At 28.8% G+C, this 41,144-nt stretch carries 44 protein-coding genes and 2 pseudogenes; 38 read left to right on the top strand and 8 right to left on the bottom strand.

Annotated elements, in window-relative coordinates; all coding sequences use genetic code 4:
* Window positions 1-74: 74 nt before the first annotated feature.
* From TS70_RS01435 to TS70_RS08800, 7 genes and pseudogenes are all read right to left on the bottom strand, one after another.
* Window positions 75-434 carry a putative mucin/carbohydrate-binding domain-containing protein gene (locus TS70_RS01435; RefSeq protein WP_308699440.1) on the bottom strand — a complete coding sequence of 120 codons (360 nt, stop codon included), beginning with the start codon at window positions 432-434 and terminating at the stop codon, window positions 75-77.
* Between the two features lie 179 nt (window positions 435-613).
* Window positions 614-1,449, bottom strand: a protein-coding gene (locus tag TS70_RS01430) for an IS5 family transposase (RefSeq protein WP_105628856.1) whose coding sequence is annotated in 2 segments (ribosomal slippage) — window positions 614-1,053 and window positions 1,053-1,449 — 837 coding nt in all. Because the reading frame shifts where the segments join, the coding sequence is not laid out codon by codon here.
* Window positions 1,450-1,468: 19 nt separating this feature from the next.
* Window positions 1,469-1,903 carry a M60 family metallopeptidase gene (locus TS70_RS01425; protein ID WP_198049194.1) on the bottom strand — a complete coding sequence of 145 codons (435 nt, stop codon included), beginning with the start codon at window positions 1,901-1,903 and terminating at the stop codon, window positions 1,469-1,471.
* A 253-nt stretch (window positions 1,904-2,156) separates the two neighbouring features.
* Window positions 2,157-2,998 (bottom strand): annotated as a pseudogene (locus TS70_RS01420) (IS5 family transposase).
* Between the two features lie 173 nt (window positions 2,999-3,171).
* The gene (locus TS70_RS01415; RefSeq protein WP_198049193.1) at window positions 3,172-3,624 is read right to left on the bottom strand and encodes a M60 family metallopeptidase; all 453 of its coding nucleotides are present in this window, start codon (window positions 3,622-3,624) and stop codon (window positions 3,172-3,174) included.
* A 150-nt stretch (window positions 3,625-3,774) separates the two neighbouring features.
* Complete coding sequence (locus TS70_RS01410; RefSeq protein WP_198049192.1) at window positions 3,775-3,963, bottom strand: hypothetical protein; 189 nt, start codon at window positions 3,961-3,963, stop codon at window positions 3,775-3,777.
* A complete protein-coding gene (locus TS70_RS08800) occupies window positions 3,957-4,076 on the bottom strand; it encodes a lipoprotein (protein WP_157944219.1) in 120 nt (39 codons plus the stop codon). The genes TS70_RS01410 and TS70_RS08800 overlap by 7 nt, the downstream gene beginning before the upstream one ends.
* Window positions 4,077-4,534: 458 nt before the next feature.
* Here TS70_RS08800 and TS70_RS08330 point away from each other — a divergent pair, with 458 nt between their 5' ends.
* The 24 genes from TS70_RS08330 (at window position 4,535) to TS70_RS08310 (ending at window position 27,166) form a co-directional block, all read left to right on the top strand.
* Window positions 4,535-6,067 (top strand): ABC-F family ATP-binding cassette domain-containing protein, encoded by a 1,533-nt coding sequence (locus tag TS70_RS08330; protein ID WP_198049191.1) that lies wholly within the window; start codon window positions 4,535-4,537, stop codon window positions 6,065-6,067.
* A 9-nt stretch (window positions 6,068-6,076) separates the two neighbouring features.
* Window positions 6,077-6,376: a GIY-YIG nuclease family protein gene (locus TS70_RS01395; protein WP_198049190.1), complete on the top strand. Its 300-nt coding sequence runs from the start codon at window positions 6,077-6,079 to the stop codon at window positions 6,374-6,376.
* 24 nt (window positions 6,377-6,400) lie between these two features.
* Window positions 6,401-6,868 carry a hypothetical protein gene (locus TS70_RS01390; protein WP_232332279.1) on the top strand — a complete coding sequence of 156 codons (468 nt, stop codon included), beginning with the start codon at window positions 6,401-6,403 and terminating at the stop codon, window positions 6,866-6,868.
* Window positions 6,861-7,049, top strand: coding sequence for a hypothetical protein (locus TS70_RS07095; RefSeq protein WP_227991361.1), 189 nt, complete (start codon window positions 6,861-6,863; stop codon window positions 7,047-7,049). Before TS70_RS01390 ends, TS70_RS07095 begins: the two co-directional genes overlap by 8 nt.
* A 43-nt stretch (window positions 7,050-7,092) precedes the next feature.
* Window positions 7,093-7,416: a hypothetical protein gene (locus TS70_RS01385; protein WP_040092797.1), complete on the top strand. Its 324-nt coding sequence runs from the start codon at window positions 7,093-7,095 to the stop codon at window positions 7,414-7,416.
* Between the two features lie 118 nt (window positions 7,417-7,534).
* A complete protein-coding gene (uvrA, locus tag TS70_RS01380) occupies window positions 7,535-10,381 on the top strand; it encodes an excinuclease ABC subunit UvrA (protein ID WP_198049189.1) in 2,847 nt (948 codons plus the stop codon).
* 3 nt (window positions 10,382-10,384) lie between these two features.
* Window positions 10,385-11,509, top strand: coding sequence for a bifunctional folylpolyglutamate synthase/dihydrofolate synthase (locus TS70_RS01375; protein WP_198049188.1), 1,125 nt, complete (start codon window positions 10,385-10,387; stop codon window positions 11,507-11,509).
* Window positions 11,510-11,512: 3 nt separating this feature from the next.
* Window positions 11,513-12,205, top strand: a complete 693-nt coding sequence (locus tag TS70_RS01370; protein WP_198049187.1) for a folate family ECF transporter S component — start codon at window positions 11,513-11,515, stop codon at window positions 12,203-12,205.
* A gap of 170 nt (window positions 12,206-12,375) precedes the next feature.
* Window positions 12,376-13,617, top strand: a complete 1,242-nt coding sequence (locus TS70_RS01365; protein WP_040092801.1) for a DnaD domain protein — start codon at window positions 12,376-12,378, stop codon at window positions 13,615-13,617.
* A 28-nt stretch (window positions 13,618-13,645) separates the two neighbouring features.
* Window positions 13,646-14,557 carry an ATP-binding protein gene (locus TS70_RS08325; RefSeq protein WP_040092802.1) on the top strand — a complete coding sequence of 304 codons (912 nt, stop codon included), beginning with the start codon at window positions 13,646-13,648 and terminating at the stop codon, window positions 14,555-14,557.
* Window positions 14,529-15,167, top strand: a complete 639-nt coding sequence (locus TS70_RS01355) for a hypothetical protein (RefSeq protein WP_198049186.1) — start codon at window positions 14,529-14,531, stop codon at window positions 15,165-15,167. The genes TS70_RS08325 and TS70_RS01355 overlap by 29 nt, the downstream gene beginning before the upstream one ends.
* A 132-nt stretch (window positions 15,168-15,299) precedes the next feature.
* Window positions 15,300-16,298, top strand: coding sequence for a type I glyceraldehyde-3-phosphate dehydrogenase (gap, locus tag TS70_RS01350; protein WP_040092805.1), 999 nt, complete (start codon window positions 15,300-15,302; stop codon window positions 16,296-16,298).
* 184 nt (window positions 16,299-16,482) lie between these two features.
* Window positions 16,483-16,938 (top strand): hypothetical protein, encoded by a 456-nt coding sequence (locus TS70_RS01345; protein ID WP_040092807.1) that lies wholly within the window; start codon window positions 16,483-16,485, stop codon window positions 16,936-16,938.
* A gap of 109 nt (window positions 16,939-17,047) precedes the next feature.
* Window positions 17,048-18,631, top strand: coding sequence for a methionine--tRNA ligase (metG, locus tag TS70_RS01340; protein WP_232332278.1), 1,584 nt, complete (start codon window positions 17,048-17,050; stop codon window positions 18,629-18,631).
* Window positions 18,632-18,651: 20 nt separating this feature from the next.
* Window positions 18,652-20,535, top strand: coding sequence for a tRNA uridine-5-carboxymethylaminomethyl(34) synthesis enzyme MnmG (mnmG, locus tag TS70_RS01335; RefSeq protein ID WP_443028830.1), 1,884 nt, complete (start codon window positions 18,652-18,654; stop codon window positions 20,533-20,535).
* An 11-nt stretch (window positions 20,536-20,546) separates the two neighbouring features.
* Window positions 20,547-21,887 (top strand): cysteine--tRNA ligase, encoded by a 1,341-nt coding sequence (cysS, locus tag TS70_RS01330; RefSeq protein ID WP_198049183.1) that lies wholly within the window; start codon window positions 20,547-20,549, stop codon window positions 21,885-21,887.
* A 4-nt stretch (window positions 21,888-21,891) separates the two neighbouring features.
* A complete protein-coding gene (gene trmFO, locus TS70_RS01325; protein WP_232332277.1) occupies window positions 21,892-23,109 on the top strand; it encodes a methylenetetrahydrofolate--tRNA-(uracil(54)-C(5))-methyltransferase (FADH(2)-oxidizing) TrmFO in 1,218 nt (405 codons plus the stop codon).
* Window positions 23,110-23,264: 155 nt separating this feature from the next.
* Window positions 23,265-23,996 (top strand): 23S rRNA (guanosine(2251)-2'-O)-methyltransferase RlmB, encoded by a 732-nt coding sequence (rlmB, locus tag TS70_RS01320; protein ID WP_127092319.1) that lies wholly within the window; start codon window positions 23,265-23,267, stop codon window positions 23,994-23,996.
* An 8-nt stretch (window positions 23,997-24,004) separates the two neighbouring features.
* A complete protein-coding gene (locus TS70_RS01315) occupies window positions 24,005-24,601 on the top strand; it encodes an RNA polymerase subunit sigma (RefSeq protein ID WP_232332276.1) in 597 nt (198 codons plus the stop codon).
* Window positions 24,602-24,655: 54 nt separating this feature from the next.
* The gene (rpmG, locus tag TS70_RS01310; RefSeq protein WP_071890193.1) at window positions 24,656-24,805 is read left to right on the top strand and encodes a 50S ribosomal protein L33; all 150 of its coding nucleotides are present in this window, start codon (window positions 24,656-24,658) and stop codon (window positions 24,803-24,805) included.
* Between the two features lie 9 nt (window positions 24,806-24,814).
* Window positions 24,815-25,261 (top strand): preprotein translocase subunit SecE, encoded by a 447-nt coding sequence (gene secE / locus TS70_RS08320; RefSeq protein WP_198049182.1) that lies wholly within the window; start codon window positions 24,815-24,817, stop codon window positions 25,259-25,261.
* 37 nt (window positions 25,262-25,298) lie between these two features.
* On the top strand, window positions 25,299-25,943 hold the full coding sequence (gene nusG, locus TS70_RS08315) for a transcription termination/antitermination protein NusG (RefSeq protein ID WP_198049181.1): 645 nt from the start codon (window positions 25,299-25,301) through the stop codon (window positions 25,941-25,943).
* A gap of 241 nt (window positions 25,944-26,184) precedes the next feature.
* Window positions 26,185-26,586, top strand: coding sequence for a DNA-3-methyladenine glycosylase (locus TS70_RS01295; protein WP_241460720.1), 402 nt, complete (start codon window positions 26,185-26,187; stop codon window positions 26,584-26,586).
* Between the two features lie 10 nt (window positions 26,587-26,596).
* Window positions 26,597-27,166, top strand: a complete 570-nt coding sequence (locus TS70_RS08310) for an HNH endonuclease signature motif containing protein (RefSeq protein ID WP_198049180.1) — start codon at window positions 26,597-26,599, stop codon at window positions 27,164-27,166.
* Window positions 27,167-27,198: 32 nt separating this feature from the next.
* Here TS70_RS08310 and TS70_RS01285 read toward each other — a convergent pair whose 3' ends face one another.
* Window positions 27,199-27,702, bottom strand: a complete 504-nt coding sequence (locus tag TS70_RS01285; RefSeq protein WP_198049179.1) for an isochorismatase family protein — start codon at window positions 27,700-27,702, stop codon at window positions 27,199-27,201.
* A 97-nt stretch (window positions 27,703-27,799) separates the two neighbouring features.
* Here TS70_RS01285 and rsmG point away from each other — a divergent pair, with 97 nt between their 5' ends.
* The 14 genes and pseudogenes from rsmG to TS70_RS01215 all read left to right on the top strand — a co-directional run.
* Window positions 27,800-28,498 (top strand): 16S rRNA (guanine(527)-N(7))-methyltransferase RsmG, encoded by a 699-nt coding sequence (rsmG, locus tag TS70_RS01280; protein ID WP_198049178.1) that lies wholly within the window; start codon window positions 27,800-27,802, stop codon window positions 28,496-28,498.
* Window positions 28,499-28,556: 58 nt separating this feature from the next.
* Entirely contained in the window at window positions 28,557-29,336 is a 780-nt protein-coding gene (locus tag TS70_RS01275; protein WP_040092857.1) for a ParA family protein, read from the top strand.
* Window positions 29,323-30,213 carry a ParB/RepB/Spo0J family partition protein gene (locus TS70_RS01270; protein ID WP_198049177.1) on the top strand — a complete coding sequence of 297 codons (891 nt, stop codon included), beginning with the start codon at window positions 29,323-29,325 and terminating at the stop codon, window positions 30,211-30,213. Before TS70_RS01275 ends, TS70_RS01270 begins: the two co-directional genes overlap by 14 nt.
* A gap of 22 nt (window positions 30,214-30,235) precedes the next feature.
* A complete protein-coding gene (gene ychF / locus TS70_RS01265) occupies window positions 30,236-31,336 on the top strand; it encodes a redox-regulated ATPase YchF (RefSeq protein ID WP_198049176.1) in 1,101 nt (366 codons plus the stop codon).
* A gap of 11 nt (window positions 31,337-31,347) precedes the next feature.
* Window positions 31,348-31,809 carry a 2-C-methyl-D-erythritol 2,4-cyclodiphosphate synthase gene (gene ispF, locus TS70_RS01260; protein WP_127092311.1) on the top strand — a complete coding sequence of 154 codons (462 nt, stop codon included), beginning with the start codon at window positions 31,348-31,350 and terminating at the stop codon, window positions 31,807-31,809.
* 21 nt (window positions 31,810-31,830) lie between these two features.
* Window positions 31,831-33,279, top strand: a complete 1,449-nt coding sequence (gene gltX / locus TS70_RS01255; RefSeq protein ID WP_040092861.1) for a glutamate--tRNA ligase — start codon at window positions 31,831-31,833, stop codon at window positions 33,277-33,279.
* 2 nt (window positions 33,280-33,281) lie between these two features.
* Window positions 33,282-34,514, top strand: a complete 1,233-nt coding sequence (locus TS70_RS08305) for an HD domain-containing protein (RefSeq protein WP_241460088.1) — start codon at window positions 33,282-33,284, stop codon at window positions 34,512-34,514.
* Window positions 34,515-34,532: 18 nt separating this feature from the next.
* Window positions 34,533-35,072 (top strand): DNA-directed RNA polymerase subunit delta, encoded by a 540-nt coding sequence (gene rpoE / locus TS70_RS01245; protein ID WP_040092862.1) that lies wholly within the window; start codon window positions 34,533-34,535, stop codon window positions 35,070-35,072.
* Between the two features lie 83 nt (window positions 35,073-35,155).
* On the top strand, window positions 35,156-36,751 hold the full coding sequence (locus tag TS70_RS01240) for a CTP synthase (RefSeq protein ID WP_198049175.1): 1,596 nt from the start codon (window positions 35,156-35,158) through the stop codon (window positions 36,749-36,751).
* 67 nt (window positions 36,752-36,818) lie between these two features.
* Window positions 36,819-38,120 (top strand): adenylosuccinate synthase, encoded by a 1,302-nt coding sequence (locus TS70_RS01235; RefSeq protein ID WP_198049174.1) that lies wholly within the window; start codon window positions 36,819-36,821, stop codon window positions 38,118-38,120.
* Window positions 38,120-39,409 (top strand): adenylosuccinate lyase, encoded by a 1,290-nt coding sequence (gene purB, locus TS70_RS01230; protein WP_198049173.1) that lies wholly within the window; start codon window positions 38,120-38,122, stop codon window positions 39,407-39,409. Before TS70_RS01235 ends, purB begins: the two co-directional genes overlap by 1 nt.
* 14 nt (window positions 39,410-39,423) lie before the next feature.
* Window positions 39,424-39,993, top strand: a complete 570-nt coding sequence (gene pth / locus TS70_RS01225) for an aminoacyl-tRNA hydrolase (protein WP_198049172.1) — start codon at window positions 39,424-39,426, stop codon at window positions 39,991-39,993.
* The gene (gene rsmI / locus TS70_RS01220; RefSeq protein WP_198049171.1) at window positions 39,983-40,867 is read left to right on the top strand and encodes a 16S rRNA (cytidine(1402)-2'-O)-methyltransferase; all 885 of its coding nucleotides are present in this window, start codon (window positions 39,983-39,985) and stop codon (window positions 40,865-40,867) included. The genes pth and rsmI overlap by 11 nt, the downstream gene beginning before the upstream one ends.
* A 1-nt stretch (window position 40,868) precedes the next feature.
* Window positions 40,869-41,144, top strand: a pseudogene (locus TS70_RS01215) (hypothetical protein); the annotation flags it as partial.

The raw sequence follows: 41,144 nt of genomic DNA, 5'->3' as shown, positions 1-41,144 counted from the left end.
GTATGATTAATATTTGTTTTAATTAAAAAATAGGAAAGATTATTATTAATCTTTCCTATTTTAAATTAATTTTTTTATTTTATTTCAACTAAATTATTATTTTTAATGATATATGTTTTGGGGCCATTTAATGGCTGATATTTATCATTGTTAAAAATTTGAACACGATTTCCTTCGGCAGGAATAATTTCAATTTGATAATTTTCATCATATTTAATGCCATTAGTTAAATCATGTTTTTTAATAATTTCAGCGAAATTTTGATCACCAGTAATAACAATATCTTTTATTAACTCACCAAGATTATTTTTAATTTTAATAGTATAGTACATTTCGTGTTTAAAATAATAATGAATTTCTTCAGAATTACCATCAAATTTAATTACTTTATCTTGTGAATGTAAACCAATTATTCCTTTATATCCATCACTGATTCCTTGGAATACTATTAGACTTCTTGCATTACTTGTTAAAAAATTGCAAATATTTGTAAAAAAGATACTAATAGAAAAATATAATTTTAATTAATTATGTTTTTTATTTAAAAATTTAATATTTTTCCACAACGAAAAATTAATTTATTATTTAAATTATTTAATTTTAAATAAATATTTTATGTTAAATATAATAATTGTAAATTATAAATTGAGGCAATTAAATTAAATCTTAAACCAAATCTTTTTCTTCGATTACGATATTTTTCTGTAATAATTTTAAATTTTTTAAGAATAGCAAAAATATTTTCAATAATAATTCTCATTTTTGAAACTAGTCTATTATATTGCTTTTGTTCTTTGTTTAAAGGGTTTTTCTTTGTTTTCTTTGTAGGTATTAGAACATTATTGTGATTTTTTTGTATTCCTTGATAACCACTATCAACTATTAATTTGGTATTTTTTAAAATTGGGATTTTTGATTCTTTAAATAAAGCATAATCATGTTTTTTTCCGAGCGAAAAACTTGTTGCAATAATTTTTTTGGTTTCTTGTTCGATAATTACTTGTGTTTTGATCGTGTGTTTTTTCTTTTTACCAGAATAAGATTGTTTTTGTCTTTTTTTGGGCGTTGGATTGGAGTTTCGGTAGCATCAATAATAATAGTTTTATCATTAAAATAATCATTTATTAGTGCTTTTTTACCAGCAAGTTGTTGAAAATCAGAGTTTTTAATTAAAATATCTTCAATTCACTTAATATTACGATAACAATTAGCCTCACTAATATCAAAACTTTTACCAAGATGAAAATAAGTCTGATATTCTCGTCAATATAATAAAGTCATCAATAATCTATTTTCTAATGATAATTTATTAGTTTTACCACCTTTTTTAAATTTTTCTATTTCAGCAACTTTTAAAATATCTAACATTTTATTAAAAGTGGATTTTTTTATTCCTGTTAATCTTAACCATTCTCTATCATTAAGAGTATTAAATTTATTATTGTTCATATTTTTATGTCCTCATAAATTATATTTTATAATAATATTTTAATAAAAAAGGGTATCGCAAGAAGTCTATTGTTTTAAATTCATCACCAAAATTTATTGTTACATTTTTTGCAGCAATTTCTTTGGTTGATGCTATTTTTTTTATTGGCACAATTTTTTGAACAATTGGGTGCTCTTTTGTTGATTCTTCGATGATGTTATTTCAAATTGGTTTTGTTAAACGTTGATATTTACTAATAATATTTTTAGTTTCTTTAGCTGGTTGTAAACCTCATTCTTGAAAGAATGGTGCTAAATTATAACCTGATATTTTTGATGCATGAATAATAAAATTTTGAATTTTAACTTGATCACTATTAAGTTCGTTTTTTTCTGTATTAAGCATTGCGCGATAAGTTTGATTTAATTGTGGATAAAAGTTTTTGCCAAATGCCATTTGTAATTGTCAAAACATTGCTAGTTTAACTCACAAAGGTTCTTGTTTTATTTTATTAAAATCTCGTTTTTCAATTGGAGTTTGGAAAAATAATTTAATTTCTTTAATAGACTTCTTGCATTACTTGTTAAAAAATTGCAAATATTTGTAAAAAAGATACTAATAGAAAAATATAATTTTAATTAATTATGTTTTTTATTTAAAAATTTAATATTTTTCCACAACGAAAAATTAATTTATTATTTAAATTATTTAATTTTAAATAAATATTTTATGTTAAATATAATAATTGTAAATTATAAATTGAGGCAATTAAATTAAATCTTAAACCAAATCTTTTTCTTCGATTACGATATTTTTCTGTAATAATTTTAAATTTTTTAAGAATAGCAAAAATATTTTCAATAATAATTCTCATTTTTGAAACTAGTCTATTATATTGCTTTTGTTCTTTGTTTAAAGGGTTTTTCTTTGTTTTCTTTGTAGGTATTAGAACATTATTGTGATTTTTTTGTATTCCTTGATAACCACTATCAACTATTAATTTGGTATTTTTTAAAATTGGGATTTTTGATTCTTTAAATAAAGCATAATCATGTTTTTTTCCGAGCGAAAAACTTGTTGCAATAATTTTTTTGGTTTCTTGTTCGATAATTACTTGTGTTTTGATCGTGTGTTTTTTCTTTTTACCAGAATAAGATTGTTTTTGTCTTTTTTTTTTTTTGGGCGTTGGATTGGAGTTTGGGTAGCATCAATAATAATAGTTTTATCATTAAAATAATCATTTATTAGTGCTTTTTTACCAGCAAGTTGTTGAAAATCAGAGTTTTTAATTAAAATATCTTCAATTCACTTAATATTACGATAACAATTAGCCTCACTAATATCAAAACTTTTACCAAGATGAAAATAAGTCTGATATTCTCGTCAATATAATAAAGTCATCAATAATCTATTTTCTAATGATAATTTATTAGTTTTACCACCTTTTTTAAATTTTTCTATTTCAGCAACTTTTAAAATATCTAACATTTTATTAAAAGTGGATTTTTTTATTCCTGTTAATCTTAACCATTCTCTATCATTAAGAGTATTAAATTTATTATTGTTCATATTTTTATGTCCTCATAAATTATATTTTATAATAATATTTTAATAAAAANGGGTATCGCAAGAAGTCTAATGTAATTGAAAATTCGCAATGGAACATTAAAATGTTCTTGGACATATAGGGCACTAATATTATTAATAACTTCTCCTAAATCGTTTCTTTTATATTGGGAATTTTAATAAGTATGACCAGTTTCATGTCATAGTGCTCATTGACCAGAAATTTGATCTAAAAATAAATCTTGTCCAGCTGAAGTACTATTTTGAAACATTATTCGATTATCACTAGCATTAGCATAACCACTACTATCATCTTCGTTGGCAATATGAACATATTGTGGATATTTTTTATTGATTCCCTCATTTGCTTCATTTAAACCAAGAATTTCATTAGTATATTTTCACGTTTTATCTCACCCCGCTAAAATAGCATTAAAATGTTGTTCTAGGCGGGGAAAAACTTTCTTAATAATCATTTCTGTTTGCATTGTAGCAATAAAATGATTAGAAACAAATTCAACAAAAGGAGAATTTGTGTTTAAAACATCATTAATAAAATCATATTGATTAGATTTATTTATTTTAAAAGTTGGCATTTTAATAACAGCATTAGAATTTTCTACTGTCACGCTAGTTACTTGTAAATCCGTTAGATTATTATCGGCAAGATAAAGAACGCCATCAGTTTCTAAATAAAAAGTAATAAAATTAGCTTTTGTTGGAATTACAAAATGACTAAAAACACTATTTTTGTTTTCATTTATTTTTTTGTATTGTCCTTACTGCCCAATTGATAATTTAATCTGTCCTAATTCATTGTCTGTTAAATCACGGTTTAATGTTACTGTATAAGTATTGTTTGCTTGTAAATAATATCCTGTTGGTTTAAATTCTGAGTGTGTAAGAACACGATTTTCTCGATCAGCAATTTCTCTACTATTTAAAAATTGATAGTTCTCTTTTAACAATTGGTTTGTATTGATACTATACTAGTGTCTGAATAAATCTTGCATGCAAGAATTGTGTTTGTGCTAGTAATTGTTAATCCGGCGGCCCCCAAAATACTCAATAACCTTTTCATGTTATTTTCCTTCTTAGTATTTTAAGTTCTCTAATTTTTATAATTATTTTAAAGTTTAGACTGCTGGTGGTTTATACTCCTTTTTAAGTAAAGACAAGCATTTTGTATGTAAGGCATTAATTAATAATGCTTTCATTAGACAAGCATTATTAAGATTATGAACAAGAGGTTGCATTATTAATTTCACTTTTTTACATATTATTATGTTTTCATTTTATAATCTTTTAAAAAAATGTAAAGGGATGATGAACTTAACACCTTGATAAAACTAATTATTAAATAAGACCGAATATATTTTTAAAAACTAATTCTAAATTTTATTAGTTAAAATTAAGTTTTTTAATAAATGTAAAAATTTCGATAGTAATGTTAAGAAGTTATTTTATATAAAACTTTTATTTTATTTCTATTTTAAAATAAGGTATAATTATATATTGTAATAAGGAATTGAGGTTAAAATGAGTTTAATTAATATTGAAAATTTAAGTCATGCTAACGGTGGAAAGATTTTATATAAAAACGCAACAGTTCGAATTAATAAGGGTGAACATCTAGCATTAATTGGAACTAATGGAACGGGGAAGACTACTTTATTAAGTATTATTTATGGAAAAATTACACCTGATGAAGGAATGATTGACTTACAACCAAAAGTTAAAATTGCTTATTTAGATCAGCACCAAGAGTTAGATGGTAGTTTGACCGTTGATCAGTTTTTAAAATTAACATATCAACATTTATTTGATATTGAACAAAGAATTTATGATATTTATGAAAAAATGAGTGCTAATTATGATGAAGATAAATTAGTAAAAGCTTTAAAATTACAAGAACATTTAGACCAAAATGGGTTTGAAACAATTGATAAAGAAATTCGTAGTTTAGTTGATGAATTAGGAATTGACCCCACAAGGTTAGATGCAAAGTTATCAGAATTATCGGGGGGACAACGGGGGAAAGTTATCTTAGCAAAATTATTATTATCAGAAAATGATTTTTTATTGTTAGATGAACCAACTAACTTTTTAGACTTAGAACAAGTTGAATGATTGGCAAAGTTTTTGCAAAGTTATGACAAAGCTTTTTTAGTGGTTTCGCATGATATTGATTTTATTAATAAAGTCGGAAAGGTTATTTATGCAATTGAAAATTTAACAGTTAATCGTTATGTTGGAAATTATCAACAGTATTTAGCATTAAGTGAATTAAAAAACGAACAATATGATAAAGCCCAAAAAGGACAAGAACGGTTAATTAAAAAATTAGAAACTTATGTTGCAAAAAATAAGGCTCGTGCTTCAACAGCAAAAAGTGCCCAATCACGACAAAAACAAATTGATAAAATGGAAATTATTGAAAAGCGTCATGAGTTGACTAAACCAAAGTTTAGTTTTAAATATAAACGCCCAGCAAGCACAATCATTGTTAGTGCTGAAAAATTAGAAATTGGTTATCAGTTTCCGTTAATTCAACCACTAACATTTGATATTCGTGATGGTGAAAAGTGTATTGTTCGTGGATATAATGGAATTGGAAAAACAACTTTTTTGAATACGCTAGCTGGAAATATTCCGAGTTTAGGGGGAACTTTGAAACTTGGGAATGGCGTTGTTATTGCTTATTTTCATCAAATTGAAGCAATTATGGATATGACGCCAATTGAATATTTAAAAAATTTATACCCTGAGCTTGAAGATGGGCGCATTCGTAGTATTTTAGCAAACTTTGGAGTTAAAAATACGTTAATGCAAAATCAAATGATAAAGTTATCGGGGGGAGAACAAACAAAAGTTCGTTTATCAGCGTTATCATTAGAACCATGTAGTTTATTAATTTTAGATGAACCGACAAATCATATTGATGTTTTGGCAAAAGAAGCATTATTAGAAGCGATTCAAGCATTTGAAGGAACTGTTTTAATTACAACCCATGATATTAATTTTAATGTTAATTGAGCAGATAAAGTGCTTGATTTTGAGAAAATGATATAGGAACTAATTATGAAAAAACATTATTTTTATGTGCTAGTTTGTGCTGATAAAACATTGTATGCTGGATATACTGTTGATTTAGTTCGCCGTGAGCAAGAACATAATTTTGGAACGGGGGCTAAATATACGGCGCAATCAAAACGAAGACCAGTTAAAATAATTTATAGTGAAGAATATCAAACTCGTTCTGCCGCAATGCAACGCGAAGCTGCTTTTAAGCAGTTGTCACGGGTTGATAGAATTAGTTTTTTACAAAAGCAAAATGTTGATTTATCATTTGTAATAAAAACAGATGTGGTAAAATCATAATAGTAATATTAAAACGGGGGTAGGATGGATAACAACATTCAAGTTTTAGTTGATGAGTTAACACAACTATATCAACGATATCAAGTACAATCATTACAAAATGACATTATGATTTGCTTAGATATTTTAAAATACTATGATTTTAGTGATCAAAATAATCAGGTTTTTATTGGCTATGTGTTACGAGTGTTTTATATTTTAAAAGCAAAACTTGAACAAAATATTGATTTAACAACTGATTTATCAAATTTAATGGCAAAAGGATATACAACAGGTAATAACCGGAATATTTTTCGCCGTAAAATTGGAAAGAATCGGCAAGAATTTGAAAATGAGGTTGAATTTTATGTTAACCGAAATTATTTTGATGATGAATATAACCGGTTGCAACGAATGCTTTTGAAAAATGGGGCAAAATTAGTCGGGTCCGCAAGTGCTTCTTTAGCTGGTTTTAACTACGAAAAGATTCTAACAAATTCAATTATTGGATAGTCAAGAGTTAGCATTACGATTACAAAAAATTGTGATGCGAGTATTAAAACCATTTGAAAATGAAAAAAGTCAATTTTTAGCAAAGCAGACAATGGTTAATGAAGATTTGGATGAAACGATAACTAAACGAGAAAATTATTTGCAACAATATAACAAATTATTTAAACAAGAAAATAATTAATTTATATAGTACAATATAAGTAGTTAAAATAAGGGAGGAAAATATGAAACCAGAATTAAAAGAATTATTATTAGAAATTAAAACAAAAATTAATGATGATAAACTTTTTCGCGATTTTGTTGGTGAAATTTTAAATGAAGCTAATTACAATAACTATTATGAACAATCAGTTGCTGATGAAGAAATTGCAGAGCAATTAGTTGAGATTTATTTTATTGAAAATTATAGTAGTGATGAAGAAGTTTCAGAACTAAAAGAAAAAATTATGAAAATTTTATTCTTCTTAGAAGGACAAAAAGAATTAGTTAAAGAATATGCCTATTTTATTGAAAATAAAGTAAGTCAATTTGCTACAGAACTTAACTAATTTTATTAATCGGACAGCAAATGTTAGATTTTTTTTAAACTATATTTGCATTATTTTTAAAAAATAATATCATTTTACTATGTTACTTTTACAAAATAATAATTAAGAAGGTGAAAAAATGGGAAAAGATTGGATTGTTGTTAAAGGAGCACGTGAAAATAATTTAAAAAATATTGATGTTCAAATTCCAAAAGATAAATTAGTTGTTTTTACTGGCTTATCTGGGAGTGGAAAATCATCATTAGCTTTTAATACTATTTATGCGGAAGGTCGTCGACGTTATATTGAAAGTTTGTCGAGTTATGCTCGTCAATTTTTAGGTGGAAATGAAAAACCAGATGTTGATGCAATTGATGGATTATCACCAGCAATTTCAATTGATCAAAAGACAACTAGTCATAATCCCCGAAGTATAGTTGGAACGGTAACGGAGATTTATGATTATTTGCGATTGTTATACGCTCGGGTTGGAACCCCTTATTGTATTAATGGCCATGGTGTTATTAAGTCAGTAACAATCAAGGAAATTATTAATAATTTAAAACAACTTTTAAACGAAGGTGAAAAGTTTATGATTTTATCACCAGTTGTGCGTGACAAAAAAGGGAGTTTTAAAGATTTATTTGCACGATTAAAACAAGAAAGTTTTATTCGGGTAAAAGTTAATGGTGAAATTAAAACATTAGATGAAGAAATTGAGTTAGACAAAAATAAACGACAAAACATTGATATTATTATTGACCGATTAGTGTATAAAAATTCGGAAGATTTATTGAGTCGGATTTATGATGCAATTGAAGTTGCTTTAAAATATGGAAATGCTTTAGTGAAAATTGATTTTGTTGATCAACAAAAAGAAACGTTATTTTCAACAAATTATTCATGTAATATTTGTGGTTTTGTGATTCCAGAATTAGAACCACGATTATTTTCTTTTAATTCACCAGCTGGAGCTTGTAATGAATGTAAAGGGTTAGGAGTGAAATTAGAAGTTGATGAAGATTTATTAATTCCAAATCGTTCACTATCAATTTTGCAAGGAGCAATTGTTTATTTAAAAAATATTGTTAACACAACAAATATTGAATGACAAAAATTTAAAGTTTTAGCAGAGCACTATCACATTGTTTTAGAACAACCAGTTAGTGATTTGGCAAAAGAACAGTTAGGATATTTAATTCGTGGTAGTGATGAACCAATTGAGTATAATTTTAAAACAGCAAGCGGTAATATTATGCGTGGTTATGATTATATTGAAGGAGTTGGGCAATTAATTGAACGGCGCTATACGGAAACTGCTAGTGAAACTGCTCGGGAATATTACAAACAATTTATGACAGATAAAAAATGTGGAACTTGCCAGGGGAAACGATTAAATGAAATTCCATTGTCGGTAAAAATTAATAATATTAGCATTTCTGATTTTACCGATTTATCAGTTGAAGATGAATTAAAAGAAATTTTAAATTTAGTTTTAACCGAATCACAACAAGAGATTGCACGATTAGTTATTAATGAATTAGTTAATCGTCTTGATTTTTTAAACCGTGTTGGTTTAAGTTATTTAACATTGTCACGGAATACCTCAACTTTATCAGGGGGAGAAGCACAACGAATTAGATTAGCAACACAAATTGGAAGTCAACTAACTGGAGTACTATATGTGTTAGATGAACCATCAATTGGATTACATCAACGTGATAATGATAAATTAATTGAAACCTTAAAAAGTTTACGTGACTTGGGAAATACTTTAATTGTTGTTGAACATGATGAAGATACAATTCGTGCCAGTGATTATGTTGTTGACATTGGTCCACGGGCAGGAATTAATGGTGGTGAAGTTGTTGCTGCTGGAAGTATTGAGGACATTAAACAAAACCCAAATTCAATTACTGGAAAATATTTGACGGGTGAATTAGAAATTACAGTACCAACTAAACGTCGTGGTGGTAATGGTCTAACATTAGAGATTAAAGGAGCGCGTGAAAATAATTTAAAAAATATTAATGTAACAATTCCTTTAAATAAATTTGTTTGTTTAACCGGAGTTTCTGGTAGCGGAAAGTCAACATTAATGAATGAAATTTTATGAAAAGGAATTAAAAAAAATCTTGGATTGGCAACTGATCGCCCTGGTGCTCATGATAAAATTGTTGGGATTGATAACATTGATAAGGTTATTAATATTTCACAAGATCCAATTGGAAAAACGCCACGGAGTAATCCAGCGACGTATACTTCTGTCTTTGATGACATTCGTGATTTATTTGCAAATACAAATCAGGCAAAGGCCCGTGGTTATTTAAAGGGGCGTTTCTCTTTTAATGTGCCTGGTGGGCGTTGTGAGAATTGTCAAGGTGATGGAATTATTAAAATTTCAATGCATTTTTTACCAACGGTTTATGTTCCTTGTGAAGTTTGTGAAGGAAAAAGATATAATGATGAAACATTATTAGTTAAGTTCAAAGATAAAAATATTTATGATGTTTTAGAAATGACAGTTGATCAAGCTTGTGAATTTTTTGCAAAGCAACCAAAGATTAACCAAAAGTTAGCAACAATGCAAGAAGTTGGTTTGGGTTATATTAAGTTAGGACAATCAGCAACTGAGTTGTCAGGTGGTGAAGCACAACGAGTTAAATTATCAACATTTTTATTAAAACGAACAACAGGAAAAACATTATTTTTATTAGATGAACCAACAACGGGGTTACATATTGATGATGTTAAAAGGTTATTGTTAGTTTTAAATAAAATTGTCGATAATGGTGATACGGTTGTTACGATTGAACATAACTTGGATGTAATTAAAGTAGCAGATTATATTATTGACTTAGGGCCAGAAGGTGGTGTTGGTGGCGGAACTGTTATTGCAACAGGAACACCCGAACAAATTGTGGCAAAAAATGATATTAGTTATACCGCTCAATATTTACAACCATTATTGGATAAGGGAAAATAATTGATGGATGTTAAGAAACAACTTTTTAAAGCTGCTTTGTTTAAGAAAGAGTATAATTTAACAAAACTATTAGTAGAAAAATATCATAATGGACAAGATAAAATTCAAGTTATTAATGTTGTTGGAACTAATGGCAAAGGTTCTGTTTCTAATTATTTGCAACGCCAACTAATGTTGAATTATAAAAAAGTTGGTCTTTTTACTTCACCAGCATTTTTAAAGCACAATGAACGAATTAAAATTAATAACCAAGTTATTAGTGATAATGATTTAAAACGAATTATTAAAAGTATTAAAAACGAAATTGAAACTTATCAGTTAACTTTTTTTGAAATTTGAGTTTTAATTTGTATTAAATATTTTTTAGAACAACAAGTTGAAATTGCTGTTATTGAAGCTGGCATTGGTGGACGATTAGATGCAACTAATGTTTTTAATAATCAACTAGCGGTGTTATTGACTTCATTTGATTATGACCACACCGAAGTTTTAGGAACAGAATTAGAAAGTATTATTCAAAATAAAGTGGGAATTGTTAAAAATGATTGCCAACTTTTTATTAGTGCAAGTTGTCAAAAATATTTTTCTGTTATTGCAAAATATCTTAATTCGGATAGAATTATTACAAGCGAAGTTTATCCGCAAGCAATTAATTATTATCAGGAATTTAATGTTGGATTAGTAATTAAGTTTTTGACAGTTTTTAAGTTTAAAATTAACTATGCACTTTTTAAAGTAAATCCGGTCTTGGGCCGTTTTACCCAGTTGAGTAAAAATCCGTACTTTATTATTGATGGTGCGCATAATCCAGAAGGAATTCGTGCTTGCATTCATACATTTGAAACGTTAAATAATTTAAATCATAATGAGGTGCTAGTGTTATATGCATCATCGCAAAAGAAAGATTATTTGCAAAACTTAACGTTGTTAAAAGAACATTTTGGGACAAATTTATATATTACTGCTTTTAAAAACCCAATGTCGTGAGATATTACGGACATTAATTTTCATAATAAAGTTAAAAATTGAAAGAAATTATTATTACAAAATAAAACAAAAAATATTTTAATTTGTGGATCGTTATATTTTATTCCGTTAGTATATCAGTTTTATTTAGAAAGGATGTAAAGTATGTTGTATTTATTAACAAATATTGGCGCTTGATTAGGGATTGCCCTGTTACTTGGAATTGGCGCTTGATTAGATTATAAAAATTTAAAAAAAATTAATATTTTAACAATAACAATCACAAGTCTATTGATTGCATTATCAGTTATTTTAACAAATTTAATTGGTTACACAATTCCAATTACAGGAGGAATTAAGTTAGCATTAGGTAACTTTTTAATTTTTGTTGTTGGAATGTTATTTGGGCCTTTCTTTGGTGTTTTAAGTGGAATTGCCACTGATACTTTAGGAGCCTTAGTTAATATTCAAGGAACTTACCATGGTGGTTTTGTCTTTAATCTTGTCCTTTATGGTTTTATGGGCAGCATTGTTTTTCTTTCTAAAAATGAAAAATTCTGAATTATAAAAACAATTATGTTATATATTATTTCCTTTATGTTAATTTCATTTGGATTTAATGTTTTATGACTATATTCAATTGGTTGAAATTCAGTTGTGTTAGGAGCAACATTTATTGCAAAAGCCGTTAAGTTTCCAATTCAAATGGCAATTTATTTACCAATGACAATTTCTAATTTTACTATTTTATATAAATTAATTACATCACGGCACAGCATTACTTTGTGGTGTGCGCAAAACAAGGCGTTAGCATTAATGCCATTTAAATTTAGAAAACGTAATTCTTCTAATAATTAAAAATTGTTTATATGTGCAAAACTTTTAAAAATCTAATAAAAATAAGACTTTTTATTAAAAATATTTGTGGATAACTAAACAGATATTATGATTTTGTTAATTTATATTTACTTATTATTTGTTAGTTGTAATATTATTAGTGAAATTTAAGTGAAGAGGAATGTGAAAAAATGTTGGGGAAAGTGGTTACATATTTAATAAAACAAGAAAACCAGTTATCAGATGATGAACGTATGCTGCTTTTATGTTTATATCGTCCAATTATTGGCGATAAAGCACATATGTTATATCTTGCTTTTACAGCACAAAATTTTGTTTTAGAATTAAATATTAAGTATCAATTAGACCATCTTTTATTATTATTACAAATGACATATGAAGAGTTTTTGACAGCAAAAAATAAATTAGAAACAATTGGATTGTTAAAAATGTTAAAACGCGAAAATGGTGCGCATCATATTTTAAAACCGCAATTACCTATTTCTGCAATTGCTTTTTTTGAAAATAAAATCTTAAGTGAGCACTTATTAAATATTGTTGGGGGTAAATGTTTTGCAATTATTAAAGCTAAATTTAGCGAAGCAGATTATTCTAATGTTACTAATGAACCAGCACCGCCACTAAATAGGACCAATGTTAATTTAGATTTTGTTTATATTGATAAGTACTTAGTAGCTAAAAACGCCAATCATAAATTATATCTCCCATATCGTGAAAAAATCATTCAACTAGCAAATTATTACCATGTTTTAACAAATAATCTTGCTATTTTTATTTATAAGAGTATTGAACTAGTTGAGCAAAAACGTATTTTTAATTATGAAAAATTTCAACATTTATTATCTGATTTTCATCAAAAAACAATTTTGAAAAAACAAATAACTGGAGAGCAGTTAAACTTAACTGTTAATGAAGAAAATGTTGTAAGGCCAACAAATATGTTAGAAGCAAAAATTAATGAAATGACATCAATTGATCCAATTGAATATTTAACTTTATTACGTGAAAACACAAAACCAACGCCAATGGAAATTGATTTAATTCGTGATTTAATTGTTAATTATTCGTTAAAGCCAGGGGTTGTTAATTGCTTAATTGAATATGTTTGGTTTAAAAATTCTCGTCGAATTGAAAGAAAATATTGTGAAAAAATTGCAAATACTTTTAATCAATTACAAATTGACACAGTTGATAAGGCAATGCAACATTTACGTAGTGCTTATGCGAAGACACAAAAAAATAAAATTGCAAAAGAAACAATTAAAAGTACTACTTATAAATTTAAAGAAACAACGGCGAAAGATAACATGGCAGCGTTAGAATATAATAAACTTTATGAACAAAAACGACAAAAACGAGAAGAAGAAAAGGTTGACCTTAACCAATTATTAGATGATTTAAAAAACTTATAAAATAATTTTCAAAAGAGGAGACACAGGAATGACAAAACTAAATTTGTTAGAACAAATTAAGAGTAATGAAGAGTTAATGCTTAATTTGCAAGCAATTGCTTTTGATGTTAATGATTATGAAAAGTTTAGTTCGCTCTTTGAAGAATATTTAAATAATTATCATTACTGTGAATCTAGTCCGAATTTATTATTGTGTCAACAACAATTTAAAGGTTATAAATATTATTTTAAAAAAGAAGCTGACAAGTTATTTTTAACACGGGTTGAGTGTAACCATACTATAACATTGAACGAAGTAAACAAAGTTAAAAATAATTATCTTTACTATGACTTTAGTGATGAGTTATTAAAACTTCGTTTAAATGATATTAAAAAAGATGAAAACTTCAATAATATGCATCAGATTATTGGTGAAATGGTTAAATTTGTTAAAGGACAACGCCAAAAAGGATTATATATTTATGGTGAACCGGGGGTTGGGAAAACTTATTTATTAATTAGATTAGCTAATGTTTTAGCAAATAATAATCGGAAGGTTGCTTTTATTTCAGTAATTAATTTAATTAACCGCGTAAAAGAGTCATTTAATATTTTTAATAACGAATCCTCGTTAGTTGTGGACTTATTACGAGCCGATGTTTTATTTTTAGATGACATTGGTGGGGAAACTGTTTCACCATGAGTTCGTGATGATTTATTATTTCGAATTTTAAATGATCGGATCAGCCGCCAGTTACCAACTTTTTTTTCTTCTAATTTTACAACAACTGCATTAACAACAATTTATGCTAATGTTAAAAATGAAATTGGTGATAAGGAAATTAATAAGGTAAAAGCGTTGCGGATTGTTGATCGGATTCGAGGACTGGCAACAGAATTAGAATTGATTGGAAGTAGTAGGAGAAGTGATAATGATTATGCTAAAGTATGAACTACATAAATATTTTTTTAAAGGATATGATCAAAAAAATAAGGTGCAAGATATTTTATATTTAGATGTTCAAAAATATTGATATGAACCACAAGTTGGGATTAAAGTAATAACAAAAGATAAAAAAGAATATCTAATTAAAAATTATTGATTTGATTATGATAAACCAGACCCAGATGATAAGCTTAAGTTTGAATGTTTTGAACGTGATTTACATCGAATTTTATTTTTAAATGAATGACAACAAGACAAAGAAGCATTTATTGATAAACATTATTTATCATTAGAAAAATTCAATCTTTTAAAAGAACAAAAACAAAAAATTCTGGCCGAATATTTGGCTGTGCATGAAACGCTAGCAAAAGATGATCCAGCATATCGTAGTTTAGAAGCTTCTTTTAGTTTATTAAAACATAAAACACGGCCAGAAATAGTACAAGAATTAACGGAAATGGCAGAATATTATGCAATGGATATGAAAGAATTTGAAAAGCTAAAGCAAGCAAATTCGTTGTTAGCTTTTGAAGCGATTGCATTAGATTTATATGGTGACCCATTATTATTTGAAGCAGCAGTTGATGATGAAAATGAGTTTTTAATTCACAATGAAGATTTCTAGTTTTTTGTGCTTGCTTTATTTGGATATTTTCTAAATTTCTTGCAAATTAAGGAACGAGGTTGTAAAATAAGAGTAAGGATGCAATGTTTTATTGCAGACTAAGTTATTAAACTAGTAGAGGAGAAAGAGTAGATGACAAAAATTGCAATTAACGGATTTGGACGTATTGGCCGTTTAGCATTTAGAAAATTATTTGAAGAAAAAAATGTTGAAATTGTCGCAATTAATGATTTAACAGATGCAAAAACATTAGCAACATTATTAGAACTTGATTCAGCCCAAGGGGGATGAATGCGTGGAAAAATTTCTTCAGAAGAAAATGCTATTATTGTTAATGGAAAGAAAGTAGTTGTTTGTGCAGAAAAAAATCCAACCGCTTTGCCATGAGGGAAATTAGGAGTGGATGTTGTTGTTGAATCAACAGGAAGATTTGCTGATAAAGCAGGAGCTTCACAACATATTACAGCAGGAGCAAAAAAAGTTTTAATTTCAGCGCCAGCAAAAGGAACTGATGTTAAAACGATTGTTTACAATGTTAACCATAAGGATATCACAAAAGATGATACTGTTATTTCGGGAGCAAGTTGTACCACAAACTGTTTAGCACCAATGGCTAAAGTTCTAGATGAAAAATTTGGAATTGAAAAAGGATACATGACAACTGTTCATGCTGTTACAAACGACCAACGTTTATTAGATTTAGCTCATGATGATTTAAGAAGAGCGCGCGCTGCCTGTTCTAATATTGTTCCAACTAAAACTGGAGCAGCCGCAGCCGTAGCATTAGTATTGCCACAATTAAAAGGTAAGTTTGATGGAATGGCGTTACGTGTCCCAACAATTACCGGTTCAATTGTTGACTTAGCAGTTGAATTGAAAAAAACAACAACAGTTGATGAAATTAATAATGCAATGAAAGCAGCTGAGTCAGAAACTTTTGGTTATAATACGCAACCAATTGTTTCATCAGATATTATTGGCGAATCACATGGATCAATCTTTGATGCCACATTAACAAAAATTATTGAAGTTGATGGGAAACAATTAGTTAAAGTATATGCATGATATGATAACGAAATATCATATGTATCACAAATGGTACGAACATTATTATACTTTGCAACAGTTTAATTAAAAGTAAGAAGCACTAAAAATTTTTTAGTGTTTTTTATTTTTTTAGAAAAATATATTTCTTATGTTATGATAATTATATATAAGAAACTAATCTTATAATTAATAAAACTGAATAATAATACCTTTTGCGTATTTATAACAGTGCTGTTAAATGGCTGAAGTATTGAAGGAGATTATTAAAATGAAGAATCCTATTTTAGAGAAACACTTTCATAATATTCGCGACCAATTAAAATTAGTCTTAAGTATTGAAAAAATTCGTGATTCCACTAATCCGATTCAATTGTTATATGACAATGTGCTTTGAATTCGAAATAGTGGTCGTGTTATTACTGAAGATGATTTTACATATCGATTGGAATTAGCGTTAGCTGACACCTATAAAACATTATCGCTGCGAATTGATTCCTTATTGTTAAATGCTAAAACATTATCTTTTAGTTATTTCAAAGAGAAATTAGATGTTAAAGTTTACAATAATAAATTATATAAACAGGCAACTAAGATTTTAAAGGAAAATTACGATAATCGTATTGATGACATTGATTTTATTTATATTGCTTATCAAATGACAGAATTGCTAGGAGAAGGCTTACGTAGTATTTCTTCTCGCAAACTAAGTGAAGTAACAAGATAAATTATTGTTAATGAAAAATAGTTATAATGATAACTATTTTTTTATTTATCTGATAAACAGAAAATGCGATATAATTTATATTAGCAATTATAAAAATGAGAGGGATATTATGAGTCAGAACAAGAAATTATTTTATGTTACAACCCCAATTTATTATCCAAGTGCCCAATTACACATTGGCCATGCTTATACAACAACCTTAGCGGATATTTTAAACCGTTATAAGAAGTTAGATGACTATGAAACCTTTTTCTTAACTGGTAGTGATGAACATGGTGAAAAAATTGAAAAGAAAGCAAAAGAAGCGGGTGTTACACCATTTGAATTTACAACAATGATTGTTAATAATTTTAAGTTATTATGAAATAAATTAGGCATTGAGTATTCAAAATTTATTCGCACAACAGATCAGGCTCATGAACAAGGGGTTCAAAAGATTTTTAGTAAATTATATCATAAAGGAGATATTTATTTAGGTGAATATGAGGGCTTATATTGTGTTAGTTGTGAGGAGTTTTTAACAGAATCACAATTAGATAAAATAACGCAGCAATGTTTGGTGTGCGGGAACAAACCAAAGAAAGTTAAAGAAGAAACTTATTTTTTTAAAGTTTCAAAATATAGCCAGTTTTTAATTAATTATTATAATGCTCACCCAACTTTTATTGAACCAGAAGCTAGAAAAAATGAAATGTTAAATAATTTTATTCTACCAGGATTAACTGACTTGTCAGTAACAAGAACAACTTTTTCGTGAGGAATTAAAACATTAGAAAATAACAAACATATTATTTATGTTTGAATTGATGCGTTATCTAATTACTTAACAGCATTAGGTTATTTATCAGAAGATGAAACATTATTTAATAAATTTTGAAATAACACAAATGTTGAAATTTTGCAATTATTAGGAAAAGAAATTGCTCGGTTCCATACCATTTATTGACCAAGTATGTTAGAAAGCTTGGGGTTACGTCAGCCAAATAAACTTTTATCCCATGGTTGAATTTTATTCAAAGATACAAAGATGAGTAAATCAATTGGTAATGTTGTTGACCCATTATATTTAATTGATCAGTATGGTCGTGATGTTTTAAGATTTTATTTAGGATATGAAATTCCAACTGATCATGATGGGAAATTTTCTTATGAAATGTTTTTAGAATCATATAATACTCATCTAGTCAATAATATTGGAAACTTAGTATCACGTGTCAGTAATATGATTAGCAAATATTTTAATGGGGAACTTTTATCGCAAGGAACATTAAAAAATGATTTAATTGATAGTTGTTTGTTAGCAATTAAAAATTATCAAATAGTAATGAATAATTATCAAATTGCAAAAGCATTAAGTATTGTTTTAGAATTATGTAATAAAGCAAATAAATATATTGAAGAAAGTAAACCATGAGAATTAGAAAAGAATCAAGAAACAACCCAATTACATACAACATTAGCAACGCTAGCTTATGTTATTATTGTTAGTGCCTTTTTATTACAACCAGTATTAATTGATCACGCGCAAAAAATTGCGGATTACTTTAACATTGATTTACAAAATTTAACATTTTCAACAATTTTAAGTCAAGAAATGATATATAATAAAAGGATAGAGAAAAAAGCAAATTTATTTGAACGTTTAAATGTTGAACAAGAATTAAAACGAATTGAAGCAGAATTAAATCAGTAAAATAATTTAAAGGAGGGATTTTAATGAAAGAATACGATGTAATTGTTATTGGGGCTGGACATGCTGGTGTTGAAGCAAGTTTAGTTGCTGCTAGAATGCAGAAAAAAACATTGTTAATTACTTTACATAAAGATAAAATTGCCTTAATGCCATGTAATCCCTCAATTGGTGGCCCAGCAAAAGGCATTGTTGTTCGTGAAATTGATGCTATTGGTGGTGAAATGGCCAAAGTTGCTGATGCGACTGCTTTACAAATGAAATTATTAAATTCTTCTCGTGGTCCAGCAGTATGAGCATTACGAGCACAATCAGATAAAATTAAATATGCAAAATATATGCAAACTGTTATTGAAAACCAAGTTAATTTGGAATTATATGAAGGAGCAGTGCAAAGTTTGTTGGTTGATGATAATAATGTTTGTTATGGTGTTGTTTTAAAAGATCAAACCCAATTTTTTGCGAAAAAAGTTATTTTAACAACAGGAACATATATGCAATCATTAGTTTTACAAGGAAAAGAAAAAAAGGCACAAGGACCTGATGGAGATATTACAACAGCGGGGTTATCAACACAATTAAAACACTTAGGGTTTGAATTATTTCGGCTAAAAACAGGAACACCCGCTCGTGTTCTTAATACTTCAATTGATTATACGAAAGCACAACCAGAACCAGGAACTGATATGAAGTTAGCTTTTTCTTATGCTACCAAAAAATTTACCCCGTTACAAGAACAAAAATTATGTTGATTAATTCATTCGACCCCAACCACGCACACTATTGTGCAAGATCATTTGCCTTTATCAGCAATGTATTCTGAAAATGTGAAAGGAACTGGCCCACGTTATTGTCCTAGTTTTGAAGATAAGATTGTTCGGTTTGCTAATAAACCTCGTCACCAAATCTTTTTAGAACCAGAGTCAAAGAGTTTAAATACAATTTATGTGCAAGGATTTTCAACATCAATGCCAATTGATGTTCAAGATAAGATGCTCCGTTCATTACCTGGTTTTGAAAATGTTGAAGTTTTAAAATGAGCATATGCAATTGAATATGATGCAATTGTTCCAACCCAATTGGCCCACACGTTAGAAACAAAACGAATTAAGAATTTATATACTGCTGGACAAATTAACGGAACAAGTGGTTATGAGGAAGCTGCTTGCCAAGGTTTAATGGCGGGAATTAATGCGGTATTGAGTATTAATAATCAAGAACCATTTATTTTACGTCGTGATCAAGCCTATATTGGTGTTTTAATTGATGATTTAATTACAAAAGGAACCGAAGAACCTTATCGGTTACTAACTTCTCGCGCAGAATATCGCTTATTATTACGAAACGATAATGCTGAAGAACGGTTAAAAAAATATGCTCATCAGTTTGGTTTAATTGATGAACAAAGTTGAAATGAATATCAAACAAATGTAAAAAACTATAATGAGGTAATCCAATTATTAAAAGATACTTATTTTACTGTAAAATCACCAATTATTCAAAAGTTAGCAACGTTAGGAATTGCCAATATTACGGAACGAATCTCGGGATATAATTTGTTAAAACGACCAAATATTGAGTTAAAATATTTAGAAGAGAAGTTACTACCTTTACAAAACTTAAAATCATTTTTAAAACAAAATCTATTAATTAACATTCGCTTTGAAGGATATATTAAAAAAGAACAAGAAATTGCTTTAAAAACAATTAAATTAGAAAATAAATTGATTCCTGCTAGTTTAAATTATGATTTAGTAGATAATTTGGCACTTGAAGCACGAGAAAAATTTAAAAAGATTCGTCCTATTTCAATTGGCCAAGCAAACCGGATTTCGGGGATTAATCCAGCTGATATTCAAATGCTTTTGTTTCATTTGAAGAAAATGGAATTTGAATCAAATAGATAAGAGGGTGAAGTATGAGATTATATAATACTTTGACTCGTGATTTTACAGATTATGGTCAAACAAAAAAAGTTAATATTTATGCATGTGGACCAACAGTTTACAATTATATCCATATTGGTAATGCGCGCGCTATTATTAGTGTTGATTTATTAGTTAGTTTTCTACAATTTCAAGGGATTGAAGTTAACTATGTGCAAAATTATACGGATATTGATGATAAAATCATTAATAAAGCTGTTATGGAAAATAAAACGGAACAAGAAATTGCTGAATTTTATATTCAAGCGTTTGAAGAAGATGTTACTAATTTAAATGTTAAAACGCCAACAGCGCGGGTACGGGTTACTGATCATATTAATGATATTGTTATTTTTATTCAAGCATTAGTTCAAATTGGGGCCGCATATGAAGTTAATGGTAATGTTTATTTTAATATTAAAGAATATCAAGAAGTTTATGGTTGTTTAGCTAATAAAAAGTTAGCAGAATTAGAAGTTAATGCACGGATTGAACATGATGCAAATAAACATAGTCAATATGATTTTGCTTTGTGGAAAAATACTTCGACAGGGCTTTCGTTTCCATTTTATGATATTAATGGTCAAAAATATCGGGGTCGTCCAGGATGACATACAGAATGTGCGGTTTTAATTGATAAATTTTTTAACCATCAAACAATTGATATTCATGCTGGGGGGATTGATTTGGTTTTTCCGCATCATGAAAATGAACGAATTCAATTTTTTGCTAAAAATAAAGGAAAAGAAATTAGTAAAATTTGAATGCATAATGGGCATTTAAATGTTGCAGATGAAAAAATGAGTAAATCATTAGATAATACTATTTTAGTTCGTGATTTTATTAAATCATATGGTGCTAATGCGTTGCGCTACTTGTTATATGCAACTAATTATACGCAACCTTTAAATGTCACTGATACTATTATTGGTGTTGTTCAAAATGAAATTGACAAGATTTTAAAGGTTTTGAAAGCAATTAATTTATTTTTAGCAGAATATGATTTAAGTTATAATTTAGAAAAGCACGGTGAATATGTTAAAAAGGTTCTTGCTGAATTAGCTAATAATTTAAATAGCCCTAATGTTTTGACAATTATTAGTCAGATGATAAAAATGATCAATACACAATTACGTAATAAAATGTTAGATTTGCAATTAGCTAGTGATTTTTATAATATTATTTTTAATATTATGAATTTTAATTTTAAATTACCGGTTATTAGTGGTGAAATTCGGGAATATTTATTGGAATGAATTAAATCTAAAGATAGCAAAGATTTTGTTAAAGCTGATGAGCTTCGTAAAGTTTTATTAGAAAAAGATATTTTTTAAACTTATGAAGACAAAAGAAATTAATATTGTTGGTGCTGGTTTAGCTGGTTCAGAAATTGCATATCAATTAGCAAAACGAGGATTAAAAGTTAACTTATATGAAGGAAAGAGCAAGCAAAAGAATTCGGTACAAAAATTAGAAACTTTTGCCGAATTAGTTTGTTCTAATTCTTTTCGTAGTGTGTCAAAAGAAAATGCGATTGGCATTTTAAAAGAAGAATTAAAATTATTGGATTCATTAATTTTAAAAACAACTTATGAAGTACAAGTACCAGGAGATGACGCTCTTAGTGTTGATCGTGAATTGTTTTCTACAAAAATTACAACAACATTATTGAATCATCCTAATATTTCTATTATTTACGATGAATTTGTGACAATTGACCCACAACAAGTTACCATTATTGCAGCAGGACCATTAATTAGTCCAAATTTTGAGACAGAATTAAAAAAGTTAATTGGAAACAAAGCGTTATATTATTATGATGGTTCAGCACCAATTATCACAAAATCGGGAATTGATTTTACGAAAGCATATTATGGGGCACGCCATTCCGAACAGAAAGATTATATTATTTGTCCATTAACAGAGCAAGAATTTGACCAATTAGTGACAGAACTAGTTAATGCAAAGCGAGTTATTATCCCTGCTTTTGAAAAATATTTTAGAGGTTGTCAACCAATTGAAGTTATGGCGCAAACATCACGAAAAATTTTGTTAAATGGTCCAATGAGTAGTAATAATCTTTTAAATCAATATGGTGAACAACCATTTGCTGTTGTCCAATTACGCCAAGATAATGTGATTGATAGTTTATATAATTTGGTTGGTTGACAAACAAATTTAACCTGACCAGAACAAAAACGAATTATTAAACAATTTATTCCTGGTTTAGCGGATGTTGATATTGTTCGTTATGGTGTTTTACATAAAAATAATTACATTAATGCACCAAAGATTTTAAATCAATATTTGCAATTTAAACAAAATAGTAACATCTTTTTTGCGGGTCAAATTATTGGTGTTGAAGGTTATTTAGAATCCGCGGCATCAGGGTTATTGTGTGCTTTAAATGTTTATCAATATATGATGGAATTGCCGTTAATTAAATTACCTTCAGAAACCGTTTTGGGTTCATTAATTAATTATGTTACTAATCCAAAACAGAAGGATTTAAAATCAATGAAAGCAAATATTGGGATTCCCAGTCTTGGAACCTAAATTTCCAAGTAAAGCAGCAAAAAACTTGGCAATTTATCAGCGAGCAATCGAAAAATTAAAAGAAACTATTAAAAAGTATCAAATTGAACTATAATATTTGTAAAATAATTTATTAATATTGGTTATGCATAATAAAATAGGAAAAGGAAGATAATATGCAAGAATATATATACATTTATGGAATTAATCCCGTTGTTGAATCCTTATTAAACCCAACAATGAAAGTTAATAAATTATATTTATTAGATCAAAGTAAAAATAATGATTATTATTTAAAATTAACCCAAGATCGCCATTTAAAGGTTGCTTTTTGTTCTTCTGATAAAATGACCACATTAGTAAAAACAAATAAACATCAAAATTTAGTGTTAGAAATTTTAAAACCGCAAAATTATTCGCTTGAAACACTAACTCAAGAAGCTTTGCAAAAGAAGCATCCATTTTTATTGGTTCTTGACCAAATTTCTGACCCGCATAATTTTGGTGCCATTCTTCGAACTTGCGATATGTTTAATGTTGATGGGGTAATTATTTTAGATAAACGGCAAGTTGATATTAATGCCACGGTTGCAAAAACTTCGGCCGGAGCTTTTAATTATGTTCCTGTTTCGCGGGTAAATAATTTAACAAATGCGGTTGAATATTTAAAAAAACAAGGTTTTTGAATTTATGCAACAAGTTTAACAACAGATGCACAAAAGGTGCACGAATTAAAATATGATACCCCTGTTTGTTTAATTGTTGGGAACGAAGGGACAGGGATTAGTCCCAAACTACTAAAACATTCTGATTTTAACCTTTATATTCCAACAACAGGTCATTTAGATTCTTTAAATGTATCAGTTGCGAGTGCAATTTTAATTTATCAAATTAAAATGCTACAGTAATAAAACAAATGGTAATTAGAAAGGAATTGATGCTTATTAATGAATATGAACTACTTTATTTATTTCAAGAGGGTCATAACAATAAAGCGGTAATTAATTTATATAAATTATATGCCCCCTTTCTAGAAGAGGTAAAACGACGAACGTTTTATAAGTATTTTGCTTTGCCAATTGAATTATCCGATTTAGAGAGTTTGAAGTATTTTTCTGTCCTAGAAAGTGCGAAAATGTATAATCCTCAGTCACGGAAAAAACTAAAAGATTTTATTTTTCAACGTTATACATGAGATATTCATAAGCAAATTCGCCAATGTTTAAATATGCGAAATCGCGTTTTGAATTATTATGTTAAACTAGCAAATGATAATGTTACAAACAATGAAGAATATTTTTCAACAAAAATTGCGCGTTTTGATGAACAAAAACAAGTTATTAAATTATTTTATCAACGGTTATCACCATTAGAAAAAGAAGTTTTTCGATTATGGTATGCAGGGGAAAATATTTATAATATTCATCAACTTTTAGCCCTAGATTATTGGCAAGTTGATAATGCAATGCAACGAATTATGCAAAAAACAAAGGATTTTTATAAAAATAATTAAATTAAGTATATCAATATTTTTATTAATATACTATAATTAAATATGGTGAATATTATGCGCGAAAAAATTATATTAGTATGCTCGGAATGTTTAAATCGAAATTATTCAACATTTAAGAATAAGATGACACAAAAAGAGCGGTTAGAAATAAATAAATTTTGTAAAACATGTAACAAGCATACGAAACATAAAGAAACAAGGTAGGTGTTCGCAATGACTAAAAAAGCGAAAGATGATAACGCAAAAAAAGAAATTAAACCAGTTTTAACAAAAGAAGAAAAAAAAGCGTTAAAGCTGCAAAAGAAAAATGAGAAAGCAGCGCTAATTTTTCAAAAAAAAGCAAGTAAAACAGCGCCAATTCAAATTGGAACAAAAAAAGAAATTACTGCACCAGAAATTGACGAAAATGGTGAGCCAATTAAAAAAGGTCTTTTTAAACGTAAACATTCCGATAAAAGTAAAAGAACAAATTGAAAATTAGCATTTCGTGAATTTCCTGTTAAAATGGCCAAAGAAGTAACAAGAATTCGTTGGACAAGTAAAGGTAGTTTAGGACGCAAATTTTTAATAACAATTTTATTTATTATTGCTTTTGCAATATTTTATTTAGTATTGGATTTAGTTTTACACCACTTACTAATCGTCGCGCGCATTATATAATAATAGTACGATAAGAAAAAATTAAAGGAGCAAAATAATGACAGAACAGAACACAATGACAGAACTAGAGGCAAATAATGATAACCTGGATAACAGTGAAGATTTCGATGATGTTACGAAGTATCCTGGAAAATGATATGTAATTAATTGTTATTCTGGTCACGAAGATCGTGTCCGTGATGATTTAATTCAACGGGTAGAATCATTAAATATGAAAGATGTTGTTTTTGATATTAGAGTTGTAAAAGAGACAGTACCACCCAAAAACGGGAAGACAATAGAAAAAAACGTTTATCCAGGATATATTTTTATTAATATGATTATGAATGATGAAGCCTGATATATTGTTCGAAATACAACTGGTGTTACCGGGTTTATTGGTTCATCAGGACGCGGGACAAAACCGTTTCCATTAACTGACCAAGAAGCAAAAACAATGCTTTCAAAATCACTAGCAGCTAAAAAAGCAGCAGCACAACAAGGGAAAAAAGTTAAAAAAGTGTTTGTTGCAAACTTTGAAGTTAACAATTATGTTCGTATTCTATCTGGAACTTTTGTTGATATGGAAGGACAAGTTACAAAAATTGATACTTCAAAAGGAATTGCAACAGTAAATTTAGAGATGTTTGGTCGTTTAACTTCCACCGAAGTTGATTTTGACCAATGTGAAAAGATTGGTTAAGAAGACATAACAAATTAGTAATAATTTTTGTTATGTTTTTTTCGCAAAAATGTTAAATTTAACATGATTAGTAGATTCTGCTTTTTTTTTCGCAAAATGCTATTATTGTTGCAAAACAATTATTAGGAAAGTATTTAATTCGTATTATTGATGGGAAAAAAATATTTGTAAAATTATTTAGACAGAAGCATATGATGGACCAAACGATGATGCTAATCATGGTTTTAACAATAAACGAAGTTTACGTAATGAAACATTATTTTGACAAGGTGGTTATGCCCATATTTTTATGATTTATGGGATGTATTTTTGTCTTAATATTGTTACTGATCAAGTTGATTATCCGAGTGCTGTTTTGTTACGAGCTGGTGAAATTATTCTTGATGAAACAATTCCTAATTTTATTAGTAAACCTAATTTAGCAAATGGTCCAGGAAAACTGTCACGTTATTTAAAAATTAATAAAACTGATGATGGGCTTAACCTTATCAAAAGTTCAACACTATATTTAGGGCAAGAAACAACGCCAAGTGTTTTTGACATTACAACAACGCCACGGGTTAATATTGATTATGCAACTAATTTTAAGTTAAAACCATATTGTTTTTATATTACCAATCATAAGGCAGTTTCAAAAAAGTAAGAGGTTAAAAATGAACAAAACAAAAAACACAGAAATTTGAAAAATTCATCCTGATTTTCCTTATCTTGAGATTAGTAATATGGGTCGTATTCGTAACAATATGACAAAGAAAGTTAAGGAACTAAAAAAACCAAAAAATACAAATTATTTTTTAGTTCGTCGTCGTGAAGAAGGAAAAACAAAAATAAAACCGCTGCATAAATTAGTTGTTGAATTATTTATTGGCCAAGTACCACCAAATATGACGATTGATCATATTAATGGTAATCCCCGCGATAATCGTGCTGAAAATCTTGAAATTGTGTCAAAACGTGAAAACACAATGCGGCAAATTAGAATGTGATCACATCCACACAGTTTTTATAATCGTAATTTAATTGAAGCTCATAGCGAAAAGCGTTGAATGTATCGCGATCAATTATACAATTGGATTGAGTTGTTAAAATTACTACACGCTCAAGGAATTATTTATTATCAAGTTAAATGAAGGGGCAGTAGCAGCGGGCGGATTGGTCAATTGCCAAACGGTGAAACCATTATGCGGGTAAAAAACATTGATTTTGACGATGATGATTTTTAAACAAACTATTATTTATTAAGATAATAATTTTTTTAAAAGGTAATGTGGGGGTTAAGGCCAACACTACATGTTAGGTCAAGATAACCATGGTAATTTAATTTAATAGCATCAGTTAAAGTTGCAGAAACACAAACATCTAATGCAACACCAACCAGGACAAGGTCTGTCACATTTTGTTCTTGTAAGAATTCATGTAAACCGTTCGAAATTTGATTATCATTGAAAAAGGCACTATAACTGTCAATGTCTTGTGCTGTTCCTTTTAAAATAATTTTATTAAAATAACTTTCTGGTAATTGATAAAGTTCGCTTCCTCAATTATTGGCAAGACAATGTGGTGGTCACTTTGTAAATGAACAGTAATCTTTGGGATGAAAATCTTTTGTGGCAACAACTAAATCTTTATTATTTTGAAACGTTTTAATTAACTTTACAATTTGATGATGAAGTTTTTCTGCTCCAGAAACATATAATGCTCCTTTTGGATTAACAAAGTCATTTTGATAATCAACAACAATTAACGCTTTTTTCGTCATTTTTAACTCTCCTTTTGAATAATTTTTATTATCTATTTATATATTAACAAATATCTTGTTATAATGTTAACGCAATTAAAAGTTATGAGGGGTTATGATGATCAAACTAATTAATGATTATTTTTCTGAGCTTATTATTAACCAACAGCAAGAAGAACAATTAGAACAATATTATCAATATTTGATTGAGCAAAACAAAGTAATGAATTTAACAACCCTTGTTAGTCGTGAGGATGTTTATATTAAACATTTTCTAGATTCAGCATTAGTGTTAAAAAATTATACGTTTGGTGATAAAGTAAAAGTTGTTGATGTTGGGAGTGGCGCTGGATTTCCGGGGATTATTCTGAAAATATTTTGTCCAACAATTAAATTAACGATTATTGAAGCATTAGAAAAACGTTGTTTGTTTTTGCAACGGTTAATTACCAAGTTACAGTTAAATGATGTTGAAATTGTTCATGCTCGTGCAGAAAATTACAGTTGACAACATTCTGAACAGTTTGATTATGTTGTCTCACGAGCTGTTGCTAATTTAGGAATGTTGTTAGAATTAGTTGTGCGAATGGTTAAAGTGCAGGGAAAAATTATTTGTTATAAAGGACCTAATATTGTTAACGAATTAGCAACAGCACAAGCAACATTAAAGGCCTTAAATTTAAAGTTAGAACAGACACAATATGAAAATATTCTTCCATTAGGAGAACGTAATATTTGTTATTTTATTAAAACCGCACCAACAGTAAAACCATATCCACGCAGTTTTAATCAAATAAAAAAATTCCCAATTGGGTAAAGTGTTATATAATAGTAGTATATAAAATTATTAGTTACAGAGCAAAGAGAGGAAAATTATGGGGAAAATTATTGCAATCACAAACCAAAAAGGTGGGGTTGGAAAAACAACAACTTCAATTAATTTAGCGGCGGGCTTAGCGCGAACTGGGAAAAAAGTTTTATTAGTTGATATTGATCCCCAGGGAAATGCGACAACAGGAACGGGGGCTAATAAAGATAAAATTCATGATGGGATGAGTATGTATGATGTTTTAGTTGGTCAAGTGCCGTTAAAAAATATTATTATCCCAGGCGTTATCAATAATGTTGATTTAGCACCAGCAACAATTTCGTTAGCGGGAGCAGATATTTATTTAATGGAAAAATTAGATGATAATCAAAGTCTGTTACTTGACCGGATTAAACCGATTCGTGATAAATATGATTTTATTTTAATTGATTGTCCACCGTCATTAGGATTAATTAATCGAAACGCGTTAGCTTGTGCTGATTCAGTTTTAATTCCAATTCAAGCGGAATATTATGCATTAGAAGGTTTAGCCCAATTGTTAACTTCAATTCGCTTTGTACAAAAAATGTTTAATAAAAATTTAACCATTGAAGGGATTGTTCTGACAATGTTTGATTCACGAACAAAACTATCATTTGAAGTAATGGCAGAAGTTAAAAAATATTTTAATGAAAAAGTATATCGAACGCATATTCCCCGTAATATTAAAATTAGTGAATCACCCTCACATGGATTAAGTATTTTTGATTATGATAAAGGTGGCGCCGGGGCAATTGCGTATGAAGAATTAACGAGAGAGGTGTTGGCAAATAATGGCAAACAATAAGAGTCGATTAAGTTCAAAGGGATTGGATAAAATTTTTGGTGAAGGAATTAACGATGTAATTAAAGAAATTGAAAGTAGCGATGAATTAAAAGCAACAGCAAATGAAATTATGCTAACAGAAATTTTTCCAAACCCACATCAGCCACGAAAAACTTTTAATGACGAAGAGTTGGCAGAATTAGCACAATCAATTAAAGCATATGGTTTAATTCAACCAATAATTGTTAAAAAAACAAGTAGTGGTTATTATTTAGTGGCGGGAGAACGTCGTAGTCGCGCTGCTAAATTAGCAGGGTTAACAAAAATTCCAGCAATCATTGTTGATTTTAATGATCAACAAATGAAAGAAGTGGCATTGGTTGAAAACATCCAACGGGTTGATTTAAATACGATTGAAGAAGCAAATGCATATAAGGAATTAATTGCGTTACTAGACTTAACCCAAGATGAATTAGCAAAACGAATTGGAAAATCACGGAGTCATATTACAAATACCTTACGTTTATTAACTTTACCAGCTGATGTTCAGAAATTATTATTAGAAAATAAAGTTACGATGGGACAAGTGAAACCGTTAATTAGTCTTCACATTGATAAGAGTGAATTTAAAAAGGTTGTTGATAAAATTGTCAGTCTTAATTTAAATGCGCGCCAAGTTGAAGAATTAGTTAAAACTTATGGGACAAAACCAAGTAAAGTTCAAGAAACTAATAAAAAAGATTCGGGGAAACGAACTGTTAATGAATTTTTAGAAAATAAAATTATGCGAAAATTAGGAACAAAGGTCGTTATTGATGCTGATAAGGTTGTTATTAGTTACCATGGATTAAAAGATTTAAACCGAATTTTAGAATTATTAGGTTTAACAGATGATTAGTTGATAGTAAGGAAGAAAAAAGATGGCATTAAAAATGGGGATTGTTGGTTTACCAAATGTTGGTAAATCAACTTTATTTAACGCAATTACAAATTCACAAGTTGAAGCAGCAAACTATCCGTTTGCAACAATTAATCCTAATGTTGGAACAGTTGAAGTTCCTGATGAACGCATGGATACTTTAATTAATCTTTGTGAACCAAATAAAGCAATTCGTAGTACATTTGAATTTTATGATATTGCCGGATTAATTGCTGGCGCTAGTAAAAGAGAAGGCTTAGGCAATGCTTTTTTACAAAATATTCGCGAAACGGATGCAATTTGTATGGTTGTTCGTTGTTTTGATAATAAAGATATTACACATGTTGAAGGAACAGTTGACCCAATTCGTGATATTGAAATTATTAATTTGGAACTAATTATTTCTGATCAAGAACAAATTCAGAAACGAATTGATAAAGTGGCGAAAAAAGCGCAAACCCTAAAACAAAAAGATGATGTTCTTGAATATGAGTTGTTATTAAAGTTAGCAGCAACATTAGAACAAAACAAGTTATTAAAAGATCTTGTGTTATCAGAAGATGAATTAAGAGCTGTAAAAAGTTTTAATTTATTAACAATTAAACCATTTATTTATGTTGCTAATGTCGCTGAAGATGATTTGAGTCAACGAGATAATGTTTATGTTGAAAACGTAAAGGCATATGGCAAACAAAATGGGATTGAAGTTGTTGTTATTTGTGCCAAAATTGAAGAAGAATTATCGGTGTTAGATGTAACTAATCGTGCTCTGTTAATGGAAGATTATGGTATTAAAGAAACAGGGTTAAATCAATTAATTAAAAAATCATATGCCTTATTAGGATTACAAACATTTTTTACGGCGGGAAAACAAGAAGTTCGTGCCTGAACTTTTAAGAAGGGTTCAACAGCACCAATGTGTGCGGGTCTTATTCACTCTGATTTTGAACGTGGTTTTATTCGTGCCGAAATATATTCATATGCTGATTTAATCAAATACGGTAGTGAAAAAGCGATAAAAGAAAATGGTCGTTTACGGAGTGAAGGAAAAAATTATATCATGCAAGATGGTGATATTTGCTTTTTCAAATTTAATGTTTAAGGAGAATAATAATGCGGATTGGTAATAGTTATGATTTACATAATTTAAAAGCAGGAACAGGATTACTTTTGGGAGGAATTTTTATTCCCTGTCAACATCAAGTTGAAGCTGTTTCGGATGGTGATATCTTGTTACACACAATTAGTGAAGCAATTATTGGAGCCTTAGGACTTGGCGATTTAGGTGATTGGTTTGATGAAACAAACAAAAATATTAATTCACAAGTAATTTTAAAGCAAGCACTAACTTTAATGGCTAAGCAAAATTATCAAATTGTTAATATTGATACAACGATTATTGTTGATGCGCCAAAATTAAAAGAATATAAAACAGCAATTAAGATGAATTTAAAACAATTATTACAATTAGAAGATGAAAATATTAATATTAAAGCAACAACAACAGAAAAAAACTTTACTAACATTATTCAAAGTTATACAACATTGCTGCTAGTTAAAAAAGACAATTGTTAGAAGTTAGAATGAGGAACTAAAATGAGTCAAAAGATTAGATTACGTTATGCACCAAGTCCAACGGGATTTTTACATATTGGGAATACAAGAACAGCTTTATTTAATTATTTATTTGCGAAACATTATCAAGGTGTTTTTGTTTTACGGATTGAAGACACTGATACAGAACGTAATGTTGATGGAGCAATTGCATCACAATTAGATAATTTACGCTGATTAGGAATTGAACCAGATGAAACAATTGATCGACCAGGAGCTTATGGGCCATATTGCCAGTTAGAACGGTTAGATTTGTATCAAAAATATGCTCAAGAGTTATTAGATATGAAAAAAGCATATTATTGTTTCTGCACCCCAACTGAATTAGAACAAGATCGTGAAGCGCAATTAGCGGCAGGACGCCTTGCTCCACGTTATAATCGAAAATGCTGAAAATTATCAGCAACTGAAGTTGCAACAAAATTAGCAAATAATACGCCATATAATTTGCGCTTTTTTGTTCCCGATAACACTAGTTATGATTTTGATGATTTAGTTCGTGGTTCGGTTCATTTTGAATCAAAAGACCTTGGGGATTGAGTTATTTTAAAATCAAACGGAATTCCAACTTATAATTTTGCAGTAGTAATTGATGATATGTTAATGGCAATTAGTTATGTTGTTCGCGGTGAAGAACATATTTCTAATACCCCTAAACAATTAATGATTTACCAAGCTTTTAATGTAACACCACCAATTTTTGCGCATTTAACTTTAATTGTTAATGAACAACATAAAAAACTATCAAAACGTGATAGTCATTTAGTGCAGTTTATTAGTCAGTATCGTACCTTAGGTTATTTACCAACGGCAATTTTTAATTTTATTAGTTTATTAGGATGATCACCATTGGGAACAGCAGAAATTTTTTCTCACGATGAATTAATTAAGTTATTTGATGAAAAACGATTTAGTAAATCGCCAAGTATGTTTGATGTTAAAAAATTAACTTGAATGAATAATTATTATCTTAAACAACTTAGCGATGAAGATTATCTTGCTTTTGTTCGACCTTTTTTAGCGCAAGCATTTGATTTAACAAAAAAAACCCCAGAATGAGTAAATATGTTATTATTAATTTATAAAAAAGAACTTCAATATGGTGCGGAAATTGTTACATTAGCAAAATCTTTCTTTGAACCAGTTGCGCAGTTAGCATCAGCAACAAGGGGAATGTTAATAGAATTAAGTGGTTATGAGACAATGATTGCAACTTTTAAAACACAGTTACATGAGTTATCAGATTGAACAGAAACAAATATTAAAGACCTAATTACGAAGATGGGTGATCAGTATAAAATGAAAGGAAAGAATCTATTTATGCCAATTCGAATTTTTACTTCTCATCAAGAACACGGACCAGAACTAGCAAAGGTTATTTATTTATTAGGAAAGGAACAAGTAATTAGTAATATTACAAAATTACAATAAAGATGATGAAATTACCCTTAACAATCCGGGATAGTGTTCATGGTGATATTGAAATTATTGAAGAAATTGCTGTCAAATTAATTAATACTCCAGAATTTCAGCGGTTACGTCGCATTAGTCAGTTAGCAGGGGGACAATATGTTTTTCCAAGTGCGTCGCATACGCGTTTTTCACATTGTATTGGTGTTTATCATTTGGTTAGTAAAATGTTAGAAACACCAAGTTTTCAAGAAATGTATAGTAAACATGAACAATTATTGGTTAAATTAGCAGGATTATTGCATGATATTGGGCATGGTCCTTTTTCGCATACTTTTGAAATGATTAATAAAATTACGAATAGTAATATTAACCACGAAAGTTATTCAACATTATTAATCAAAAGTCCAACATCAAATATTAATAAGATTTTAATTGAAGAATTTAGTTCAGATGAAATTAATGAATTATGTATGATTATTGAAGGAAAACATCAGGATAGTGTTTTATCATCATTAGTTTCATCGCAATTAGACGCTGATCGGATGGATTACTTATTACGTGATGGCCAAACAAGTGGTGTTGGTTATAGTCATGTTGATACGCAATGAATTATTCGGCACTTGTTTATTAAAGACAAAAAAATCATTTTTCCGTTAAAAGTTCAGTATGCAATTGAATCCTTTCTAATTGGTCGTTATCATATGTATAAACAAATTTATTTACACCCATTAAGCATTGGTTTTGATTTAACTTTTAAAATGATGTTTAAGCGTTTATGTGATTTATACCATGAAAAATATCCTTTTAAAAATAAAGATATTGTAACATTATTAAGGCCATTATTTGATGGTAAAATGATAAAAGCAGAAGAGTATTGTTTATTAGATGATTACACTTTATTTACTTATTTAAAAATGTTAGAGCAGGAAAATGATGAAATTTTAGTTACTTTAATTAAAATGTTAACAAATCGTCAGTTTTTACGAAAAGTAAATAATGATAAAAGAAATTTAGAAGAAATTAAAAATAATTTGATAAAAAAATATAAAAACCATTATAATTATTTTATGGTTGAATATAACCTAAAACCAGTTAAATTATATGATAGTGATACAAAACCAATTTATATTGATACTCCTGATGGTATAAAATGCATTATGGAAGTGTCAGAAGTCTTGGCATTTAAAAATAATAACAAAGAAACTGCAACAACAATTTGGTTTTCAATTGGTGAAAGATATGAAAGTAGTTAGTAAGAAAGGTTTAAATTAATGAACGATAGTGTAGAATTATTAGAGTTAGTGTATTTATGTTTAAAGAAAAAAGGTGGAAGTGATACTTTTGAAAATATTTGAAATGAGATTGCTTCACAAAGTGCTGTAATAGTACACGGAACAAGTAAGGAAGACGTTATTGCGGAATTATATACTGATTTAGTTTTAGATAATCGTTTTGTCTTAACAAGTGAAGGTATGTGAGGGTTGCGTGAATTTTTAAAATATGATGATATTAAAAAACAATATGATTATACTGATCAATTTGAAACAACAGAAGAATTTGAAGATATTGATTTAGATGAAGAGGAAGAAGATGAAGAAGAGGAATCATTGATTGACACTCTTGATTTTGATGATACTTTAGATGAAGATGATAATGAAGAGGATGATTTTGTCAAAATTGAAGTTGAGGATGATGAGTTGACAAATGATTATTCTGTTGATGATGACGATGAGACAGTAGCCGCTAAATTGGGTATTACAGAAGAAATTGACTGAAAAGCTCTTGAAAAGGAAATGGAAGAAAATAATTAATACCAAGATTGAAGAGTGTTAGAACTGACAACCCTGTTAATTTCTAAACTCTTTTTATTTGGGGATGAAAGGATGAAAATACGATGGCAAAATATATTTTTGTAACGGGAGGAGTTGTAAGCGGTCTGAGGAAAGGAATTACTGCTTCTTCAATTGGTGTCTTATTAAAAGCAAGTGGATTAAATGTTTTTATGCAAAAATTTGATCCATATTTAAATGTTGACCCAGGAACAATGAGCCCTTATCAACATGGGGAAGTTTTTGTTACAGCTGATGGTGCAGAAACTGATTTAGATTTAGGACACTATGAACGTTTTATTGATGAAAACTTAACAAAAGAATCAAATATTACTTCAGGACAAATTTATAAAAATGTAATTGAAAAGGAACGTCGTGGTGAATATGATGGCGGAACAGTCCAAGTGGTGCCACATGTTACTAATGAAATTAAAAAGAAGGTATATTATGCCGCAGAAACATCAAAAGCTGATATTATTATTACTGAAATTGGTGGTACTGTTGGTGATATTGAATCATTACCTTTTATTGAAGCAATTCGCCAAGTCCGAATGGAACAAGGTCGTGAAAATGTGATATATATGCACGTTTCATTAGTTCCGTATATTGCTGCTTCAAAGGAATCAAAAACAAAACCAACGCAACATTCAGTGCGAGAATTATTATCATTAGGAATTCAACCCGACATTGTTGTTGCTCGCGCAGAACAATTATTAGATGATAGTTTAATTGAAAAGATTGCTTTATTTTTTAATATTGAAAAAAGTAATGTTCTTGTTGCAACTGATGCTGCGAGTATTTATGAAGTACCAATGAAAATGTATCAGCAGAATGCGCAGCAAGTGATTAGTAATTTGTTAAATTTAAACATTACAAAAACAGATATTACGGAATGAAAGCGATTTGTTGAAAAAATTGAACATTCACAAACAACAATTGAAATTAAGTTGGTCGGAAAATATATTGAGTTACCAGATGCTTATCTATCTGTTAGTGAATCATTACGAATTGCTGGTTATGAAAATAGTGTTCAAATTAAAATTGATTGAATTAAAGCTGAAGATGTTACTGTCGATAATTATCAACAGTTATTTCAAAATGCAAAGGGAATTTTAGTTCCTGGTGGTTTTGGTAAACGAGGTTTTGAGGGGAAAATTTTGACTTGTCAGTTTGCCCGTGAAAATAAGATTCCGTTATTAGGAATTTGTTTTGGAATGCAAGCAGCAGTGATTGAATTTGCTCGTAATGTTTGTCATATTGAGGATGCAAATTCTTCTGAACTAGTTAAAACAAATAATGCTGTTATTGATCTGATTCGTGGCAAAGATAAAACAGAAGATATTGGTGGAACGTTACGATTAGGAAATTATAAAACAACTTTAGTTCCAAATACATTAGCTCATCAATTATATGGTAAAGATGAAGTATTAGAACGTCATCGTCATCGTTATGAGGTTAATAATGATTATCGTCAACAATTAGAACAAGCAGGATTAGTTTTTAGTGGCCTTTATGAGACAAAAAACTTGGTTGAAATTATTGAATTACGTGATCATCCGTTTTATATTGCTGCGCAATATCATCCTGAGTTTACTTCACGGCCAAACAAACCAAACCCATTATTTAATGGTTTTATCCAAGCGGTAATTAAGACTAAATAAAGAGAAAAAATGTAAAATCATTGAAAATTATATTAAGATTAAAAGGTAGAAAGGTTGGGAATAAGTTATGAGTGGTACAAATTATCGAACATTAGCGGTTGTTGGTAGTCAATGAGGGGATGAAGGAAAAGGTAAAATTACCGATTATTTTGCCCAAAAAGCTGATGTTATTGTGCGCTGAGCGGGTGGCGATAATGCTGGGCACACAATTGTGATTAAGGGAACAAAATATAAGTTAAGTATTGTTCCTTCGGGTGTTTTTAATAAAAATTCAATTAATGTAATTGGGAATGGTTGTGTTGTTAACTTACGAAAATTAGTTAGTGAAATTAATTATTTACAAGAAAATGGGTTTGACTGTAGCAATCTACGGATTAGTGATCGAGCACATTTAATTTTTCCATATCATATGAAAATTGATGAATTGCAAGAAGAATATCGCCAAAAAGATTCAATTGGAACAACAAAAAAAGGAATTGGACCTTGTTATCAGGATAAGGCCGAACGAATTGGGATTCGTTTAGGTGATTTGTTTGATGAAGCTGGATTTTTACAAAAATTAGAAAATAATTTGAAATTTAAAAATGAAATTTTAACAAAGATTTTTAATAGTGAAGGATTTGAACCAAAATTAATTTGAAAAGAATATTTAGATTTATTCCAACAAATTAAAACAAAGGTAACTGATACTTCAATTTTAGTTGATAATGCGATTTATGCCCATAAGAAAGTCTTATTTGAAGGAGCCCAAGGAGTAATGCTGGATTTAGACCACGGAACCTATCCTTTTGTGACATCTTCTAATCCAACAGCTGCATCAATTCCGGTTGGGGTTGGAATTGCCCCGCGTTATATTAATAATGTTATTGGAATTGTCAAAGCTTATAATACGCGAGTTGGAACTGGTCCGTTTCCATCAGAAATTTTCGGCGAAACAGAACAATATATTCGCGAAGTAGGACGCGAGTATGGTACTGTTTCTGGTCGCGCGCGGCGAATCGGGTGGTTCGATGGTGTTTTAATGAAACATTCATTACGAATTAGTGGTTATACTAGTATGGCAATAATGTTGTTAGATGTTTTATCATCAATTAAGGAATTGAAAATTTGTGTTGGATATGAATATGAGGGTCAACAAATTGATTATGTTCCAAGTACAATTAAAGAATATGAAGCATGTAAACCAATCTTAATTACAATGCCAGGGTGAGAAGAGGATATTAGTAAAGTGACGTCATTTGAAGAACTACCACATAATGCTCAACAATATTTAATGAAATTAGAAGAAATTGTTGGAGTACCAATTAGTTTATTTTCGGTTGGTCCTGATCGTGAACAAACCATTTTAATGAATGAGGGAATTTTCTAATGATTAATCGTTATGCTGTTTCAGAGTTGGAAGCAATTTGAAGTGATGAAAATAAATATAATACTTGAGCAAAAGTAGAGCTATTAGTTTGTGAAGGTTGAGCTAAAATTGGCTTAATTCCTCCTGGCGATATTAAAAAAATTAAAGAACATTTAACAGTAAATTTATCACGAATGTTAGAATTAGAAGTTGAAACAAAACATGATGTTGTTGCTTTTACCCGCATGTTGTCTGAAACATTAGGACCAGAAAAGAAATGAATTCATTATGGTTTAACATCAACTGATGTTGTTGACACTAGTCAAAATTATTTAATTAAAGTTTCAAATGAAGTTGTTAAAAAATCCTTGCATCTGTTGCAAACAGTTTTAAAATCGTTAGCCCTCTTATATAAAAAGCAACTAATTATGGGGCGTACCCATGGGATGTTTGCTGAACCAACTTCATTAGGATTAAAATTTTTACTTTGGTATGCAGAATTAGAACGAAACATCATTCGTTTTAATGCAGCAGCACAAGGGATTGAAGTTGTAAAAATTTCTGGTTCAGTCGGTAATTTTGCTCATGTTGAAATGGCGGTCGAAGAATATGTTGCACAACAATTAGGATTACAAATTGATCCAATTGCAACTCAAGTTACTTCCCGTGATTATCATGTTGCGTTGTTCACTAGTTTTGGGCAAATTGCTAGTTTATTAGAAAAAATGGCTTTAGAGTTTCGTCACTTTCAACGTTCAGAAGTTAGCGAAATTGCCGAAGGCTTTAGTAAAACCCAAAAAGGGTCATCTTCAATGCCCCATAAAAAAAATCCAATTAGTGCGGAAAATATTTCAGGATTAGCTCGTTTAATTCGTAGCAATATGAATGTTGCTTTTGAAAACAATTTATTATGACATGAACGTGATATTTCACATAGTAGTAATGAACGAATTATTATTCCTGACACATATCAGTTAGTTGTTTATTTGTTAAAACGAATGATTATTGTTCTTGAAGATTTAGTTGTTAATCCAATTAAGATTAATGAACATTTACAACAAGCGAATAATCTTTATTTTAGCCAAGTTGTTTTAACAAAAATTTTGAAAAAAACTAATTATTCGCGGGAAGAAGTTTATGATTTTATTCAAAAATGCACCTTACTTACACAACAACAAATTGATTTTAAAACAGTCTTGATTAAAAATGATGTTGCAAAATATTTAACATTATCAGAACTAGACCAGTTATTTGATATTAATTATTTTTTACGTAATGTTGATAAAATTTATCAACGGGTGTTGAAATAAAGAGGAGCGAAATTATGAAGTTAATTGTGGGTTTGGGTAATCCGGGTTGTGAATATAGTTATACAAGACATAATATCGGATTTTTAGCAATTGATAAACTAGTTGTTAAGTTTAATTTAACAAAACCTCGTAATGTTTTTAATGCTTTTGTTTGAGAAACAGCAATTAACAATGAAAAAGTTCTTTTTTGTCAACCGCAAACTTTTATGAATTTAAGTGGTGATGCCGTTTTATTAATTAAACAATTTTATAAATTAACGTTAGAAGATATCATTGTTATTTATGATGATAAAGATCTTGCCTTTAATGTTATAAAATTAAAAAAGAATGGTTCAAGTGCGGGGCATAATGGTATTAAAGATTTAATTCACAAGTTAGGTAGTGAAATTTTTTTGCGTATTAAGTTAGGAATTGGTAAGCATAATCAAATCCCGCTTCGCAACTGGGTTTTAGGAAAATTTAGCGCTGATCAGTTAGCAATTATTAATAATGACCTTCTAGAAAGAGTTTCTCAAATTATTTCCCAATATTTGGTTCAAGGTGATAGTTTTGATAAACTAATGAGTCTTTATAATGGCAAATAAAATTAAGCAATATGGTTTTAAAAGTAATCGGCCCAAAGTTTATTTAATTGCAACACCAATTGGGAACTTACAAGAAATGACATCACGAGCGATTGATGTTATTAAAAATAATGTTCAAAAAATTTATTGTGAGGATACTCGTAATACTTTAAAATTGTTAAATTATTTTAATCTAAAGAAAAAATTAGTTTCATTAAATAAAGAAAATGAAATTGAACGGTTTACAGAAATGATTAATGATTTAACAGCTAATTTATCGATTGCTATTATTAGTGATGCTGGTTATCCGTTAATTAGTGATCCGGGTTATTATGCTGTTCATAAAATTTTAGCGGAGTATCCTTATGATGTTGTGCCAATTAGTGGAGCAAATGCTGCTTTAAATGCGATTGTTAGCTCAGGTCTTAATCCAAAACATTTTTTATTTTTTGGTTTTTTAGATAAAACTAAAACAAAGAAAACTAATGAATTAGCACAAATTGCACAGCTACCATACCCAGTTATTTTTTATGAAGCACCACACCGTCTGTTAGAAACATTAAAACTAATTTTTACGGTGCTGGGTGATCGTCAAATTGCAGTGGTGAAGGAACTTACAAAAATTTATGAACAATGATATCGTGGTTCTTGCCAAGAAGTTTTAACATTTTTAGCAGAAGAAGAAAATGTTGCTTTTGGTGAATATGTAATTGTTGTTGATGGATTTACTTGTGAACCAAAAAGCATCGTTGCTGATGAAGTTTTAATTAATGAAATTGATCAATTAATTAAAAATAAAAATTATCGAGTTAGACAAGCAATTGATTTTGTTGCTAGCAAATATCAAATTAGTAAAAATATCTTGTATAATAAATATCATCATCACAAGCAGTAATATGTCAAAACAAATACAGATTAAAAATTTAATTTATTGTAGTCTTCTTTTTAGTTTGGAAATTATTATTTTAGCGTTAACTTATTTTTATAGTTTATTTCATTATCAATTAAATTGGTTAAGTTACTCATGATATTTTATTAGTTGATGGAGTGTTCAAACGGATTTATTAATTTTGTTATTTGCGTTAGGTGGTTTAATTTATTTTAGCAAGCAAAAATATTGTCATTTTGTGACAAACCATCTTTTTGTGTTATATATTAGACTTCTTGCGATA

It is taken from the genome of Spiroplasma sp. hyd1 (assembly GCF_016082235.1).
In the GTDB taxonomy this organism is placed as follows: Bacteria; Bacillota_I; Bacilli_A; order Mycoplasmatales; family Mycoplasmataceae; genus Spiroplasma; species Spiroplasma poulsonii.
This window is presented reverse-complemented; position numbering and strand designations above follow the sequence as displayed.